Raw genomic sequence first — 56,909 nt, 5'->3', positions numbered from 1 at the left:
AGCACCTCGCCGCGCACCCGGACCTCGCCGGTGGCCGGCGCGTGCAGCCCGGCCAGGCACCGGCCGAGGGTCGTCTTGCCGCTGCCGGACGCGCCGACGACACCCAGGCACGAGCCGGCGGGCAGGGACAGGTCCAGCGGGGCGAGCGCGGCGCGGCGGCCGTAGCGCGCGGTCAGGCCCGCAACCTCCAGGAGGGGTACGGGTGACCCCGGCTCCGGCCCCGCGCGCTCGACGCCGACCATGCCCGTCCGGGGCTCGACCGCCGCGCTCCCGATCGTGGGCTCGGCCTCGACCAGTTCCCGGGTGTACGGGTGCACCGGTGCCGCCAGCACGGACGCCGTGCCCTGTTCCACGACCCGGCCCCGGCGCAGGACCAGCACCTGGGATGCGAGCGCCCGGACCGCGCCCAGGTCGTGGGTGAGGAGCACGAGGGTGAGCCCGGCGGCGGCCAGCACGGCGAGTTCGTCGAGGACGGCGCGCCGGGTGACGGGGTCGAGCCCGGTGGTGGGCTCGTCGAGGACGACCACCCTGGGGCCGCCGACGAGCGCCCCGGCGAGGGCGAGGCGCTGCTGCTGCCCACCGGAGAACTGGTGCGGATACCGGCGCAGGGTCTCCCGGTCGGTGGGCAACTGCGCGGCGGACAACGCCCCGACCACGGCCTCCCGCGTCATCCCGCGCCCACCCCGACCCGCGGTCGACCCTCCGGGCTGGCGCCCGGCCCCGGCCAGTTCCCCGAGCACCCCGCCCACCCGCCGCGCCGGGTTCAACGCCGCCGCCGGATGCTGCGGCACGTACCCGACCAGCCCCCGGGGTCGGCGCGCGCCGAGCATGTCGTACCCGTCGACCAGGATCCTGCCCGTCAACGTGACCCCGGGCCGGGCCTCGCCGAGCAGCGCGAGCCCGGTGGTGGTCTTCCCGCTGCCGGACTCGCCGACGAGGGCGAGCACGCCGCCGGCCGGTACCTGGAGGGACACGTTCTCCACAATAGACGTGGATCCGACAATTGCGACGAGTTCGTGAAGTTCGATCATCGTCGTCTCCGGGTCAGGTCGTCCGCGAGCAGGTTCATGCCGACGGTCAGGGCCACGATCAGGATCGCGGGCGCGAGGACCGCCCACGGTTGCAGGAGCAGGCCGGCCCGGTTGCGGTCGACGAGCACCGCCCAGTCCGCCGAGCCGGGCGGCAGACCCACGCCGAGGAAGTTGGCGGCGCCGACGAGATACACGGCCGTGGTCAGCCGGGTGCCCGCGTCGGCCAGCAGCGGGCGGGCGACCTCGCGGGCGACGAAGACGGCGTACACCCGCCACCGGGGTTCGCCCTGCAACAGCATCGCCTCGGCGGCCGGCCGGCGGACCGCGTCGAGGGTGGCGGCCCGGATCAGGCGCGCGATCGCCGGGGTGTTGACCACGGCCACGACGACCACGACCATGCCGACGCCCCGGTCGGTGAGCGAGGCGACGAGCAGCAGGACGAGCAGCGCCGGCACCGCGAGCAGCACGTCGAGGGGCCGCATCAGCAGTTCGTCCAACCAGCGACGACGGGTACCGGCGGCGGCGAGCCCGACGAGCGCGCCCAGCGCGTAGGCGACCAGGCTGGCCGTCGCGGCCAGGAGCAGCACGGACGCGCCGCCGCGCAGCACGAGCCCGAGGACGTCCCGGCCGAGGGAGTCGGTGCCCAGCGGGTAGCCGGGGCCGGACCAGTAGGCGATGCCGCGCTGGGCGGTGGTGAGCGGGGCCAGCAGGGGACCGACGACGGCGACGAGGGTGGGCACGGCGACCAGCACCCCCGCGACCACGACCCGGCCCCTCACGGGGTCACCCGCCCGGGAGTCGCGCCGAACGGTCGGGCCCCGACTACGGCGCGGCTCACCGGGCGACCCCCGCCCGGGGCGTCAGCCGGTGCGCGGCCAGATCGGCGGCCAGGTTCACGCAGATCACGACCGCCCCGACGAGTACCGTCGCGGCCTGCACCACGGGAATGTCCCGCCCGGACACCGCGTCCACGATCGCGGCGGCCAGCCCCGGCACCGCGAACACGGCCTCCACGACCACGATCCCGCCGAACAGCCAGTCCACGGTCCGGGCGAGCTGCTGCACGGCGGGCACGAGCGCGTTGGGCAGCGCGTGCCGGAGCACGACCCGCCACGGGGCCAGGCCGTGCCGCCGGACGTGCGCGACGTACTCCGAGGCCAGCGCGTCGACCATGCCCGCCCGGACCAGCCGGACCAGCGACGCCGCCGACCGCGCGGCCAGCACGGTCACCGGCAGCACCAGCAGCACCGGCGTCTCCGTCAACGAACCGCCGACCGCCGTGGCGGGCAGCACCCCCAGCCACAGCGCGAACACGGCCACGAGCAGCACCGCGAGCGCGTACTCGGGCACCGCGTGCAGGGCCACCGTCACCGCGCTGATCGCCCGGTCCAGCCTGCCGCCCTCCTTCAGCGCGGCGAGCACGCCGAGGAGCAGGGACAGCGGCAGCAGCACCGCGAGGGTGACCCCGGCGAGGACGGCCGTGGGCGCGACGGCCTGGCCGAGCACCTCGGCGACCGGCCGGCCGGTGACCAGGGACGTGCCCAGGTCACCGGCCGCGAGGTCGCCCAGCCAGCCGACGTAGCGGTCCCACGGCGGGAGGTCGAGCCCGAGGGCGTGCCGGATCGCCGCGATCCGCGCAGGGTCGGGCACGTCCCCGGCGGCGACCACGGCCGCGTCCCCGGGCAGCGCCTCGGTGAGCACGAACACGCCGGTCGCGACGACGAACAGTTGGGCGAGGCCGACGCCGAGCCGGCCGAGGGTGTAGCGCAGCACAGGATCAGGCCAGCCATACCTTGTCGAACCGCGCCCAGTCCAGGGTGTTCGGCGGCGCGTCGGCCACCCCGTGCAGGCGGGCCGACGTGCCGACGATCCAGTCCGCGAAGCCCCAGATCAGCAGGCCGCACCGTTCGTGCAGCTGGACCTGCATGTCCCGGTACGCGGCGGTGCGCGCGACCGGGTCCACACTGGACTGCATCTTCCGGTACAGGCCGTCGAACTCGGGGGAGCTCCACTTGGTGACGTTCTGCGGGGAGGTGGTGAGCAGCCGGGACGCCAGGTGGCTGTCGATCGGCATCGCCCCCGACCGGTACGAGGAGAACGAACCGCCGCTCAGGGTGTCCTTGAAGAACGTGTCCTTGTTGCCCACGGCCACGTCCACGGTCACCCCGGCCGCCTTGGCCTGCTCGGCGAACAGGGTGGCCGCCTCCACGAGCCCGGCCCCGGCCTGCGCGGTCTGCAACGACACCTTCAGACCCTCGGCGCCGGCAGTCTTGAGCAGCGCCTTCGCCTTGTCCACGTCGCGGGTGCGCTGCGGCAGGTCCGCGTAGTACTGGTAGCCCTTGCCGAACAGGTCGTTGCCGACCGAGCCCATGCCGCCGAGCACGGTGCGGACCAGCTCCTCGCGGTCCACCAGCAGCCGGAACGCCGCGCGCACCTCCGGCTTGTCGAACGGCGCCCGGTCGAGCTTCATGGCGAGCGCGTGCATGGCCGAGCCGGGCGCCCGGTGCACGGTGACCCGCTTGTCGGCGGCGTAGGTGCGCGCGCTGGCGGCGCTGAGGTCGTGCGCGTACTCGACCTGGTCGCCGACCAGCGCGTTGATCCGGGCGGTCTCCTCGTTGGCGGGCACGAACTCGACGCGGTCGAGGTGCGGCGCGCCGTCCCAGTACCCGTCGAAGCGGTCCACGACCAGCGTGCCGCCCGCCGCGAAGGACACGAACCGGAACGGTCCCGATCCGACGGGCTTGGTGAAGTCGGTCAGGTCCTTCGGCGTGATCCACGCCCCGAACGCGGTCGTGGCCAGCGGGAACTCCGACACCGGCCGCTTGAGCACGAACTCGATCACCTGCGGGCTGACCGCGGTGCTGGCCTTCAGGTCGATCGCGTCGAGCTGCACGGCGGCCCGTCGGGTGGCCGGCGCGGCCAGGATCCGGGCGTAGCTGGCGAGCACGTCCTCGGCGGTCACCGGCCGGCCGTCGTGGAAGCTGGCCTTGCGCAGCGTGACCTTCCACTTCGTCGCGTCGCCGTTGGGCTCGAACTTCTCGGCGAGCCGGGGCACCGGCGCCATGTCCGGCCCCAGCTCGGCCAGCTTGTCGAACAGGGCCTTGCTGCGCGCCCCGTCCACGAACAGGGTCGCCGCGTGCGGGTCGAGGGTCTCCTTGGCCCCGGCGGTCTGGAACGCGGCGCGCACCCGGCCGCCCCGCACCGGCGAGCTCGCGGTCTTCGGGGTGGTGGCGGACGAGGTGGAGCAGCCGCCGAGCAGGACGCCACCGGTCAGGGCGGCGCCGCCGAGCAGCAGTCCCCGGCGGGTGGGGAGGGGTACGGACATGGTCAGGAGGCCTTTCGGTGGGCGCGGGCGACGACGTGCAGCCGGTCGCCGGACAGGGCGGTACTCAGGGGTGCGCCGTCGGTCCACGGCTCCTCGGCGCGCGGACCGGGGCCGTCGAAGCAGGCGAGGACCTCGAAGCCGGCGACGGTGAGGAGGTAGCGGAGTTCCTGGGGGAACAGCAGCCGCCACGCGGAGTGCTGGACGACGTCGGGTTCGCCCTCGGCCCGCCAGATCCGTTCGCGGCGCAGCAGCTGGGCGCCGTGGTCGATGCTGAGCCGGGTGGTGGCGTGCAGGTCGTTGACGGTGCGTTCGTGCACCCGGGTCAGCGTCTCGTCGTTGCCGAGGAAGAACGCGCCGTTGCGCATCTCGGCGACGAACAGGCCGCCGGGGGACAGGTGCGCGTGGCAGGCGGCGAACGCCCGGGCCAGGTCGTCGTTCGTGTGGCAGTACAGCAGCGAGCTGTCCATGCACGTGATCACGTCGAACGTCGCGCCCAGGTCGAAGGACTCGATCCGCCCCGGGACGAACTCCACGTCCGGGTACGTGGCCCGGGCGTGGTCGAGCATCTGCGGCGAGGTCTCCAACCCGACGGCGGTGTAGCCGAGCGTGGCCAGGTGCCCGGCGTCGCGCCCGGTGCCGCAGCCCAGGTCCAGCAGCCGGCGGCCGGGGCTGCCGAACCGGCGGACGACGCCGTCGACGAACCGCGCCGCCGTGTGCTCGGGGTCGGGGAACGCGACCTCGTAGAGGGCCGGATTGTCGGTCAACAGGTTCAACGGGTACTCCCTACAACGGATGGAACCAGCGCGCCCCGGAGATCGAGGCGGGCGACGGCGAGTGCGCACCCGAGGCCCAGAGCGGCCAACGGGGGCCACGCCCAGCCGGACTCCCACAGCGCGCCGGCCCCGGAGGAGGCCCCGGCGGCGGTGAGCCCGGAGACGAGGTAGAACACGCCGAAGTGGGTACCGGGCAGCTCCCGGTCCCCGAGTCCGGCCACGAGATCCATGACGAACGGGTTGGCCACGGCGAACCCGAGGGACAGCAGCAGGACGGAGACGACCACCGCCCCGATCCCGACCGGGCCGCGCTGCGCGACGAGCGGCGGCAGGAACGCGGTACCCATCAGCGCCAGCCCCACGGCGACGGACCTGCCGGGGCTCCACCGGTGCCGGCACCAGGCGGTGATCCGGACCTGGAAGCTCAGGCTCAGGACCGTGGCCAGCAGGAACACCCCGCCGACGGCCCGGGGTGTGCCGGTGGCCCGCTCGGCGGCCAGCGGGATCACCAGATACAGCTGGGTGTACAGCGCGAACACCCCGCTCGCGGCCACCGTGAACAGCAGGAACGTGCGGTGCCCGGCCACGGCGCGCCAGTCCCGCCACACCGACTCCGTCCGGCGCGCGACGGGCCGGGCGGGCAGCGCGAACACCTGCGCGATCGTGAGCAGCACGAAGATGCCCGCCGCCCCGCCGGCCACCACCGGGAAACCGACCCCGATCAGGGCGGCGCCGAGCAGCGGACCGGCCAGCGCGCCCGCGTTGGCGAACACCGCGAACCGGGCGAACGCCTCGGCCCGCCGCTCGCCGGCCTCCACGGCCACGTACGCCCGGACGGCCGGGTTGAACAGCGCGCCCGACAGGCCACTGAGGACGGAAGCGATCAGCAGCCCGGGCAGGTTGTCCATGACCGCGAACAGGCCGAAGCCCACGGTGCGCAGCCCGCAGCCCAGGATGATGACGGGGCGCGGCCCCCACCGGTCGGCGAGCGTGCCGCCGAGCAGGAACAGGCCCTGCTGGCTCAGGGTGCGCACGCCGAGCACCAGCCCCACGGCGGTGGCCGCGAGCCCGATCCCGTCGAGGTACCCGGCCAGGAACGGCACCAGCAGGTAGAAGCCGACGTTGACCCCGAACTGGTTGACCAGCAGCACCCGCAGCGGCCAGGACAGCGTCCTCATCGGCGCCGCACCCCCAGCCCGGGCCCGGTGGGCTGGACCAGGGTGCCGTCGGCCCCGCCGATCCCGGCCCACGGGTCCTCGGCGAGCAGCAGGTGCCCGTCGAGGTCCAGCCAGCGGGCGAGGGCCGCGAGGTGCACGGCCGGCGCGACCGACAGCGTGCTGGACGCCAGGCAGCCGAGCATCACGTGCGCGCCCTGCGCGCGGGCCGCCCGGGCCATCGCCACGGCCCCGTCGAGTCCGCCGCACTCCACGAGCTTGATGTTCACGCCGTGCGCGACCCCGGCCAGCAGGGGCACGTCGGCGGCGGTGCGGGCGTCCTCGTCGGCGATCACCGGGATCGGCGAGCGGGCCGCGACCCGGGCGAGTTCCGCCAGATTCCCGTGCTTGACGGGCTGTTCGACGGCGTCGACCCCGTGGCCGGCGAGCGCGTCGAGCATCCGGGCGGCGGTGTCGGCGTCCCAGCCGCCGTTGGGGTCGGCCAGCAGGACCGCGTCGGGCGCGGCGGCCCGCACGGCGGCGACCACCGCCAGGTCCTCAGGTCCGCCCAGTTTGAGCTTCAGGACCCCGAAACCCCGCCCGACCAGTGCGGAAGCCTGGGCCGCCGCCTCCGAGGGACTCTCGAGCCCGATGGTGTACGCCGTCCGGCCCCCCGCGACCGCCGGCACCCCCAGCACCGCGTGCACGGCCCGTCCGGCGGCCCTGCCGAGCAGGTCGTGCGTCGCGGCGTCCACGGCGGCGACCACCGGCAACGCGTCGGGGTACGCCGCGCGCAGCTCCGGCAGCAGCGCCCGCAGTTCCGCCTCGGACCGGCACGCGGTGACCGCCGGGCTCAGTCCTTCGAGGACCGTGCCGATCCCGGCCACGTCGAGCCGGTAGTAGTTGCTGGTCACGACCTCGCCGTACCCGGCGATCCCGTCGTGTTCGATCGCGACCTCGACGGCCCCGCGTTCCGTGGTCACACCCCGGGAGATCCGGAACGGGGTCCGCAGCCGCAGGGTCCGGGCGGTCCAGGTGACCTTCATGCCGACAATCCGCTCGGCAGGGACAGGGGGTCGCGGACGGCCTGACATCGGGTCCAGCGGTCGATCTCGGTGCCGTCGGCGGAGTCCAGTTCCACGGGGGCCGTGGCCGGCAGCGCGTCGAGGAGGCCGTGCCGGGCGCAGTAGTCGTCGTCGAAGATGGTCTGCCAGTACCGCAGCGGGCCGTCCGGGAACACGGCCACCACCTGCTGCCCGGGTCCGGCCGCCGCGACCCAGGCGGCCACCCGGGCCACCGCCCCCGTGCTCCAGCCCCCGGACACGAACGCGTGCCGGGCCAGCCGCCGGCAGGTGTCCACGGCCTCGGCGGGCGCGATCCAGTGCACCTCGTCGAACTCGGCGTAGGCCACGTTGCGCGGGTACACGCTGCTGCCCAGCCCGCGCATCAACCGGGGCCGGGCCGGCTGCCCGAAGATGGTCGAGCCGATCGTGTCCACCCCGACCAGGCGCAGCCCCGGCCACCGGCGGCGCAGGGCGCGGGCGATCCCGGCACTGTGCCCACCGGTGCCCACGCTGCACACCAGCACGTCCACGGGCGGGACCTGCGCGGCCAGTTCGTCGGCCAGGGTCGCGTACCCGGCGGGATTGTCGGGGTTGCGGTACTGGTCGGGCCAGAACGCCCCCGGCAGCTCCCGGCACAGCGCGACCAGCCGGTCCCGGCGCGCCTCCTGCCAGCCCCCGGTCGGGTGCGGCTCGGTGACGACCTCCAGTCGGGCCCCGTGCGCGCGGAGCATGGTCCGCATCACCGGTTCCAGCTCGTTGTCGACGACCAGCACCACCGGGTGGCCCAGCGCCGCCCCCGCCAGGGCCAGGCCGACCCCGAGGGTGCCGCTGGTGGACTCCACGACGGGAGCGCCCGGCAGCAGATCCCCGCGCCTGCGCGCCTCGCGGAGCATGCTCAACGCGGGCCGGGCCTTCATGCCGCCCGCCCCGAGGTACTCCAGCTTGGCGAAGAAACCCGGGTGCGGTCGGGGCAACGGCGTCGTCACCCGCAGCACGGGGGTGTTGCCGACCAGGTCGGCGAGACAGTCGGCGCGGTGGTTCACGAGCTTCCCTTCGAGGGGTAGTGGTGCAGGGTGGTCGGCCCGCCGTCGAGCCAGAAGAACGGGTACGGCTCGGCGGACAGCGCCGTCACGCCCCAGCCGAGGAACTCGCGCGCGACGGCACTGCCGGTCTGGGCGAACACGACGAGCGGGACGCCGGTGTCCCGCGCGTGGTCGAGCAGCCCCTCGAACGTGCCGTTGCCGAGCGTCATCCCGGACACCAGCAGCGCCCCGGCGGTGTCCAGCGGGGCGGCGGTGAGCACCGGCTCGTCCCACTCGGTCACGCCGCCCTTGAGGTCGCAGGGCAGGTAGGCCAGTCCCTTGTCCCGCAGCGCGTGCAGCAGCGAGTTGACGACGCCGATCACGGCGACCGGCCCGCCGAGGTCCGCCGGCAGCAGGTCCACGACCGCGCGGGCCCGGGCCGTGGACTTGGCCAGCGAGTCCCCGGCGGGCAGCGTGCGGGCCACCGCGTCCGGGTCGGTGCCGAAGGGCCTGCGGTCCATCAGGTACGCGTCGAGGGTGGCGACCCGCACCGCGCGCGACGGGTGCTCCAGGAGCGCGCGGACCGGACGGCCGAGGGCGGCGAACACCTCCTCCTCGCGCAGCTCGCCCGGTTCGACGGAGCACGCGCCGACGGCCGAGCCGACCCGGACGCAGACCACCTCGTTGCGGTAGCCGGTCTGGCGGCCGGGGTGGTGGGCGCCCTGGCGGGTGCTGAAGGCGACGGTGACGGGGGTGTCGAGGCCGTCGCCGGGGGCCGCGAGGGTCCGGTCGAGGAGCTCGTCGACGCTACGCATAGTCGATCCCGATACATCCGACCAGCGCGGCGGCCCGGGCGGCGGCCGCCTCCGGGGTGCCGGAGACGGTCATCACCCGCCCGGCGTACCCGTTGTTGTCGTCCGTGGCCACCAGGTCCTGGCCGGCGGCGACATCGATCTGCCACTCGACCACGTCCGCGTCGGCGGGCCGGTCCGCGCCGGTCACCGCGCGCACCCGGCCCGTCCGGGACGGCACCAGGAACGCGATCGCGGCCCCGCCCACCCCGGTGTCGCGCACCGTCAGATCGGGATCGAACCCGAGAACCACATCCAGGTACGCGCCCGGCAGGTCGACCCCCGTCACCCGGCGGACCAGTTCGGTGATGGAGTTGCCGGCGGGCCGCAGGTTGACCTCGACCACGTACGGCCCGCGCGCCGTCAGCTTCACCTCGGTGTGCGCCACGGCCCGGTCCACCCCGAGCGCCGCCAACGCGGCCAGCGCCGACCCGACGGCGGCCTCCCGGTCCGCGGCCGGCACCGGGGCGGGGAACGCGTGCCCGGCCTCCACGAACGAGGTCGCCCCGGTGATCGCCTTGTCCGTGACCCCCACCACGGTGGTGGCCCCGGCAACGGTCACGGACTCCACGCTCACCTCCGGGCCGACCAGGAACTCCTCGACGAGCACGGTGGCGTCGCGCGCCTGGCCCCGCGCGTTGACCGGGAACCCGGCCAGCGCCTCGTACGCGGCCCGCAGCCCGGCCTCGTCGTCGGCCCGGCGCACGTACATGCCCGCGCACAGGTCGACGGGTTTGAGTACCACCGGGTAGCCGACATCCGCCGCCGCCCGGGCGGTGTCCTCCCAGGTCACGGCCGTCGCGTACCCGGGGGTGGGCAGGCCGGCGTCCGCCATCACGCGCCGTGCGACGTGCTTGCGGTGCGCGCGGTGCACGGCGGCGGGGTCGCACCCGGGGAGCCCGAGGTGCCGGGCGAGGGTGGCGGCGGTCTCCAGGTAGTAGTCGCAGGAGCTCAGTACCCCGTCGAAGGGGGTGTCGCGGTGTGCCCTCTCGGCGGCGGCCCGGACGGTGGCCGGATCGTTGGTCTCGGCCGTGAGCACGGACTTCGCGCCGAGCAGCGGATGCTCGCCGGGACCCCGCCAGGATCGCAGGTAGTGGTCGAGATTCCGGGTCAGGAACGTGAACTCGTGGCCGGCTTCGGCGATCGAGCGGGGCAGGAGCCGGCTCATCGCCCCGACCCAGCTCTCCACGACCAACAGGTGGGCCATCATCGCTCCGTTTCGGCAGGTGGTGCGGGGTTGCCCCAGACACTAGACTGAAATGATAATCATTTGCAACTGGCGGTCAGTGTCGACCCGGGGTCGACCGTATGATCCATTCAGGAGAGAGGAGTGAGGCGAGGCTAAGTCCCGTGCGGCGCCGAAACAAGGAGTTGCCGCCGTTACAGATTTGTTATTTGCGGACATACAACTGCGGTATGGCGTTCACTCACGTCTGATCTTGGGGCGTCCGCCTATTGTCGACTCATTCTCCGAGGGGATAATTTCGTGGAACAATCGCTCGACTGGGACGCCGGCGGCATCATCGCCGTGGACCAGACCGCCCTTCCCGACGCCCTCCGGATCCTCCGGCTGACGACCGTCGACGCGGTGATCGACGCCATCGGACGGCTCGCGATCCGGGGCGCCCCCGCGATCGGACTGGCCGGCGCGCTCGGCGTCGCCCTCGCCGCGCACCGCACCACGGACCTCGCGGCGGTGCGGGCCGACGCCGCCCGACTGGCCGCCGCCCGGCCCACCGCCCGCAACCTCGCCTGGGGCGTCGAACGTGCCCTGACCAGGCTCTCCGACGGTCCGGAGGCTGTGCTCGCCGAGGCGCTGACCATGGTCGACGAGGACGAGGCGACCAACCGGGCCGCCGCCGCGCGAGCCGCCGACATCGTCCGGGCGGTCTGTCCGCGCCGTCCGTTGCGGCTGCTCACACACTGCAACACCGGCCGGTTCGCCACCGCCGGCTGGGGCACGGCCCTCGGCGCGATCCGCGAACTGGCCGCCGCCGGCGAGGTGGAGTCCGTGCTGGCCACCGAGACCCGGCCCCTGTTGCAGGGCGCGCGACTGACCACCTGGGAACTGCGGGAAGCGAATATTCCTCATTACCTCTGCGTCGATTCCGCGGCGGCGTCCGCGATGGCCCGGGGAATGATCGACGCGGTACTCGTCGGGGCCGACCGGATCGCGCGCAACGGCGACACCGCCAACAAGATTGGCACCTATTCGCTCGCGCTCGCCGCCGCCCGGCACGGCATTCCGTTCCTTGTCGTCGCGCCGGAGTCGACGGTGGACGAGACCCTCGCGGACGGGTCGGCCATGGTGATCGAGGAGCGGGCCGCCGAGGAGGTGACCGGGCACGCCGGCCGGCGCACGGCCCCCGAGGGGACGGCCGTCTACAACCCGGCGTTCGACGTCACGCCGGCCGACCTGATCACCGCCGTGGTCACCGAGAGCCGCCTCGTGATCGGCCCGGACCGGCAGCGGGGCACCGGGGAGCCGGGTACCGGGACCGGCCCGGCTACCGGGGTCACCTCGGCGGCGGGGTCCACGCCGTCGGTCAGCCCGGTTCCGGCCCGGGGTCCGGCTCCGGTGGGCGGGTCCGATCAGGATGTGGCCGAGGAGCTCGTCCGGCTGGCGTGGGTGCTGCACCGCCGCGGCTGGATGGACGGCACCGCCGGCAACCTGTCCGCCCGCGCCGCCCACCCCGACCACGTCCTGATCACCGCCAGCGGCCGTTCCAAGGACACCCTGACCACCCGCGACCTCGTCACCGTGCACGCCGGTACCGGCCGCCCGACCAGGGAGAACGGCCCCCGTCCCTCGGCGGAGACCGCGATCCACGCCGCCGTGTACCGCACCGTGCCCGGCTGCGGCGCGGTCGTGCACGCGCACCCGCCCCACGCGACGGCGCTCGCCGCCCGGGCCGCCGCCTCCGGGCACACCGAACTGCACTTCGCCGACTTCGAGATCATCAAGGGCCTCGGCGTGCCCGACCCGTCCACCGTCACGATCCCGGTGTTCCCCAACTGGCCCGACGTGTCCCGGATCGGCGCGGACGTCGCCGCCCACCTCGCCGCCGCCGGCCCGGACACCGCCCCCGTCCTGCTGATCGGCCACCACGGCGCGACGGCCTGGGGCCCCACCCCCGACGCCGCCCGCAACCGCCTCGAATCTCTCGAGGCCCTCTGCCGGCTGACCCTGCTCACCGCACCTGGAGCCCAGACATGACCCTGCTGACCGTCCTCTCCGCCCCCTCCGGCCAGGACCCCGCAACCTCGCCCGGAGGCGCGCCCCACACCGGTGCGCGGGTCCTGCTCCGGACCGACGACCCGCACCGGATCAGCGCCGAACTCGCCGCCCTCGGCATCGGCTTCGAACGCTGGGCGGCGACGGCCACCCTCGCCCCCGACGCGGGCCAACCCGAGATCCTCGCCGCGTACGCCGCCGACGTCGCCCGCCTGACCGCCGACGGCGGGTACCGCCTGGTCGACGTCGTCCGGATGCGTCCCGACGAGTCCGACCCGACCTGGCCGGAGCGCGCCGCGGAGGCCCGCAACCGGTTCCTCGCCGAGCACACCCACGACGAGGACGAGGTCCGGTTCTTCGTGGAGGGCCAGGGCTGCTTCTACCTGCACGTCGGCGACCGGGTGTACGCCGTGGTCTGCCGCGCCGGCGACCTGCTGTCCGTACCCGCCGGCACGACGCACTGGTTCGACATGGGCGCGCGCCCCGAGTTCTGCGCGATCCGGTTCTTCCAGAAGGAGGACGGCTGGGTCGGCCACTTCACCGGGGACCCGATCGCGAGCCGGCTCCCGTACCTGGACGGCCTGCTGGGCGAGACCGGGCGGGAGACGGCGGCGGGTCCGGCGACACCCGCCGGTCCGGGACCGGTGGCCGCCACCCGGGGCGGGTCCGCGTGATCACCGCGGTCGTGCTCGACATCGAGGGCACGACGAGTTCGGTGCGCCACGTGCACGACCACCTGTTCCCGTACTCCCGCGCCCACCTGCCCGACCTGCTGCACGAGCCGTCGCCGCAGGTCCGGGCGCTGTTCGACGAGGCGCGGGCGCTCGCCGACCGGCCGGGGGCCACCGACGCGGAGGTGCTCGACATCCTCCGGGACTGGATCGACCGCGACGTCAAGGCGCCGCCGCTGAAGGGGTTGCAGGGCATCCTGTGGTCACACGGGTACGCGGCGGGGGAGCTGACCGGCCATGTCTACCCGGACGTGCCCCCCGCGCTGCGGTCCTGGGTCGACGCCGGGCTCGGGGTGCACATCTACTCCTCGGGCTCCACGCTCGCCCAGGCCGACTGGTTCCGGCACAGCGACCAGGGCGACCTGCTGCCCCTGCTCGGCGCGCTGTTCGACACCCGCAACACGGGGCCGAAGGGCGACGTGGCCTCGTACCGGGCGATCAGCGCCGCGCTGGGTACCGGTCCGGCCGCGTTGCTCTTCGCCTCCGACAGCCGCGCCGAGCTGGACGCGGCGCGGGCCGCCGGCTGGCACACGGTCGGCGTGCACCGCCCGGGCGACCCGGCCCCCGACCCGGGCCCGCACCGCTGGGTCCCCGACTTCACCACCCTGCTGACCCCCTGAAACCTCATCCGGGTACGACGTCCCGCAGCGTCACGGCGTCTCCACGGTGAACTCCGTCCGGACCGGGGCCGGCCGTAGCAGCGCCAGGTAGACCGGGCACCGCTCCTGCCACAGGTCGAACAGCCGCCGCAGCCGGTCCGCCGGCTCGGACGACACGACGTGCACCTCGATGGCGAGGTCGGCCAGGTCCGGGGCGGCGTCGGCCATGCCCAGCAGCCCACGGGCGTCGGAGGCGCACCGGGCGACGGCGGTCACCCGGTCGAGCTTCAGGCCGAGCTGCGGCGCGAGCGTGTCGTGCAGGAACGCCACGGCGCAGCCGGCGAGCGCGCCGAGCAGGTAGGCCGTGGGGCTGGGGGCCGCGTTGCCGCCGCCGAGCGCGGGCGGCAGGTCCGCGTCCCAGGTGAAGGCCCCGGCGGAGAGCCGGGCCCGCCCGTCGACCAGGGCGGCCGTGACGGCAGGGGCGGACCGGGCCGAGTCGGGCTCGGCCCCGAACCGCAGGATGGTGGTTTCGATCGCGCTGGCTGACATGCGACACCCGCTTCGTCGTCGGCCCCCGGGCCGGGGACCACCTGCTCCTCACGGTAGGAGCCGGGCCGCCGCCCGGGATCCGTGCCGGCACCCAACCCGCCCGACCCGTCCCACGCCCGCATGGCGGCTGACACGCAGCCCGACCGAACACGGGTGCGTGCCCGAGGCCTTGCGGTGCCGGCTACGCGAGGCCGCGGCGGACCAGGTCGGCGACGGCGGCGGTCCGGGCCGCCCGGCCGCTGACCCCGAGTTTGAGGTACGCGTTGGACAGGTGCCGCTCGACGGTCCGCACGCTCAGCCGGAGCTCCCCGGCCACGCCCGCGTTGTCCAGCCCGGTCGCGGCCAGCCGGAGGATCTCGACCTCCCGCGCCGTCAACGCGTCCGCCCCGAACCCGGGAGCCGCCCCGGATCCTGCCCGGGAACGTGCCCCGGCGGCCGGCGGTGCCGCGCGCCGGTCGGGCTCGACGAACTGCGCCACCTCGGCCCGGAACTCCGGCCACGCGGGCTCGTCGGCCAGCAGGATGTGGTTGTCGCTGTCGAGCGGTACCAGGCGGGCGGCCGGGATCGACGACGCCATCAGTCGGGCCTCGTCGTACGGGACCATCAGGTCGCCGCGCGCGTGCAGGACCAGGGTCGGCACGTCGACCAGGGGCAGCAGGCCGGTGACGTCGACGTTCTGGCGTTCGGCGCGCAGCCGGGCCGCGTTCTCCGCGGACGTGGACTTCCGTTGCAGGGCGTCGACCCAGCGCATCTGCTCCTCGGTGGCGCCCGGGATGAGCAGGTTGGTGAACACCCGGCGGAACACGGAGTCCGGCCGGGCCCAGCCGACCCGGATCATGCTGACGAACGTCTCGATGAGTTCCTTGTCCTCGGGCGTGCGCACCGTGGCCGCCGCCGTGCCGTACAGCAGCAGCCGGGTCACCCGCTCCGGGTGGTCGACCGCGTACGTGATCGCGGCCGGGCCGCCCTGCGACATGCCGACCAGCGCGAACCGGTCCAGCCCGGCCGCGTCGACCACCGCGCGCAGGTCACCGACCCGGGCCCCCAGCGAATAGTCCGAGATGTCCCAGTCGGACAGGCCGTAGCCGCGTTCGTCGTACCGGATGACGGTGCACAGCGCGCCCAGATCGGCGAGGAAGTGCCGCCAGACGGGGCTCTGCCAGTCGTGTTCGAGATGGCTCAGCCAGCAGGCGGCGAGCACGAGCGGCGGGCCCTGACCGTGCACGGCGTACGCCAGCCGGGTGCCGTCCGGGGCCCGGCAGAACCGGACCTGCTGCCCACCCGAACCGCCGGGGGAGGCCGCGGCGCTGTGACCAGGGCTCGGCATAGCCGCATCGTAGCCGCTCCCGGGCCCGCCCGGCCCCGGTCAGGCCCGGTCGGAAACCCGCCGGGCCCCTCAGCCGCGCGGGTGCCGACCGGCCGACCGGATCCGCCGACCGACGGTCCGGCCGGCCGCGCCCCGGTACCCGATGATCAGCTTGTGACCTGGGCTCCGATGGGGCACGATCTTGCCGTGCGACGGACTTCCCGGTACGCGTTGGCCTGGCTCGTCACGACAGCCCTCGCTGTCACCCTGTCCTGGGTCGGCATCCAGGGCGCCCTCGACCGGACCGTGGGCACCTACGACGCCGCCGACGTCACCCTGCCCGTCGCCACCCAGCAGGTCGTCCGGCTGACCGTGCCGACCCCCACCCCGTCCGCCTCGCCCTCACCGTCGCGCACCCCGAGCCCGACCCCCCGCAAGGCCACCCCCACGCCGCCCGCGCCCTCGACGCAGCCCGTGCCGCACAAGACCGGTCAGGTGTACCGGATCGACTCCGACGGCGGCTCCGTCCGGATCTCCTACACCTCCGGCGACGTGTGGATGGTCGACGACGAGCCCGGCCGGGGCTACACCACCACGGTCGAGCGGCGCAGCCCCGCGTGGGTGATCGTCCGGTTCACCGCCGCGCAGAACCGCTCGACGATCTCCGCGTACTGGTGGAACGGCCCGTACGCGGAGGTCACCGATGAGCGGCACTAGACCATGAGACGCAGCTACGTACTCGTGGCGCTCGCGGTCACCTCGCTCGTGGCCCTGGCCTTCGCCCTCCCGCTGGCGTTCCTGGTCCGGATCGCCGCCCACGACCGCGCCGTGCAGGGCGCCGAACGCCGGGCCGCGTCCATCGCGCCGGTCCTCGCCGTCACCGCCGAGCCGCCGGTCGTGACGTCCGCGCTGCACCGGTCCCGGGTCCGGGGCGTCGCCGTGGTCCTGCCCGACGGGACGGCCATCAACCCGGTGCACGCGCCCGCCGAGGCCGTCGACCGGGCCCGGGAGTCCAAGCGCGGCGCGCAGCTCGACGTGGCCGGCGGCGTGGTCCTGCTCCGCCCGGTCGCGCACCCCGACGGCCGGGTCGCGGTCGTCGAGGCGTACGTCCCCGCCGCCGAGCTCGACTCCGGGGTCCGCACCGCCTGGCTCATCCTCGCCGCGATCGCGCTCGCCCTGGTCGGCAGCTCGGTGCTGCTCGCCGACCGGCTGGCCGGGGACGCCGTCCGGGCGACCAGGGATCTGACCGCCGCCGCCCGGCGGATGTCGGACGGGGACCTGACGGCGCGCGCCGACCCGACCGGGCCGGCGGAGATCGGCGCGCTCGCGGGCGCGTTCAACACCCTCGCGGAGGCGTTCGAGGCGCGGCTCGTGGCCGAGCGCGAGTTCGCCGCCGACCTGTCGCACCGGTTGCGGACCCCGCTGACGGCCGTGCGGCTCAACACCGAGACCCTGCCGGCGGGCGAGGACAAGTCCCGGCTACAGGCGGCCACGGCGGACCTGGAACGCGAGGTCAGCGCGGTGATCCAGCAGGCCCGGCGGCCGTACCCGACCGCGCACCTGCGCTGCGACCTCGCGGCGGTGCTGACCGCCCGGGTCGCCTTCTGGACCCCGCTCGCCGAGGACCAGGGCCGCCCCTGGGACATCGCGCCCGTCGACGGGCCGCTGACCGTGGCGATCGGGGCCGACGACCTCGCCGACGCGCTGGACACCGTGATCGGCAACGTCTTCCAGCACACCCCGGAGGGCACGGCCTGCAAGATCTCCGTGGCCTCGGACGGACCCCGCATCCTGGTACTCGTCGCCGACGCCGGCCCCGGCATCCCCGACGCGGAGGCGGCCGTCGAACGCGGCACCAGCGGGGGCTCCTCGACCGGGCTGGGCCTGGACATCGCGCGCCGGGTCGCCCGGTCCACGGGCGGGGAGCTCACGATCGGCGTCGGTCCGCTCGGCGGCGCGCAGGTGGGGCTGTCGCTCGGCCTGGTCCCGCTGCCGCGCCGGTCCCGGCCGGGCGACGTGGGCTACCGCAGTGCCTGGGACCGCCTGCTCCGCCGGGGCCGGCACCGCTAGGGACCGGCCCCTCGCGCGGGCCCGCCGGCCCTACTTCTTCGGGAGCAGGGTGAGCGCCTGCCGGGCGAGCTGACTGGCCGGTCCGTCGAACTCGGCGCGCGGCCGCGGTTCGGCCGTACCCGCGTTGGTGAGGGTGATCCGCAGGCACAGGTTCCCGTGCACCGCCGCGAGGGTGTACTGGGAACTGCGACCCGGTTCGGGCCGGTACACGTAGGCCGCCTCGACGCCGACGTCCGGCACGGGGCCGGCGTCCGTGGCGTCCCCGCCGGACGTGGCGGTCACGTAGGTGCTCCGCGCGCTCTCCTGGTTGGGGAACACCGTCGCGTTGATCCCGACGACCAGGACCGAGGTCGTCCCAGGGACCATCAGGGTGGCCGTGCAGGTGGTCATCGCGGCGCTGCCCATGTCCCTGGGGTCGCTCGGGATCGGCCCACTGACCATCAGGCTGGCGAGCGCGCGGACCGGGGCGAAGTCCATCCCCGTGCACAGGTTGACCCTGTGGTCGTAGGTCGGGCCGGCGGGGCTCTTGCCGACCCTGCCGGGCTGGGGACTCGCGGAGGTGGTCGGCCCGATCCCGACCAGGGACCTCGCCCGGTCGGGGAACGCCCAGTAGACGCCGCCGACGACGAGCGACACCACGAGGAGGGTACCGGCGACCGCGCGGGCCTTGCCTCGCCTCCTGGGGGCGACCGACGGGCCGCGCGTCTTCACCGGGGCGGACTCCGGGGCCGTCTCCGGGGAGAAGGCCGACTCCGACACCTCCTGAGCCGTCTTCGAGGGCGCGCGGCCCGGCGCGGGCGGCGAGGCCGGGGCCACCACACGCGGAGACCCGGCCCGAGCAGGAACGCCGGGATCCGCGACGGGGGACCGCACCACCGCGTGGGCCGGCCCGGCGCTCCCGTCCACCCGCGTCCCGTCGCTCCAGACCGGGGACGGCGCCGCCTGCTCCTGCCACCCGGCCCCCACCGCGTGCAGCGCCCCCTCGGCCACGACGAGTTCCGGCTGCTCCAGGGCCGTCGGCGCGACCCCGGTCACCTGGTGCAGCACGGTCGCGACGAGCGGCGTCCGGGTCGAGCCGCCGACGAGGAACAGGCCCGCGAGCCGGTCGCCGCCGCCGTGCGCCCGGACCACCGTCGCGGCCAGCTCCGCCGACCGGGTCAGCGCGCCCCGGGCCGCGGCCTCGAACTCCTCCCGCCCGACCTGGAGGTCACGGCCGACGGACGGCAGCAGGACCGACGCGTTGGCCTGCCGCGACAGTGTCTCCTTCGCGGCACGCGCGTCGTCCCACAGCGCCCGGAACGCCCGCCTGTCCGCCATCGTGGCGGGCCGGGTGAGACCCGACCAGGCGACCGGGTCGACGTGGCCGGCCAGCAGGTCCACCACGACGGCGTCGAGGTCGAGCCCGCCGAAGTCCGGCATGCCCTCCACGGCGGCGACCTCGTACCCGTCCGGGGTGCGGCGGACCGCGCTGACGTCCAGGGTGCCGCCGCCGAGGTCGTACACGACGACGACCTGGCCGGGGCCGACCCGGTGGCCGAGAACGGTCGCGAAGTACGCGGCGGCGGCGACCGGCTCCGGCACGAGCCGGGGGCGCGGCAGGCCGGCCGCCTCCGCGGCGGTGACCAGGACGGTGCGCCGGAACGCCGCCCACCCGGCCGGGTAGGTGAGCACCACGTCGCCGGGGAGTTCGCCGGCCACCCGGGTGGCCTCCTCGGCGACGGCGCGCAGGGTCGCCGCGATCAGGTCGGTGACCGGGACGGAACGGTCGCCCAGCAGTACCGAGCCGTCGGTGACCCGGCGCTTCGGGTTGGGCTCGTACCGGGCCGGGTCGGCGCGGGCCGCGCGCTCCGCGTCGCGCCCGGTGACCAGCCGGCCGTCGGGGGCCGCGAACACCGCCGACAGCAGCAGCGGCGACGAGTCGAACAGCAGCGTCCGGGTCCGGCCGTCGGGCCAGCGCAGCACCGCGACGGTGTGGGAGGTGCCGTAGTCGACGCTCAGCCGGAATCCGTTCACGCCCGGGAGTGTACTGTCCCGTAAAAGCCACAGACGGCCATGAATGTCCCGGCTGGGGGAGGCCGGGTGGGCGCCGCCACCGGCCACCCCCGACGGTCAGCCGCCGACGGGCGCCGGCGCGGCCGGGACGTGCCCGTTGCGGGGCGTGCGGACGACCCACGCCAGCACCGGCCCGGTGGCCAGGGCGGTCGCGACGAACACCCCGGCGAGTACCCACCAGCCCCAGCCACCCGTCTGGATCGCCAGGAACGTCAGCGCCACGGGCCCGACCATCCGCCCCACGCTGCCGACGGTCTTCTGCGCGCCCCCGTACGCGCCGCGCTGGTCGGCCGGCGGGATCTCCGTGGTGAACAGCCACTGCGCCGCCGAGCCCCACAGCTCGGTGGCGGTGATCAGCGCGACCGCGAGGGCCAGGACGGCGACGGTGACCCAGCCGTGGGTGCGCCCGCTGAGCGCGAGGACGGGGCAGGCGACCGCCGTGGCCAGGGCGGCCCACCGCAGGAGGCGGGTGGAGCCGGCGACCGTGTCGGCGCTGCGGGTCGCACGGACCTGGAGCAGTACCGCCAGGACGGTGTTGAACGCGAACAGGGCGCCCAGGGCGGGTTTGGGCACGTCGGTGTGCGTGATCGCCCACAGTGGCATGATCTCGTTGAAGATCAGGCCGCTCCACCAGATCACGGCGAGGACGGTGGACAGGGCGAGGTACGGCCGGTCGCGCAGGACGCCGAGCGGGTGGGCGCGGGCCCGGGAGGTGCGGGCCACGACCACGTCCGGCATCCGGGATACGACGAGGGCGTTGGCGAGGAGGCCGACCGCGTTGACCAGGACCATCGCCACCAGGGCGCCGTCGGTGTCGAACGCGAGGGCGACGGCGCCGACGCCGGCCCCGATCGTGAAGCCGATGTTGAGGTACGCGCGCATGAACGCCATGGACCGCACCCGGCTCTCGGCGGGCAGCGCGGCGGCGACGTACACGTGCCGGCCGGCGCCCGCGAGCGACTCGGCCACGGAGGTGGCGACGAGGACCGCGAGGAACGCCCAGAAGCCCCGGGCGAGCGGGTAGCAGGCGAAGCACAGTGCCTCGACCACGGCCCCGATCACCCAGGCCCGCTTCCCGCCGAGCCGGTCGGCCAGGTGCCCGAGGGGCAGGGAGCCGACCAGGCCGACGAGTCCGACCAGCGAGAACCCGATGCCGATCTGCACCGGTGACAGTCCCACCATGTGGGTGAAGAACACGACGCTGCCGGTGAGGAAGGTGCCGCTGCCCACGGCGATCAGGGCGGACTGGAACGCGAGGGTGCGTGCCAGTCCGCTGGGTGGCAGGAGCCGTGTCAACCGTGCGTTCATCCCCGTCATGGCCCGAATCCAACCAGCGGGCCCCCACCGCCCGCGACCCCGTCACCCCGAGGGGCAGGTCCGCAAAACACAACACTTCATCGGGTACCGGTCAGTCCAGTGACCAGTTCCACTCGCCTTGTCCCGGTCGGGTCAGGGGGCCGCGAGCCGGAAGCCGACGCCGCGCACCGTGTGCAGGTACCGGGGCTGCGACGCCGTCTCGCCCAGCTTGCGGCGCAGCCAGGACACGTGCACGTCCACGGTCTCCCCGCCGCCGGCGAACGGCTGCCGCCACACGTCGTTGAGGAGCTCCTGCCGGCTGATCACCCGCCCCTGCCGCTCGGCCAGGTACGCCAGCAGGTCGAACTCCATCCGGGTCAGTTTCAGCGGTACCCCGTCGAGGGTGGCCTGCCGGGTGGCCCGCGACACCCGCAGCCCGCCGACCGTGAGCACGTCCTCGGTGGTGGCCCCTGAACGGCGGAGCACCGCCTCTATCCGGGCCCCGAGCTGCTCGGCGGAGAAGGGCTTGATCAGGTAGTCGTCGGCCCCGGCGCGCAGCAGGCGGACGACCTCCACGTCGGTGTCGCGGGCGGTGGCGACGACGACCGGCACCCGGGAGACGCCCCGGATCATGCCGAGTACGGCCTCGCCGTCGATGTCGGGCAGGCCCAGGTCGAGGACGACCAGGTCGGCGGGCCACGACACGACCTGGGGCAGCGCCTCGGTCCCGCCGCCGTACGCGCGGACGGTGTGGCCGGCCGCGGTCAGGGCCTTGGCGAGAGCGAGGCGGATCTGGGGCGCGTCCTCGACGATCAACACTCGGGCCATGGCGCGAACATACCGTGCCACGGCCCGAGCGCGATGGGGCCCCGGTACCCCATAAGCAGTGCTTTGCGTGCTCTTAAGGTAGTGGCGTCACCGGCGCCGCTCACCGGCCACGGTTTCGGCGACCCGGGCGGCCGAGGTGCCGAGGCCCGCGGGGCCGGGCGGCACGAACACCCCGGGTCCGCTCCGCCCCGTCGGCTCGACCGCCACGGAACCGGCACCGACCGGCACCGGCGGATCCGCGACGACCCCGGGCCGCTCCGGCGCGGACGGCCGCTCGGGCACCGGGTTCCGCGCCGGCACGGAGAGGGCGCGGTGCACCGGCACGTGCCCCGTCACCGGAGGCCTCCAGGGCTCGGGGACCTCGGGCACGGCACCCCCGTGCTGCCCCGCCAACCACTCCGGCCGGTACCGGTCCACCGACCGGTGCCACTCCAGGATCCCGGCCATCCAGTCCTTGAGCTCCTCGGCGTAGGTGGTCAGCACCGCGCGGACGTCCCCGGACAGGTCCAGGTCGTCGAACATGGCCGGCAGTTCCACCTCGACGATGTGCTCGAACTGCAGCATCCGCTCGGTCATCAGGTTGTTGACCACGTCGCGGGCGCGTTCCCGGTCGCAGCCGAGGAAGTTCTGCATCACGTAGACGAGGTTGTGCACCTCGCCCTCGTACTGGATCTCCTTCTGGTAGGAGAACACGTCGTTGACGAAGCACGCGTAGTCCTGCGCGGAGTTGTCGAGCTGGCGCATGACCCGGTTGTCGTAGATCCCGGCGGGTACCAGGTTGCCGTGCGCGATCCGGGCCAGCCCCATGGTCAGGTCGGAGCCGAACGTGGCCCGGCGCATCTCGACGTAGTCGACGGGGTCGGGCACCCGGTTCTGCGCCTGGTTGGCCAGCTCCCAGATCCAGGACGCGGTCATGTCCTCCACGGCCGTGCGGAACTGCCGGCGGGCGGGCATGGACATCGGGCCGGCGGTGCGCCGCCACAGGTCGGCGAGCCCGCGTTCGACCGGGGTGACCGGTTCGGGAACCGGGCCCAGGTCCAGGGGCATGAACAGCGCGAACCGGGCATTCTGCGCCTTGGCCCCGACCAGGTTGCGGCTGGTGCCGTAGAGGGCGGGGAACAGGTCGTCGCCGTACGTGCCCCAGCTCAGCCAGTCCGTGGACAGGTTCAGCTCGTCGAGGTCGGAGTGGGCGTGGATCATCGCGGCGCAGTACGCCAGGTCGTAGGCGCGGAACCGTTCGGCGTTCCACACCCCGCCGCCGGGGACGCCGGGCACGGACTCGTACATGCCCATCTCCTCGGCCCAGGCCGCGCCGTGCCGGCGGGCCTCGGGGAGGTGCGGGCTGACCGGGAAGGCGTAGGGCATGTAGAACTCGGGCAGCGGCAGGTGGCCGGGCTCGCGGAGGGCGGGCACGTCGGAGTGCTGGGCGCGGCGGCGTTCGAGCCCGAGCGTGCCCGGGGTGATCCGCAGCCCGTCGGTGCCGATGCCCTTCGGCCCGCCGAGCACCGGGGCCGCCGAGTTGACGTTCTTGTTCATGTACCGGCTGGACCGGGCATGCCACTCGTGCCCGCCGGCCTGCCAGTCCTGCAACCCCTTGACGTACAGCCCGACGGCGAGCTGGTCGTCGGGGGTGGTGCCGTTCTCCGCGAACATGATCGGGACCTCGGTCAGCGCCGTGTTCTCGAACTGCTGCAACCGGGACGTGATCAGGCTGTTGGTCAGGTCGGCGGCCTCCTGGGTGGACACTCCCAGGAACGTCTCCAGCACCAGGACCGCGTTGGAGTTCTCGCCCTCCTCCTGCACCTCGCGCTGGTAGGAGAAGAGGTCGTTGCGCAGGTGCACGGCGTCGGAGAACGTGTCGCGCAGCACGCGCAGGGGCCGCAGCCCGGCGAGCCGGTCGGGGATCTCGGCGCCGGCGGCGACCTCCACCAGGTTCGCCGACCACGGGGCGCCACCCACCCGGCGGCGCATCTCCACGTACTCCATCGGGTTGGCGATCCGGTGCCGGTTGATGTTGTCGAGTTCCCACATGGACTCGACCATCAGGTTGTGGGTGGAGAGGGTGAACCGTTCGCGCCAGTCGTCGGTCATCTTCGGCACGGTGCGCGCCCACAGGTCCGCGAGGCCCGCCTCGGCCGGGTTCTCCGGTTCCGGGGGCGTCTGGCCGGGGGCGGTCATGAACAGGTCCAACCGGTCCAGGTACGCCTGCGCGCCCTTCATGTCCCCGTTGTACTTGAACAGCTCGAGGAAGTGGTCGTCGAAGAAGAACACCCACACGTACCAGTCGGTGATCAGGTCGAGTGTCGCCTCGTCGCAGTCGGGGTGCGTGTAGGCGCACATCAGCGCGTAGTCGTTGGCGCTGAGTTTCGCCTGGTCCCAGACGAGCTTTCCGGTCGGGCCGTGCGCGTCGAGCATGCCCAGTTCCGCGGCCCACGCGTCCGAGTGGCTCCGGGCGTGCTCCTCGTGCGGGTTCCGCCGGGCCGGGTAGGGCATGTAGAAGTCGGGCAGGGCGAACGGCTCCACGGCCGCCTCCGTTCTGGCTCTGCGTCCGGGCCGCCGTGCGGGACGTGTCCACCCACGACTGTGCCCGCGCCGACTGCCAGGAACCGGGTACACCTAAGGCTTATTTGCCCTGAATCTTCATAGTTCTATCGCGCACTCCCCGGTTACACAACCCCCACGGGGGCGCAGAGCGACGGGCCAGACCGGTATCCGACACTTCCGACTAGGCGGCCAGTTCCCGGAAGAACGCCCGGATGTCGGCGACCAGCGCCTCCGGCTGCTCCATCGCCGGGAAGTGCCCGCCACGCTCCTGCGGCGTCCAGCGCACGATGTTGTCCGTGCGCTCCGCGAGGTGCCGCAACGGGATGAAGTTGTCGCACGGGAAGTCGGCCAGCGCGGTCGGGGTCGTCGAGGGCTCGGGCGGCCGGCCGTAGTAGTCGGCGTGCGCGCGCTCGTAGTAGATCCGGGCGGAGGAGCCGGCGGTGCCGGTCAGCCAGTACAGCATCACGTTGGTGAGCAGGTGGTCGCGGTCGATCGGGCTGCTCGGGTCCGTCCACTCCCGGAACTTCTCCGCGATCCATGCCAGCTGGCCGACCGGCGAGTCCGTCAGGCCGTACGCGAGGGTCTGCGGCCGGGTGGCCTGGATGTCGGCGTACCCCTGCCGGTCGCGCAGCCACGCCCGCATTCGCGCCCAGGAGGCCAGGGTGCGGTCGCGTTCGGCGAAGCTCAACGCGGCCAGTTCGGCGGCGGTCGGCTCGGCCGTCGCGCCGGCCCCGGGCAGCAGGTTCAGGTGCACCCCGAACACGTTGCCGGGTCGGACGCGGCCGAGTTCCCGGGAGATGGCCGCGCCCCAGTCGCCGCCCTGGGTGCCGTACCGGTCGTAGCCCAGCCGGGCCATCAGCTCGCCGAACGCCGCGGCCACCCGGCGGAACTCCCACCCCCGCTCGACGGTCGGCCCCGAGAACCCGAACCCGGGGATGCTCGGCAGCACCAGGTGGAACGCGTCCGCCGGGTCGCCGCCGTGCGCGCGCGGATCGGTCAGCGGCCCGGCGACGTGCGCGAACTCAGCGATCGAACCCGGCCAGCCGTGTGACGAGCGGGGTCGCGTCCGGCTCGGGGGAGCGGAGGTGCGCGAAGTGCACGTTCGCCCCGTCGATCGTGGTGGTGAACTGCGGCCACGCGTTCAGGGCGGCCTCGGCGGCGCGCCAGTCGTAGCCGTGCCGCCAGTGGTGCGCGAGGTCGCGGAGGTGGTCGAGGGGCACGCCGTAGTCCCAGCCCACCCCGGGCAGCTCGTCCGGCCAGCGGGTGCGGTCGAGCCGGCCGTGCAGGTCGTCGATGTCGGCCTGCGGGATGTCGATCCGGAACGGGCGGATGCTCTCGGGTTGGGTCACCCCGGCATGCTAGGCCAGCTCAGAGGCATGATCAACACGGTGTCCGGCGCGCGGGTGGTCGGCCCCCGCGCCGCCCCGTCAGACCAGCGCCTCCTCGGGCACGACCACCGTCCCCGGTTCCGTCAGCCCCCGCGCCCGCCACAGGAACACCGCGACCCCCAGCACCACCACCCCCGCGACGCCCACGACCAGCCGGTAGTCGACGAACGACGCGAGGATCGACCCCAACCCCAGAGCGAGAATCTGCGGGGTACTCAGCAGCGCGCCCGCCGCCGTGTTCGCCCGCCCCATCAGCTCGCCCGGCGTGCGCTTCTGCAACAGCGTGCTGATCGCCACGAACGCCCACGGCAGCCCGACCCCGGCCACGACCGCCCCGGCCAGCACGATCGGCAGCAGCACGGCCGGCCCGACCGGGGCCGCGAACGCGCCCAGCGCCACGGCGAGCAGCACCATGCCGAGCCCGATGGTGCCGACCTCCCCGCGCCGGTGGATCACCTTCGCCGCCGTCAGCCCGCCGACCAGCGCGCCGGCGCCCTGCACGGTCACCATGACGCTGATGAACGGCGCGCTGCGGTGCAGCCCGTGGTCGACCAGCGCGAAGATCATGGAGTCCAGCAGCCCGAACGCCAGGGTCGCCCCGCCGACCCCGATCGTCGTCCGGCGCAGCGCGGGCTCGCCGAACAGGTGCCGCACCCCGGCGGTGATCTCGCCCCACCAGGCGAGCCGCGCCGGGGCCACCGGCGTCGCCCGCACCTTGAGCAGCGCGATCGCCCCGGCGGCGACCAGGAAGCTGACCGCGTCGATGATCCCGACCAGGGCGCCGCCGGCCGTGGCGTAGATGGCGGCCCCGGCGATCGGCGCGCCCAGCCGCAGGCCCTCCCGGACGGTCTGCAGCGCGCCGTTGGCCTCGGCCAGCAGCTCCTCGGGGAGCATGTCCTTGATCAGGGCGGACAGCGCGCCGCCGAGGAGCACCCCGGAGAGGCCGAAGGCGACCGCGACCGCGTACACGATCCAGGTCTGCCCGGGGCCCCGCACGGCGAGCAGGGGCAGCAGGGCCACCGCCGAGAGGATGTTGCCCCAGATCAGGAACGGTCTGCGGGCGAACCGGTCCACGCCCCAGCCGAGCAGCGGCCCGAACAGGCCGGGCAGGGCCATGCACAGGATCGTCGCGCCGGCCGCGCCGTTGGAACCGGTCAGCTCGCGGACCCAGATCGACAGCACGAGCATCAGGAGCATGTCGCCGACCATGCTGGCGGCCAGCCCGACGAACAACAGGCGGAAGTCCGCCCTGCGGAGCACGGCGCGCATCACTTCTCCACCGGGGGCCGGGCGGGGATGCCCCACGACATCAGGCGGATCAGCCGGGCGCCGTCGGGACGGGCGGCGGGGTCCCGGAACCGGTCGGCGTGCCGCATGACCAGCTCGTTGATCGTCGTGCACACCTCCGTGAGCTCCTCGGCGGTCAGCCACGCCAGGGTCTGGTGCGAGAACGCCGCCTCGCGCCACGCGACGGCTTCGGCACGCTGCCGGTCGTACCAGGCTTCGAGTTCTTCCAGCTCGCGGCGGTGCAGGAACCGGGACGCCTCGATGCCGGCCATGGCCAGGTCGGGGTCGTCGGCGTCGCCGGAGTTCCAGCTGCGGGACGTGAGGACGACCTGCCAGGGCCGCTGCCGGCCGGTGCCGCCCTGGGCCTCCTCGACGAAGCCGTAGCGGTGCAGCAGGCGCAGGTGCCAGGAGCAGTTGGCGGGGCTCTCGCCGACCCGCTCGGCGAGCTGGGACGCCGTGGCCGGGCCGTCGGCGAACAGCTCCTCGAGGAGGCGGATCCGCAGCGGGTGGGTGAAGGCTCTCAGTTCGCCGGGGTCGGAGACCTGGCGGTGCGGAAGCTCGGTCATACCCCGAGCCTCGCATGGAAAGACTTCTTTCGAAAGGGTACTTTCGATTACGGGTCGATCACGGCCGGCGCCACTTCACGGTGCTTCCGCCAACCGGTCAGGCGTCCGCCGTCAGGCGTTCGGCGATCAGCGCGGCCGGCCGGTCCGTCATCAGGATCGTGTAGTGGTTGGTGTCGGCGACCAGTTCGGCGCGGAGCACGGGGGAGCGGGCGACCCAGTGGTCCACCACGGCCTGGGGCAGCAGCCCCGGCTCCTGACCGAACATGCCGAGCGGGGCGTGCAGCAGCACCGCCGGCACGGACAGCCCCGCCAGGTCCGCCCCGAACGCCTCCCCGCCGACGATCAGGTCCCGCCCGTCGGCGCGCACCGCGTCGGCACTGGTCCGGGACCTGACCGCACCGCGCCCGGCCCCGGCGTCGGCCCCGGCCCATGCCTTGCTTCCGGTCCGGGCGGCGGCCCCGGCCCCGGCGCCGCTCCCGGCCCCGGGCCGCAGTGGTGCGCCGGTGCCGCGCTGCCGGGCCGCCTCCACCTCGGCCCCGTGCGTCGCCGCCACCCCGGCGGAGCCTCCCGGCACCTCGACCGCGTCGTAGCGCACGTACGCGTCCATGTCCTCGTTCCAGTACCCGCCCAGCGCCGGGTGCGCGCGGAAGAAGTCCAGATAGGCGTCCACGTCCCGGTACGTCTCCGTCAGCCGCGCGATCGCCGGCCCGACCGTCAACCGCAGCACCTCGTCGGGATCCGCCCCCGCCGGCACCGGCAACGGCAGCCCGCCGTCGACCAGCACCACCCGGCTGAACAGCTCGGGCCGGAGCGCGGCGGCCCGCAGCGCCGCGTACGCGCCCATCGACTGGCCGGTGAGCACGACCGGAGCGCCCAGGTACTCCGCCGCGGCGGCGAGGTCGGCCGCGTGCGCCGTCATCCCGTACGGCCCCGGGGCCCCCGCGCTGCCGCCCCGCCCGCGCAGGTCGAGCGCCACGAGACTCCAGTCCGGCGGCAGGTGCCGGGCGACCGACCGGAACGACATGGCCGACGCGGTGATGCCGTGCGCGGCGAGGACGGTGCGGGGCCCGTGGCCGAACCGCAGGGCGTGCAGCGACCCGTCGGCGACGGGAATCTCGACGGACTCCATGAACCACCCTCCCGACCTGGCGCGCGCCGCCCACCCGGCATTCCGGGGCGCCGGTGTGCCGCGCGGCGCGCGTTGCCACCCTAGCGCCGGCATGCCGCCGCGACCCGGAACCGGCCGGAACGGCGCGTGCCCGACGCACCACCCCGGACCGCGCCGGACCGTCCGCCCCGGACCGCCCCGGACGGCCGGGACCGGACCGCCCCGGACCGCCTCGGACCGCCGGGACCGGACCGCCGGGAGGGCAGCCCGGGGCCGGGAACACGGCTAGGGTGGGGACATGGCCAGTTGGGACGATGTCCGCCACGTCGCCGCCGAACTCCCCGAGACGGTCGAGCAGTCCTCGTCGGACGGTTCGCTCGCCTGGAAACTCCGGGACAAGCTCCTCGCCTGGGAACGCCCCCTGCGCCGCGCGGACCGCGAGGCGCTCGGCGACGCCGCCCCCGACGGACCGATCCTGGCCGCCCGGGTGCCCGACGTCGGGGCCAAGGAGGCGCTGATCGCCGGGGACCCGGAGATCTACTTCACGATCCCCCACTTCGACGGGTACCCGGCGATCCTGCTCCGCCTCGACCGGATCGAGGTGCCCGAACTGCGCGAACTGTTGACGGAGGCGTGGTTCCTCCGGGCCCCGAAGCGCCTGGCGGCCACGTTCCGCGCGGCCAACCAGCCCCCGGAATGACGCCCGGCGACGGCACCGTACCCGTCCGCGCGGTGGTCCGGTCGCGTACGTCCGCCGAGAGGCCGCACCCCTGACGAGCCGGCGACAGGTGCGGTTCGCGGAGCGGCGAGCGCGGTCGGGCACCCCGCCCGACCGCGCGGCGCGTCGTACCCGGAAAAGGGGTTCGGGGAGGATGGCGGGATGGCTGACACCTTCCACTCGCGGGTCCTCGACGTCGTCACCGGCGCGGCGGAGACCGTCCTCGACCTCACCGCCCGCTGCCACGACTTCCTGACCGAGGTGGCGCGCGGGCGCGACGGGCTGCTCAACGTGTTCGTGCCGCACGCCACCGCCGGGGTCGCGGTGCTGGAGACGGGCGCGGGCAGCGACGAGGATCTCCTGGCGGTCCTGCGCGACCTCCTGCCGGCCGACGACCGGTGGCGGCATCGGCACGGCAGCCCGGGCCACGGCCGCGACCACGTGCTGCCCGGTCTCGTCGCGCCGCACGCCACCCTGCCGGTCATCGGGGGACGGCTCGCGCTGGGGGTGTGGCAGTCGGTGGTACTCGTCGACACCAACCGCGACAACCCGCGCCGCACGGTGCGACTGTCCTTCCTGGGCTGACCGCGCGCGGGCCTGCGGCTGACGCGCTGCCTTCCCTGGCTGACCGCGATGCACGGCCGTCGCCAGGCCGGCCGGCCGACGTCACCCCGGTCGGCGCGACCCCGGCCCCGTCACGGGGTGTACAGGTACCGCAGGTACTCGATCCCCTTGGCCGTGCTCCGCACGCCGTCGTGCCGCCAGCCGTGCCGTTCGTAGAACCGGACCGCCCCGGTGTTGGCCTCCGCGACCCAGAGCAGGTGCCGGGGGTAGCCGAGCCCGGTGAGCACCGCCTGGCCGGCGACCAGGAGCGCCCGGCCGATGCCGGCGTTCTGGGCGTCGGGGTCGACGAACAGCGAGTACAGGTCGCCGAGGTCCGGGTCCTGGCCGGGCAGGCCCGGTCCGACGTAGGTGAACCCGAGCACCCGGCCGCCGTCCTCGGCGACGAGCAGGTGGTGGCTGTCGGCCTCCCGTTCCCGGCGGTCGGTCCACCCCCGGGTCTGGTTGTCGGGGGTGTAGCCGGTCAGCTCCTCGGCCGGCCACAGGCCCGCGTACGCCCGCTGGCATGCGCGGCTGTCCACGTCGCCGACGGCGGGCAGGTCGGCGGCCACGGCGGGGCGAATGATCATGGGCATGGCGCGATCCTAGCCCGGCGGCGCCGTCGTCGTCCGGCCCGGAACGGACGCCCCCGCCACGGGCCGGCGGCGAGCGGATCCGAGGACCGGGGCCGCCCGGCTCAGGAGCCCAGGTACCGCAGCACGGCCAGTACCCGACGGCTGTACCCGCCGGCCCGGGGCAGGTCGAGCTTGTCGAACACGCTGTTGACGTACTTCTCGACCGAGCTCTGCGACAGGAACAGCCGTTCGGCGACCGCCGCGTTGGTGTGCCCCTGCGCCATGTGGTGCAGCACCTCGCGTTCCCGCTGCGTGAGCCGGCCCAGCGGGTCGGTGTGCCGGGTGGCGGCGAGCAGTTGGCGGACGACCTCGGGGTCCAGCGCCGTCGAGCCGGCCGCCACCCGGTCCAGGGCGTCGAGGAAGTCCCCGACCTGGGCGACCCGGTCCTTGAGCAGGTAGCCGACGCCCTCGGACCGGTCGGCGAGCAGCTGGGCGGCGTAGCGTTTCTCGACGAACTGGGACAGCACCAGCACGCCGACCTCCGGCCAGCGGGCCCGGATCTCCAGCGCGGCCACCAGCCCCTCGTCGGTGTGGGTCGGCGGCATCCGGACGTCGGTGACGACCACGTCGGGCCGGTCCCCGGCGACGGCGACCAGCAGCCGTTCGGCGTCGGCGACGGCCGCGACGACCTCGTGCCCCTCGTCGGTGAGGAGCCGGGTCAGTCCGTCGCGGAGCAGGGCCGAGTCCTCGGCGAGGACTATCCGCACGGCAGCACCGCCAGGAGCGTGGTCGGCCCGCCCGGCGGACTGTCCACCCGGAAACTGCCGTCGAGCGCCGTCACCCGCCGCGCGAGGCCGAGCAGGCCCGGGCCCGCCGGGTCCGCGCCACCCGTGCCGTCGTCGTGCACCCGCAACGCGACCCCCGTTCCGTGTTCCGTGAGTTCGACCGTGATCCGGGTGGCGCCGGAGTGTTTGGCGGCGTTGGTGAGCGCCTCGCAGGCCACGAAGTACAGCACCGTCTCGACCTGGCGCGCCGGCCGGAACCCGAGATCACCCACGATCGTGACGGGTACCGCCGACCGCTGCGCCACCATCGCCAGCACCTCGTCGAGCCCCAGGCTGTCGAGGGCGGAGGGGTAGACCCGCCAGGCGACCTCGCGCAGGTCGTCGATGGCGTGCTGGGCGTCCTCGTGCGCCTGGGCGACCAGGCCGCGCACCTTGTCCGGGTCCTGACTGCGCCGGGCGCGGCCCAGCAGCATCCCGAGCGCGACGAGCCGTTGCTGGAGCCCGTCGTGCAGGTCCCGTTCGATCCGCTGCCGTTCGGTGTCCACGGCGGCGATCACCCCGGCCCGGCTGGCGGCCAGCTCGTCCACCCGTCGTTCGAGGAGTTCGCGGGCGCTGGGCGCCAGGAAGGTACGGGCCAGGCGCACGTCCCAGGTGGCGACGCTGGAGAGGGCCTGCACATTGATGAGCAGCAGCGCCGCGCCGATCACCACCTGGTACAGGAACGTGGCCGGGCTCATGCGGCCGTCGAGCACGGAGGCCGCGACGATCGACGCCAGCACGACCCCGACGCCGAGGACGCCGACGGCCAGCCCGCCGAGCAGTCCGGGACCCAGGCGCGCGGCCAGGTACCCGAGGGTCCGGCGCTCCGCCGCCGGCCGGACCTCGAACCCGGCCCCGGGCAGGAACCGGACCAGCCGCCACCGTTCCAGCCCGGTAAGCAGCGCGGCGGCCCGCAGGGTGGCCGCCCGGACGGCCCGGCGGGCCGCGGGCAGCGGCAGGGTGACAGCCTCGGCGAGCCCCGCCACCAGCAGGAACACCAACCCCACAGCCGCCGTGGGCACGCCCAGGGCCACTCCGGCCGTCACCCGGACCTGGGTGGCCGCCCACTGCCAGTTCACCGTGCGCTCCTCGCCTTGCGGATCATGCGGGACACCACAAAATAGCCGACGGCCACGAGGCAGCCGGCGATCACGACGTTCTGGAAGGTACCCACATAGTCCTGCACCACGTGCCAGTTCGCGCCGAGCCCGTAGCCGGCGAGCACGAAGACCGTGTTCCAGATCAGGCTGCCGAGGGTCGTGTACACCAGGAAGGTGGGCAGCGGCATCCGGTCCACGCCCGCCGGTACCGAGATCAGGCTGCGGAAGATCGGCAGCATCCGACCGAGGAAGACGGCCTTCCCGCCGTGCCGGGCGAACCACGCCTCGGTCCGGTCGACGTCGGCCAGTTTCACCAGGGGCAGCCGGCGGGCGATCGCGCGCACCCGGTCGCGGCCGAGGAGCGCGCCGACGTAGTACAGCGCGACCGCGCCCAGCACCGACCCGAGGGTCGTCCAGCCGATCGCCGCGGCGAGGCTCATCCTGCCCTGGCTGGCGGCGTACCCGGCCAGTGGCAGGATCACCTCGCTCGGAATGGGCGGGAAGAGGTTCTCCAGCGCCACGGCCAGGCCCGCCCCCGGGCCGCCGAGTGTGTCCATCAGGTCTGTCACCAGCTCGTCCATGCTCATGCCACCACGCTAGGAACCGGGCGGGTCACGGAACACGGGGTGCGCCGCCGAACCGGGTTGCGGAAAACCACAACCGGGCGGCATCCAGGTGGGGTCCCGCCCGGCCAGAACCCGGTTAGTGCACGCCGGGCGGCCGGACGGAACCCCGCTTCGCGCTACCCGGCCGAGGCCCGCCGCAGCGGGTACCACATGGCCGTGGTGATCAGGGCCATGACCGCGGCGGCGATCCAGAACGGGGCGGTCGCCCCCAGGCTGTGCGCGAGGACGCCCCCGAGCAGTGACCCGAGGCAGGCCCCGCCCAGGTCCAGCAGCGAGTACACGCTGCCGACCCGGCCGAGCAGGCCGTCCGGGACGACGCGTTGCCGCAGCGTCACCACGATCACGCCCCACACCATGGAGTGCACGCCGAACAGGACGATCACCGTCGCCGCGACCCACGGGGTCCTGGTCACCGCGAGGGTGACGTGGGTGAGGAGCTCGACGACGAGTCCGGCGCGCAGCAGCGCGGTCGCGCCGAACCGGGCCCGCAACCGTCCGGAGAGGACCGAGCCGAGCAGGCCGCCGACCGCGAAGGCCGTCAGCAGCACCCCGTAGCCGACCTCCGACAGGCCGAGCCGGTCGCGGGCGTAGAGCACGAACGTCGCGAACGCCGCGCAGAAGGCGACGTTGGCCAGGCCCATCCCGAGTGCGAGGGCGCGCAGCAGCGGATGGTGCCACAGCCAGCGGACCCCCTCGGCGATCTCGGCCCGCAGACCGGGCACCGGCTCGACCGCCAGGGCCGACCCGACCGGAGGAGCCGGCGAGGCGGACCCGACCGGAGGACCCGGCGAGGTCGGCCCGACCGGAAGAGCCGGGCCGGCCGGAAGAGCCGGGCCGACCGGCGGGACCTGCGCTGCCCCGACCGGCCCCGCCCCCGCGCGCCCCCGCACCGGCCGGATCGCCGCCATCAGGGCCGCCGCCACCAGGAACGTGACCGCGTCCACCCCGAACGGCACCGCGGCGCCGACCACGAACAACCACGCCCCCAGCGGCTTGGCGACGAACTGGTTGCCCACGGTGAAGGCGGCCATCAACCGGGCGTTGGCGGTACCCAGCTTCTCCTCCGGCACGATCGCCGGCAGCAGGGCACCCGAGGCGGTGTCGGCCAGGGTCTCCCCGACCCCGGCGAGGAAGAACACCGCGTAGACGACCGCGACGCCGACGGTCCCGGAGGCCACGGCCGCGGCGAGCCCGCCCAGCGCCAGGGCCCGCAGGAGGTTGACCACCACGATGAGCCGCCGGCGGTCGAGCCGGTCGACGAACGCGCCGCTGATCAGGGAGAACAGCAGCCAGGGGAGTTGTTGGACGAAGGCGGCCCCGGCCACCAGGGCCGGGTCGTCGGTGAGGGAGGCGACCAGCAGGGGGCCGGCCACCATGGTGACGCCGTCACCGAGGTTGGAGACCGCAGACGCGGTCCAGAGTGTGGCGAAGTCCGCGCCAAGGCGCGCGGATACACGGGTACGCAAGAGAACTCCTCGAAGCAGGGAAAGGTCGCCGAGAACTGCGACCGCTTCGAGGCGGGGAGCACCCCACCGGTGCCCGTCGGAGCGGGATGGTGGTCCGCGTCAGTGCGCGCGGTGTCCCCGCGTCGAAGCGGCGACCGTGACCATGTCGAGGCGCATGCGGGGCTCCCATCGGGCGAACGGACGACGGCCGGACCCTAACAGAGCCACGACCCGACCCCCACCACGTTTTCCGGGTACCGGCCGGGCTGGTGGCGGACATGACGGTGCCTTCCGCGGGGCCGCACCCCTTGCGTCGACCCTCTACTCACCCCTACGTCCCTTCCCTCCGGGATCGGCCCGTTCCTACGCTGGCGGGCACCGAGGACCACGCTCCCGCCCGAGGGGCCGCTGATCCGACGTTGGAGGAACACATGAGACGATCGACGGCGGTCTGGGCGGCCCTGACCAGCCTGTGCGTGGCCGCGACGGCCGCCTGGACCACGGCGGGGATCGAGCCGGTCTCGGCCGCCGCACAGGCCGGCGGCAGCCTGGTCGACGGGGTCGCGGCCTCCGGTCAGGTCACGTGGAACACCACGGAACAGTGGACGTTCACGGTGCCGGCCGGCACGGGTACGCTCACCGTCGCCCTGGACGGCGGCGGCGCGCGGGTGGACCTGCTCGGCCGGGCCGGGTCGCCCCCGACCGCCTGGGCGTACGACGTCAGGGGCGACACCGGGAACGGGCCGGCGACGGTGCGGGTCCCCTCGCCCCGCGCGGGCACCTGGTACCTGGAGGTGTCCGGCCGCCGCCTCTTCGAACCGCACGGCTACACCATCACGGCCAGTACCGGCGCGACCCCGCAGCCCAGCCCGTCCCCGACCGGATCCCAGAAGCCCACCCCGACCGCGTCGCCGACCGCGGGCCCGTCCCCGTCGCCGACCCCCACGACCAGTCCGTCGACCCAGGTGGTCGTGGACCGCAACTGCGCCGACGGGGCGTTCGTCCTGGACACCGAGGACTTCCGGACGCCGGGGCAGTTCGCCGGCATCCAGGACCTGGTCGACGCCTACACCCCGGCGAACTACATGACCTTCATCGACGGGGTACTGGCCCGCCGCTACCCCACGGGCAAGCGGATCATCGACCTCGCCGGCGGCAAACCGGCCGTGGACCGCTGGCTGTGGCGCAAGGACACCGCCGCCGACGTGCTCGGCCAACTGGGGCTGGTCGTGCACGAGGTCGGACACGGCATCGACCGCAGCACCCCGGACAACAGGTACTTCGTGACCCGGAGCCGGGCCGGGACCGACATCGCGCTGACGGCGCCCGGCATGCACGGCAGGGGCAGCACCTCCTCCAGTCCGATGTACTCGATGTCCCGGTCGCTGCTGCTGGCCGACACCGAGAACCGCAAACGGCCACCGGCCGAACGGGGCACCATCACCACCAGCCGCGAGTTCGGCCCGGGCACCCACGGCAGCGACACCTTCCTGGCTGAGACCTACCTCAACGGCGACCCGGCCAACACCAGCTTCGAGTCCGGCGACCAGGGCTTCAACATGCTCGTGGAGGAGTGGAACCAGTACGTCAACTCGATGGCCGTGGCCTACTACCTCAACCCCGGCGGCACCGTGCGCACCAGCGACCGGCACGCGCTGCTCACCCAGCTGTGGTGGATCGAACGCTACCTGGCCAAGATCCGCGCCGAGTTCCCCGACCAGTACACCTATCTGACCTCCAAGGCGGAGTGGCGAGGGGTACTGCTGTCCCTGTGGGGCCGGTCCTGGCGGTACCTCACCACCGACCTGCCGGGCCAGGCGCCCGACAGCGCCCAGCTGACCGAACTCGTCCGCCAGGCGCCACTGCTCGCCGAGATCCAACGGCTCCGGACGGCCCACGGCTGCGGTACCCCGACGGAGCTGTTCCCCTGAGCCGTCCGGGCCCGGTCGATGGACCACCAGGAGCGCGTTGTGGCCGGGCCCCGCACCCGCGGCTACGGGCTGCGGTCCGGGTGCCCGGCGCGCGCCCGGCCCCGGACGGCCAGGGCGAGCGCGCCCCCGATCAGCACCGCCGCCACCGCGAACGTGACCCGCATCCCCGTGCCGACCGCCCCCGGGCCCGCGGTCGCGACATCGTCCGTGGCCGAGGCCAGCGCGAACACCGCCCCCATCACGGACGCGCCGGTGACCAGCCCGAGATTGCGGGACAGGTTCAGCATCCCGGAGACGACGCCCCGCTGGTCCGGGCGCACGTCGGCCATGACGGCGGTGTTGTTGGCCGTCTGGAACACCGCGTACCCGACGGTGACCACCGCGATCGGCCCGAGGTACCCGGCGACGCCCAGGGTGCCCGGCAGGACGGCCAGCAGGACGCAGCCGGCCGCGATCCCCACCAGCCCGGCGACCGTCATCCTGGGTGCGCCGAACCGGTCCGCGATCCGGCCGGCCGGCACCCCGGTCACCGCGGCGACGAGCGGGCCGACCGACAGGACGAGCCCGACGAGGGCCTCGCGGAGGCCGAGCGCGCGGGACAGGTAGAACGGGCCGACCACCAGCGTCGCCATGAGTACGGTCGAGACGAGCGCGCTGGTGGCCAGGCCGGCGCCCAGTACCGGATCGCGGAACATCGCCAGCCGGATCAGCGGGGAGGGCGCCCTCGCCTCGGCGCGCAGGAACAGGCCGGCCCCGAGGACGGCGGCGGCCAGCAGCGCCAGGTTGAGCGCGCCGAACCCGCCCCGGCCGAGGGTCACGGCGAGCGCGTACGCGGCGAGGGTGAGCGCGAGCAGCCCCGTACCCAGATGGTCGAATGTCGCTCTGCTCTTCGGTCCCGGGCGGTCGACCGGCAGGTGCCGGTGCGCGAGCAGCAGCGTCGCGATGCCCAGCGGCACGTTGACCAGGAACAGGGCCCGCCAGCCGAACCCGGCGATCAGGACGCCGCCCAGCGACGGGCCGAGCGCCGTGCCGACCGCGGACATCGTCCCGAGCAGCCCCATGGCACTCCCGGTCCGGGCCCTCGGCACGGTCTCGCCGACGAACGCCATGGTCAGCGCCATCATGACGGCCGCCCCGAGGCCCTGCACGGCCCGTGCGGCGATCAGCAGCCCCAGGCTGGGCGCCAGGCCGCACAGCACCGAGGCCACCGTGAACAGCGAGATCCCCGCCAGCAGCAGCCGTCGGCGGCCGGTGAGGTCACCGAGCCGCCCGACGCTGACGATCACGGTGGTCACCGCGAGGAGGTAGGCGAGGACCACCCACTGGACCTGCTGGAAGGACGCGGAGAACGCACCCGCCAGCGTGGGCAGGCCGACGTTGGCGATGCTGGTGCCGAGCGAGGACAACAGCATGGACATCGACAGGCTGGCGAGGATCCACCGGACGGTCGGTCCGGAGGGTGCCGCGACGCTGACTGACTTCACCGTGGTCCTTCCTTTCTGGAGGGTGTGCGGGCCGGGGCCCCGGCCGGGTGGGCCCGGCCCGGAGCCGGCGACGGGCCGGGCGCGGAACCGGTGGTCAGTCGCCCGCCCGCACGCCCGTGAACACCGTGCTGGCGGTCAGCAGGAACGCGTCGGACCGGCGCATGATGCCCTCTGGCGCGTCCGGGTCGACCAGCACGTCGAGGGTCCGCAGGTCCTCGGCGTCCAGGTCCTCGGCCATCGACTCCCGCAGCCGGACCAGGTGCGCGTGCAGGTAGGCGCGCCCCGTCCCGCCCAGCGGCGCCGGCAGGTCGAGCAGTGTCGTGAAGCTCCCGACCCCGGTGAGCCCGGCGCGGCGGAACAGCTCCGGCCAGTCCTCCAGCACCGACGTGCTGTCGGGCAGCTCGGTCCGCATCACCTCGAACCACTTCTCCTGGACCGCGTCGAGCCGGGCCTGCAGGCCGGGCCGGCCGAGGCCGATGTCCCGGGGCAGGAACCGCATCGGGAGCCCGCCCTCGGCCACCGCGAGCAGCCCGCCGGGGCGCAGGATCCCCGCCAGGCCGTCCAGGGCCGCCTGCTGGTCGCCGAGGTGGTGCACCGCGCGGCTGCTCCAGATCAGGTCCGCCGTGCCGAGCCGGTCCAGGTCGCCCGGCAGTTCGGCGTGCAGGACCGCCACCCTGTCCCCGGTGCCGGTCCGCCCGGCGCGGTCCAGGGCCCGGTCCAGCAGGCCGGGCGCGCCGTCCACCGCGACGGCCGTGGCGTCGGGGAAGGCCTCCGCGAGGACGCAGGTCATCACGCCCGGTCCGCTGCCGATGTCGAGGACCCGCCCGACCTCGTGGTCCGGGCCGAACAGGCCGCCCAGCCGGTCCGCGGTCTGGCGGAGGGCGGGCAGCTGCAGTTCGCCGTTCTGCTCCAGGTGGGTGGCCATGACCTCCCAGTCGATGTCGGTGCGGTGGTGTCCGTGCTGGTGTCCGTGTCCGGATCCGGTGTGCTGGCTCATGTCGACGAGCGTGCACCCGCCCCGTGACCCTGGCAACTTCTGTTGCCGATTCCGGGACAGCGTGTTGGAATGCCCCCATGGACAAGCCCGCGCCGTACCAAGCGGTCCTCGACGACGTCGCCCCCCGGCTCCGCGCCCTGCGCACCAAGCGTGGTCTCACCCTGGCGGCGCTGTCCGAGGCGACCGGCATCTCCAAGAGCACCCTGTCCCGGCTGGAGTCCGGCCAGCGCCGCCCCAGCCTGGAACTCCTGCTGCCGCTCGCCGGCGCGTACAACGTGCCGCTGGACGACCTGGTCGGCGCGCCCGAGGTGGGCGACCCCCGGGTCCGGCTGCGGCCCCACGCCATGCCCAACGGCGGCATGTTCCTGCCCCTGAGCCGGGGCCCCGGCCCGCTCCAGGCCTACAAAATGATCATCAACGACCGGGGTACGGAGCCGGACCCGCGCACCCACGAGGGCTACGAGTGGATGTACGTGCTGGACGGCCGGCTGCGGCTCGTCCTCGGCGAGCACGACCTGGTCCTCGGCCCCGGTGAGGTCGCCGAGTTCGACACCCGGGTGCCGCACTGGTTCAGCAGCGCCGACGGGCGGCCGGTGGAGATCCTCAGCCTGTTCGGGCGGCAGGGGGAGCGGATGCACGTCCGCGCGAAGCCCCGCCAGCGGGCCACCGCTACGGACGCCTGACCCGACTTCTCCGTTCCGACCAGGCGAGGGCAACGGCCGCGCGCCCCGGTGAGGGTGGCCGACGCGCCATTCCAAAAGTGAGTTTTCGCCGATAGAATCACTTTCTGACCGCCCCGTCGGCGGGCAGGAGTCCCCGGGAGGCACCGTGGAAGACGTTCTGCGCCGCAAGCTCCACCGCGGCTTCGGCTACTTCGACGTCGACGGCAACGGCCGCCTGACGGAGTCCGACTTCGCCGCCGTCACCCGGCGCCTCGAAGGTGCCTTCCCCGACACCCACCCGCCCACCCTGGCCAGCCTGCACACCACGTTCATGGCGCTGTGGACGCGGTACTTCCGCCCGTTCGGCCGCGCGGACGGCTCCCTCGGCCCGGAGGAGTTCGCGGCGGCGGTCACCGGCGCCCTGGAGTCCGACCGCGACTCGTTCCTCCGCGACTTCGGCGACGCCGCGTCCTACTGGATGCTGACCGCCGACACCGACGGCGACGGGGTGGTCAGCCGGGCGGAGTTCGAGCACATGTACGCGCGCACCTTCGGCCTGCCGCCCGACCGGACGGCGGCGGGCTTCGCGGCGCTCGACCGGGACGGCGACGGGGTCCTCGACACCGCAGAGCTCCTCCGGGCGGCCGGCGAGTTCTGGACCAGCGAGGACCCGGACGCGCCCGGCAACCTGATGTACGGCCCCCTGGACTGACCGCGACCACGGCGCCGCCAACCGGCCGGAGCCGGCCGGCGGCGCCCGGCGGTACCCGTCAGAGCTTCCGGGCGAACATCTTCCGGTCGGCGAAGTTGACGAACCCGGCCTTCACGAACGACCGGAACATCCCCAGGTTCGCCGCGTCGCAGTCACCGCGCACCTCGGTCTCACCGGTCGCCGCGAGCACGTGCAGCCCCCGGACCACCACATCGGTGCTGTACCCCCGGCCCCGGTGCGTGGGCGCGACGCCGACGAGGCCGATCACGGCGAAGCTCGGGTTGCGCGCCGGCAGGCTGAGAGCGGCGGGCAGGCCGTCGGCGTCGTAGCCGATCTCGTACCAGTCGGGCTGGTGTTCCATGTCGAGCATGTCGCGGAAGTTGAGTTCGGCGGCGCCCCGCAGGCCGTGTTCGGCGATGTCGGCGAGGAAGATCGCGTCCTTCGTGTCGGAGAGGACGGCCTCGAAGAGGTCGACGAAGGGGGTCTCGCCGAGCTCGGCGAGGGAACGCCAGGTGAGCCGGGGGTCCAGCGCGGGCAGGCCGGTCTCGGCCCGCCACTGGAACCGGCGGCCGTCCCGTTCGAGGTGCAGGCCCGCGTCGGCGAGCAGGGCCTCGCGCAGCTCCGGGTCGCGCTGGAACTGCGGGGCCTGGGCGGGGGAGTCGAGCACGTGGCCCTGCCCGGTGGCGCCGAGCCCGCGGGCCAGGGTCGCGGCGGCGTCGAGCAGCGCCGGCCCGGCGGTGCCGGGTTCGAAGAGCACGAAGTCGACGGGTACGGCGCGCCCGGGCGGGCTCCACAGCACGATGTTGCCGACGAGCGCGCCGTCGTCCTCGGCGACCAGGCACCACTCGGGCCGGGTGCAGGCCCGGTCGAGCAGGGTCGTCAGGTAGTCGGCGGTGGCGGCGTCGCGCTCGGCGTCGTCGAGGGTGGTCAGGGCGGGCAGCTCGTCGGGGCGGGCCGCACGGATCACGACAGTCACAGAGGTGTTCCTTCTTCGGGTGGAGTGTGGCCGGATCGCGTGGCCCCGGCGGCGCGCGTCCGCGCCCCGGGCTCCACCAGTGTTGTTGATCATCCTAGTCGGCCGGGGCCAGCGAATTCCGCGCGCCCGGAGCCGCCGGCACACCGCGGGTCGTCCCGGACCGCGGGCCCGCCGCATCCCCGCGTCGTCTCCGGACCGGCCGCCCACCGCTGCCCCGGGCCGTCCCGGCGCGTTGTGATCGTCCTCACGAGCGCCCTCTCGCCCCTGCCCGGAAGCCATAGGCCCTGCCTATGATCTTGTCGGAGTCCGGCACCTACCGCGCGACCCGCCGCCCGGGTTTACTCCGAACATCGGCCCAACCGCCTCTTCCTGTCTGCGAGGAACGCCCCGCCATGACCCGTCCGATCCGGATCGCGATCGTCGGAGCCGGTCCCGCCGGTGTCTACGCCGCGGACGCCCTGCTGAAGTCCGACGCCGCCCGCGAACCCGGGGTCTCGATCGACCTGTTCGAGCGGATGCCGGCCCCGTTCGGGCTGATCCGGTACGGGGTGGCCCCCGACCACCCGCGGATCAAGGGCATCATCACCGCCCTGCACCGGGTACTGGACAAGCCGCAGATCCGCCTGTTCGGCAACGTCGACTACCCCGGTGACCTGGCCCTCGACGACCTGCACCGGTTCTACGACGCCGTGGTCTTCTCCACCGGCGCGATGGCCGACCGGGCCCTGGACATGCCCGGCATCGGCCTGGAGGGCTCCTACGGCGCCGCCGACTTCGTCTCCTGGTACGACGGGCACCCCGACGTCCCGCGCACCTGGCCCCTGGAGGCGACCCGGGTCGCGGTGCTCGGCGTGGGCAACGTGGCCCTCGACGTCGCCCGGATCCTGGCCAAGACCGCCGCCGAGCTGCTGCCGACCGAGATCCCGCCGAACGTGCACGCGGGCCTGGCGGAGAACAAGGCCGTGGAGGTGCACGTCTTCGGCCGCCGCGGACCGGCGCAGGCCAAGTTCAGCCCCATGGAGCTGCGCGAACTCGACCACTCGCCGACCATCGAGGTGATCGTCGACCCGGAGGACATCGAGTACGACGAGGGCTCCGTCGCCGAACGACGCGGCAACAAGCAGGTCGACATGGTCGCCAACACGCTCGAAGGCTGGGCGATCCGCGACGTCGGCGACCGCCCGCACCGGGTCTACCTGCACTTCTTCGAGTCCCCGGTCGAGGTGCTCGGCGCCGACGGCCGGGTGGTGGGCCTGCGGACCGAGCGCACCGAGCTCGACGGCACCGGCAACGTCCGGGGGACCGGGAAGGTCACCGACTGGGACGTGCAGGCCGTGTACCGGGCGGTCGGCTACTACTCCGACGAGCTGCCCAAACTCGCGTTCGACCCGGTGTCGGGCACCGTCCCGAACCGGGCCGGCCGGGTCCTGGCCGCCGACGGCTCGCACCAGTCGGCCACCTACGTCACGGGCTGGATCAAGCGCGGCCCCGTCGGCCTGATCGGACACACGAAGGGCGACGCGAACGAGACCGTCGCGTGCCTGCTCGAAGACCACGCGGCGGGCGACCTGCCCGGCGCCGTCGAGCCCGACCCGGAGGCGGTTGTCGCCCACCTGCGCGACCAGGGCGTCCGCTTCACCACCTGGGCGGGCTGGAACCAGCTCGACGCCCACGAACGCGCCCTGGGCGCCGCCGAGGGCCGCGAACGGGTCAAGGTCGTCGAGCGCGAGGACATGATCCACCACAGCGGGGCCTGACGCCGGGGGCCTGCCGCTCGAACCGGGCGGCGGGCCACACTCCGGGGGCCGTCAGTGGCAGCCCCGTCCGACCGGGGCGCCCGCTAGCGCGCCTCCCGCTCCGCCGCCTCCGCCAGCCGCTTGATGACCGACAACCGCCGGTCCCAGTCGGACGCCAGCGCGGCCATCCACCGCGCCGTCGAGTCCAGCGCCGCCGACCGCACCGCGTACCGCACCTCGCGGCCGACCCGCCTGTTCGTGACCAGGCCGGCCGCGTCGAGGATGGTGAGGTGTTTGAGCACGGCCTGCCGGGAGACGGGGAAGCCCTCGGCGAGCGTCGTCGCCGTGGCCTCCCCCCGGGCGGTCAGGAGGTCGAGCAGCTGGCGGCGGGTCGGGTCGGCCAGTGCGGACAGGACGCTGTCGACGTGCTCGCGGTCTCCGCGACGTACCTCGGTCATACGGGTGGCTGTTCGGCGCGCTTGGCGAACGCGTCGAGCACCTCGGGCCAGCCGCCGGAGTTGTCGCGGAGCGCCCGCTCGCGCAGGTCCTCGGAGCCGGCCATGGTCGCGAACCCGCTCTCGACGACCCGGAGCCGGGTCGCGGTGCCCTCCGGGGTCAGGGTGAACTCCACGAGGGTGCTGTTGTCCGCGCGCAGTTCCTCGCCCGGGTAGGCGCTGGCCCACCGGTACGCCAGGTAGGTCGGCGGTTCGACCTTCTCCACCCGCACCGGGAAGTCCCCGTACTGGGCGTTGTGCGCCACCATCGACTCGCCCTCCCGGGCCACGGTGCCGGGCAGGCTCGCCGGGTCGGCCACCCAGAAACCGGGCTGGGCCACCAGCGTCCAGACCCGCTCCAGGGACGCCTGGATCAGGGTTTCGCGTTCGATCCGGTCCTCGCTCATGAGGGACTCCTTCACCCGCCGCTGAATTGATGCGTCTCCAGGGTTGCACACGTCCGGGGCGAACCTGAGCCGGACCATGACAGAGAGTAGTGCCACGTCGCCCGGACGGCCACCGCAAGGGCGGAACACCAGACGGGTACCAAAAAGGTGAAGTTCCTTCTTTGTCTTTCTTGGGGGATCGGCCACGACAGCGGCCCCAATATGCACAGTGGACACCCTGACGGCACCCGGAGGGCCAAATCCGCCCTGTTGTCCACCGACGTTAGTATGCGGCGAGCTCGATCGGAACGGGGTCGGGTCGAGGGCGGGGGCACCGGATGATCGAGCATGGACACGAACCGGCTCCGACGCTGCCCGAACTGGGCATCGACCTGGTTCCACTGGAGACCGCAGACCCCGCCATGGCCGGGGACATCCAGCTCTGGGGCAGGATCGGCGAGGGCGGCATGGGCCGGGTGTACTTCGGCCTGACCCCCGCCGGGCGCCCCGTCGCGGTCAAGATGGTCAAGGACCCCTACGCCAGCGACCCCGCGTTCCGGGCCCGGTTCGCCCGGGAGGCCACCCTCGCGGCCCGGGTGAACGGCGTCTACACGGCCCCCGTGCTCCGGTACGAGGCGGCCGCCGACCGCCCCTGGCTCGCCACGGCCTTCGTCCCGGGCCCGACCCTCGCCGTCGCCGTCGCCCGGCACGGCACCCTGCCCGTCCAGGGCGTCTGGAGGCTGGCCGCCGGGATCGCGGAGGCCCTCAAGGCCATCCACGCCGCCGGCATCACCCACCGTGATCTCAAGCCGGGCAACGTCCTCCTCGCCACCGACGGGCCCCGGGTGATCGACTTCGGGATCGCCCGCGCGGACGGCGTCCAGGACGGCCTGACCCAGACCGGTGTCCGGATGGGCACCCCCGCCTACATGGCGCCCGAACAGCTGCGCGGCGACGCCCCCGGCCCCGGCACCGACGTGTTCGCCCTCGGCTCGGTGATCGCCTTCGCGGCCGGTGGCACCGCCCCGTTCCGGGGGCAGAGCGAGGCCGAGCTGATCTACCGGATCACCCAGGGCGAGCCGGACCTGAGCGCGGTCCCCGACGAGGGGCTCCGGCACCTGGTCGCCGCCTGCCTGGACAAGGATCCGGCGGGCCGGCCGACCCCGGACGCGGTGATCGAGGCCTATGGGAAGGCGCGGCGGGGGCCGGCGTCGGTCGGGGGCAGTTGGCTGCCGGCCGGGTTGGCGGACACGCTCGCCGCCGTGGAGTCGGGGGCGGTGGTCTCCGGGGCGGTGGTCCCGGGGGTGGGGGCCACGCTGGTGGACGCGGCGTCGGACGCGTCGACCGTGTCACCGCGACCCGATGTGCCGCCGCGACCTGGGGGGCTCGCCGCGACGGTCGACGCCGCAGCGGCGACCGCGGTGCGGCCGGCCGCCGACGCCGGGACCGTGCCGGCGGACGACGCGCCCGCTCCGACCGTTCCGGTCGGCACCGACGAGACCTCGACGCGGGCTGAGGTCGGGTCGGAGCCGACGGCGGACACTGTGTTGTCCTCGATGGCGTCGGCAGGCGCCGAGGCGATCTCGGCACCGGCAGTCGCCGGGTCGGATCTGATCGTGCCGGATCGTGCCGATGTGGCTTCGACGGTGTCAGCCGGCACCGGACGGGCACAGGCGGACGCCCCCTTGCGGGCCCTGGTCGACATGGGGAAAGCCGCACCCGGTGGTCCGGCCGGTCCGACGGTCGACGTGGTCGAGACGGCGCCGACCCGAACCGACGTGCCGGAGGCAGTTTCGGTGGTGTCGCCGGACCCGACCCTGGCTGAGGTGACCGAGGCATCCACTGCACCGGTGCCGGAGGCGGAGGCGGTGCCGGAGGCGGAGGCGGTCTCCGCATCCCTGGCGCAGCCGGAACAGGTGCGTCCGGCCGTCGGTGGCCGGGCCGGTGCGTCCGAGGCCGCGACGGTGACAGCGCCGTCGTCGGCGCCTCTACCGTCTGTCGGCGAGGCCGAGTCAACCCAGGTCGATGTTCCAGTCAGCACTGTGGCCGACCCGTCCGGGCCACCGCCAGCGGCGACACCCCCTAGCCCGGCCCTGCCCCCTCCAGCACCCCGGCGCAACCGGCGTGCCCTACTCGTCGCCGCCGTGACGGCCGCCGTGGTTCTCCTGTTCGCGGGCTACCTGGCCAGCGACCTGGCCGGCCCACGGGGCACCCCGGGAGCCTCCGGCACCCCCGGATCCGACGGAGCGGTCGGCGGCACTCCTTCGGCGGGGCATGTCGCGGAACCGGGCGGCAATCCGGCCGGCGGCCAGACCCCCGGAACGAGTCCCGGTGCGAGCCCCGTCCCGGGCGGCCAGGTCCCGGGCGCCACCACAGGCCCCGGCGGTACCCCGGGAAGCAACCCGAGTCAGCGTCCGCCGGAGACCAGGCCGGTACCCGGATCGGGTCTGCCCAACGGCCCCTTCAACCCGGCGGACGCCGTGATCGTCAGCGCCCAGGACGGCGCGGTGCTCAGCGCGACCGGCACCGGCAGCGGCGCGGCGGTGGCCACCCGGGCGTGGCGGAACCAGCCCGGGCAGCGCTGGACCTTCGCCCAGGGCAAGGACGCGAACGGGCGCCGGGACTACGTGGTCGTGCCGAGGAACGCGAGCACCCTGCAGCTGAGCCGCAACTTCGACAACAACGTCCAGTTGGGTACGTGGGAGCAGGACTGGCAGCGCTCCTACTGGAACTACGACCCGCAGACCCGCCGCATCGAGAACGCCACCACCAACATCTGCCTGGTCAGCAACGGCCCCGACCAGCAGGTCAGCAGCGACTTCTGCTCGGGCGCCGCGAATCAGCAGTGGCGCCTGGTCTCCTGATCCCCGCGCACCTGTCCAGTCACCGCGGCAGGGCCCCGGGCTGTTGCCGGGTCGGCCCGGTCCGCGACTCCCGCCCGTACCGCGCCACGAGTTCCGCGACCAGCTCCTCCCGACCGGCCGCGACGGCGGAGTTCACCTTCGCCACGTACGCGTCGTGCAGGCGCCGCCCGTCCCCGGCCACCGCCTCGCGCGCGACCCGCTGTTCCCGGTCCCCGGTCATGTCCGCACCGGGATCTCGGCGAGCCCGGTGAAGACGGTCTTCCCGGCCGCCCGGGCCTGCTCGACCATCAGGTCGGCCCCGGCGGAGGGCCCGCCGATCCGCAGCACCGCGTCGCACCGGGCCAGCAGCCGCTCGGCCACGGGATGGAAGATCTCGTCGAACGGCGGGTCCCCGGGCCGGACGCTGCCGGCCACCTCCAGCAGCGGGAGCGCCAGGGCCTCGCCGGTCACGGCCAGGTGCCCGGCCCGGAACAGGACGAGGGCGGTCTCGTGCATCGCGCGGGCGTGCGCGGCGAGTAGGGCGGGGTCGTCGCCGGTCCCCGACCGGTACGGGCCGGCGACCAGGATCATCAGCGGTTGCTCGGGCACAGCGTCACTCCGTACTCCTCAGAGGGGTTCTGTCAGGCGAGGATCGTTTCGACCCCCGCCTCGCGCAGGGCGGCCAGGGTCTCGGGCCCCATGGGGTGGGTGGCGGGGTCGTCGGCCGCGGTGTCGGTGACGAACGTGTCCACGGCGTCGAGCGTCGCGACCTGGCTGAACGCGCGGACCCCGAGCTTGGTGGCGTCGGCGACGGCCACGGTGCGGGTGGCCTGGAGGAGCCCGGCCTGTTTCACGGCGGCGTCGTCCATGGAGAACTCGGACCAGCCGTGCCGGGCGTGCACCCCGCCGATGGACATCACGAACACGTCGAACGCCAGCGCGGCGATCGCCCGCACCGCCAGCGGGCCGACCAGGGACCGCTCACCCGGCCGGGACTCGCCGCCGACGATCAGGAGCCGGATCCCCGGCAGGTCGGCCAGCCGCACCGCCGCCTGGAGGCTGAGCACGGCCACGGTGAGCGGCGCGCGGGCGGCGAGGTGCGCGGCGACGTGCACGGTGGTGGTGCCCGCGTCGAGGAGCACCGTCGAGCCGGTCGGGACCAGGTCGGCCACTGCCGCGCCGAGCCGGTCCTTGGTGGCGGACTGCCAGCCCTCCCGGGCGGTGAACCCGGCCTCCTCCTCGCGGGAACGGGTGGCCACCGCGCCGCCGTGCACGCGGGTGACCAGGCCCTGGCGTTCCAGCTCGTCGAGGTCGCGGCGGACCGTCATCTCGGAGACGCCGAGCCGTTGGGCCAGCTCCGCGACCGTCACCCGGCCGGCGCCCTGGACCAGGCGCAGGGTCAGGTCCCACCTGTTCGCCACCCGCATGACCCATTTCTAACACGGGGCTGTGCGAATGAACGCCACTATGTGCGAGAGGTCTCGGGGGTACCGGCCCGCAGCGTCGGGTCCCGCGGACCGGCGGAACGCCCCGGGCGAGCGGAGCGCCTCGGGTCCTCCCCGCGACGGCCGGCGGGGCACCCGGCCGATCCCGGACAGTCGGCGAAGCGCCCGGAGCGCCCGGCCGCCCCCGGAGCGCCCGGCCGTCCCCGGACAGCCGGCGGAGCTCCCGGTCGTCCCCGGACAGCAGGATGCCCCCGGACGGATCCCGTCCAGGGGCACCGGAACCACAGGGTCAGGCTCCCGTGCCGCCGTCCACCCGCTCCCGGATCAGGTCGGCGTGCCCGGTGTGCTGCGCGTACTCCTCCAGGAGGTGGATGTAGACCCACCGGAGGCTGACCTTGCCGGTCGGCGCGCCCGGGTCGTCGGACAGCTCGTCGAGGTCGATGTCCGCCACCGCGGCGTCGCAGGCGGCCGTCTCCGCGAGGAACGTGGCGTAGTCCGCCTCGGCGTCGGCGTCGGCCACCAGGTCGAAGTCGCCGTCCTCGTGCTCGTCGGTGACATACAGCGCGGGCAGTTCCTCGTGCAGGAACTTCTCCCGGAACCAGAAGCGCTCGACCTCCGCGAGGTGTCGCAGCAGGCCGAGCAGCGTCAGTGGGGACGGTTCCACGGAGGCGGTCTTCAGTTGTTCGGCGGTCAGGCCGGCGCACTTGCGGAGCAGGAACACCCGGCGGAGCCGCAACCAGTTGTCGAGCATCTCGCGTTCGCCGCAGGCCATGTCCGTCCGGGTTCCCCGCGCTACGTCGGGTGCTGTCCACGTCATGCGGCCATCATGACAACCCCCGCAACCCCTTTTGCCGGGTACGCACCCATGCGCCCCGCCGGCCGCCGGCAGGGGAGCGGGCCACGCCGGGCGACCTCGGCTACCGCGCCGCCCGGTTCCGTCGTGAGTCGGATCCGGACGCGGTGCCCGGGGCCGCCCGTGGTGCTTCAGAACCAGGAACGCAGGAGGCTGGCGCCGAGCTGCCTGAGCAGGCTCCAGGGCCGCAGGGAGCCCCGGCCGGCCCCGTCGCAGCGCTGGGTCGCCGCGGGCCCCGACTTCGACCCGTCGCGGAGCGGGGGCGCATCGGGCCCTGACACCGACCCGTCGCCGTGCGGGGTCACCCCGGTCCTCGGCGCCGACCCGGCGTCCCCGGTGACGGCGGGCACGTCGGGGCCCTTCCCCACGGTCGGAGCGTCCGTGGTGACGGCGACCGCGCAGTTCCGGGTCGGGTCGTCGGCACCGGGCGCGGCGGGGTCCCGGTCCTCGTGCGCCAGCCGGACGACCCCCTGCCGCACGGAGTCCCCGGGGCCGCCGGCCAGCGTCGTGGTCGACGGCAGCGTGCCCCCGAACGCCAGGGCGGCGGCGATCATGGCCACCAACGCGACGGCCCGCCGGGGCCCTGTCGCCCTGCGGACGCGGTGGGACTGGTCGGAACGCATGGGGGAGTCCTCCTCGTGCGACCCGCTCGGCCGCTCGGAAATCCGGTCCCGTTCAGCCTGCCGGCCCGGGATCGGCCCATCAATACAGCCAGTGACCATCACGAGGTAGTGCTGGGGACCCGCCCCCGGGTATGGCCAGCCCTCCTGTCGCGGGCGGGTACCCCGGTCCGGCCGTCGTCCCGGTCGGCCCACCGCGGCGGCCAGTCACCGCGGGCCCGCGGTAATCGGCTGGCGCCGGGCGGCTCCACCGTGTGTGATGTCGGATCATGGTGCTCCGACGGAACCGACCGTTCATGATCTTCTGGCTCGGTCAGACCCTGTCGGTCGCCGGCAGCTCCATCACCACCATCGCGGTGCCGCTGCTCGTGCTCCAGGCCACCGGCTCCGTCGTCCAGATGGGCCTGCTCACCGGCCTGGTCACGGTCGGCAGCGTCCTGACCGGACTGTTCGCCGGCTCCGTCGTCGACCGGTTCGACCGCCGGACGCTCATGATCGGGGCGGACGTGGCCCGGGCGGCGCTCTACGGCGCGGTACCCGTCATCTGGGCCTTCGGGCCGCGGCCCTGGTTGTTGTTCGTGCTCATGCCCGTGGCCGCCGTGTTCGACATGCTGTTCCAGGTCAGCTATGTCACCGCCGTCCCGAACCTCGTCGACCGCGACCAGGTCACCGAGGCCAACGGCCGGCTGCACACCACGTTCGCGGTGTTCGCCGTGCTCGGACCGGCCGCCGCCGCGGGGCTGGCGGCCTGGGTGGGACCGGCCAACGCGCTCGGCGTGGACGCGGTGAGCTTCCTGGCCTCGGCACTGTGCCTGTCGGTGATCCGGTTCCGCGCCGTCGAACGCGCCCCCGAGGACGGCGGGCCGGTCCGGCGGCTGTTCGCCGGGGCCCGGTTCCTGTGGGCCCAGCCCGTCCTGCGCAGCCTCACCATCGTGCTGACCGGGGTCCTGTTCGTCACCCTGGGCGCCGTGGACCTGCTCATCTTCCGGCTCAAGGGCGAACTCGGCCAGCCCGACGTGGTCGTCGGCTCCGTGCTGTCCGGCGCGGGGGCCGGCGGCATCCTCGGCGCGGTGCTGGTCGGGGTGCTGCGCCGCCGGCTCGGGTTCGGCACGTGCTGGATCGGCGGCACCGGGGTCGCCGCGCTCGCCATCGTGTCCTACGGCCTGGTCGGCAACGTGTACGCCCTGGGCGCCGCCGCCGCGCTGTACTCCTTCGGCCTCACGATCGCCGGCACCGTGTCCATGTCGCTGCGCCAGCAGATCACGCCCGACCACCTCCTCGGCCGGGTCACGTCCGCGTTCTGGACCCTGCACTACGCGCTCGGCCCGATCGGCGCGGTCGTGCTGACGGCGGTGGCGGCCGGGCACGGGGTGCGGATCGCGGCGGTGGTGGGCGGCGGGCTCGTGTTGCTGTTCGCGCTGTCGGCACTGTTCACGCCGGCCCGGCTGCGGCACCCGGAACGGGAGTACGTCCCCGTGCCGTAGGTACCCGTCTCGGGGTGTTTCGGGTTTCCACCGCGCCCGGGGCGCACGGGCCCATGCCGGCCGGCCACGGCCCGGCGGCACCGGGCCGCCCGGAAAAACTGCCGCGCGCCCCGGCCCGCACCCGTCTACACTCGCCCCACCACTGGTCAGCCATCACCGAGTCAGGGAGTCGACATGCGGCGAAAGATCGACGTCACCTACGGAAAGGGCCGATCGATCGCACCAGTGGAGACCACGTTCTATGAAGACGTTGAACATCGGAATTCTCGCCCATGTCGACGCGGGTAAGACCAGCCTGACCGAGCGGCTGCTGTTCGAGACCGGGGTCATCCACCGGATCGGCAGCGTCGACGCCGGCAGCACCACGACCGACTCGCTCGACCTCGAGCGCCGCCGGGGCATCACCATCCAGTCCGCCGTCGTGTCCTTCACGGTCGACGACCTGCGGGTCAACCTGATCGACACCCCGGGGCACCCGGACTTCATCGCCGAGGTGGAGCGGGCGCTGCGGGTCCTCGACGGGGTCGTGCTCGTCGTGTCCGCCGTGGAAGGCGTGCAGCCCCAGACCCGGGTGCTGATGCGGACCCTGACCCGCCTCGGCCTGCCCGTGCTGATCTTCGCCAACAAGATCGACCGGACGGGCGCCACCGAGGAGGAGCTGCTCGACAGCATCCGGGAACGGCTCACCCCCCGGATCCTGCCGCTGAGCACGGTCACCGACATCGGCTCACCCCGCGCCCGCACGGCCCCGAGGCCCCCGGACGCGGAGGTCCTCGCCGACCACAGCGACCCGCTGCTGGCCGCGTTCCTCGACGGACCGGTGCCGCCAGCACTGGCCCGCGCCGAGCTGGTCCGCCAGACGGGCGGGGCACTGGTGTACCCGGTGTTCTTCGGCTCGGCCATCACCGGCGAGGGTGTGTCCGCCCTGCTGGCCGGGGTCCGCGAACTCCTGCCGCCGGCCGCCCCGGGTGGTCCGGACCTGCGCGCCACCGTGTTCAAGATCGAGCGCGGGCGGGCGGGGGAGAAGGTCGCCTACGTCCGGGTGTTCGCCGGCACGTTGGAGGCCCGGCAGCACGTCGCGTACCACCGCCGGGACAGCACCGGCGGGCTGGTCGAACGCGAGGGCAAGGTCACCGCCGTCCGGGTCTTCGCCGACGGGGCGGGCACGGCGGACACGACCGCGCACCCGGGCACGATCGCCCGGATCACGGGCCTCAAGGACATCCAGATCGGCGACCAGTTGGGTACGGGTGACCCGGCGGACACCGCGTTCTTCGCCCCGCCGACCCTGGAGACCGTGATCCGCTCGGACCGCCCGACCGAACTGTTCGCCGCCCTGCGCCGCCTCGCCGAACAGGACCCGCTGATCGACATCCGCAAGGAGGACGGCGCGGAGCTGTCGATCCGGCTGTACGGCGAGGTCCAGAAGGAGGTCGTCGCGACCACCCTCGCGGAGACGTACGGGCTGGCGGTCGAGTTCGCCGAGACCCGGCCGATCTGCGTGGAGCGGCCGGTCGGCACCGGCGCGTTCGTCGAGATGATCAGCGCGCGGGCCGACGGGTTCCTGGCGACGGTCGGGCTGCGGGTCGAGCCGGGGCCGCCCGGTTCGGGGATCACGTACGGGCTGGAGGTGGAGCCGGGTTCGCTGCTGCCGCCGTACCGGCACGCGCTGGAGGAGGGGCTGCGGTCCGCGCTCCGCCAGGGCCTGCACGGCTGGCAGGTGGTCGACTGCGCGGTGACGCTGACCCACAGCGGCTACTGGGCGCCGATCAGCAACGCGGCCGACTTCCGCAACTGCGCGCCGCTGGTGGTGATGGCGGCGCTGCGGGAGGCCGGGACCGAGGTGCTGGAGCCGGTGCACCGGTTCGAGCTGGAGGTGCCGGCCGACCGGATCGGCGCGGTGCTGTCCCGGCTGGTCGACGCGCAGGGCGCCCTGGCCGGGTCGACGGTGCGGGGCGGCACGGGCCGGCTGGTCGGCACGATCCCGGCCGGGCGGGTGCACGGCTTCGAGAAGCACCTGCCGGGGCTGGCCCACGGCGACTACGTGTTCCTGACGGAGTTCGACGGGTACCGGCCGGTGCACGGCGAACCCCCGTCGCGACCGCGCACCGACCGCAACCCGCTGAGCCGCCAGGAGTACTTCTCCCACCTGGCCAACCGGCACTAGGGGCCGTGGGGTCGAAGGACGGCCACCCACCGTCCTCCGACCCCGAGTGGCTCTGGGCCCGCTCACGAAGCCCTAGCCGGCGTCGTGCCGGTCCAGCCACCGGAGGATCACCCGGTTCGTCTCCTCCGGCAGCTCCTGCTGGATCCAGTGACCGCAGTCCAGGCTGACCACCTCCACACGGGGTACGAACTCCGCCAGGTTCTCCGACCTCGCGACCACGTCCCGGTCGCCGTAGATCATGAGGGTGGGCTGGTGGATGACCGGGTCCACGTCCGCCAGCAGGTGCCAGTTGCGGTCGAGGTTCCGGTACCAGTTGACGCCGCCCGTGAACCCTGACGTCTCGAAGGCGGAGACGAGGACGGCCAGGTCGCTGTCGCTCATGACGGGCTCACCGAGTGGTGTCTCCGCCCGGGCGAGATCGATCAGCGCCATACCCTGCTGAGGCTCTGCGGGCGGCACGTTCTTCCGGTAGAGGTTGCGGAGGAACTGGGCGGTGTGCTCGTCGAACACGGCGTCCGCGACGCCCGGCCGCCGGTTGAAGTGGACGAAGTAGAAGTCGCCGCCCAGCACGGCCTCCATGGCCTCGATCCAGGGTCGTTCCCCGCGATCGAGGTAGGGCAGGCTCAAGTTGATCACCTTGTCGACACGGTGCGGGTGCAACAGCGTCAGCCCCCAGACGACGGCCGCACCCCAGTCGTGACCGACGAAGGTGGCGTTCTCGTATCCGTAGTGGTCGAGAAGCGCGGTGAGGTCGCCCGTCAGGTGTTCGATGTCGTAGTCAGTCACCTCGGCCGGGCGGGAGGAGTTTCCGTAGCCCCGCTGGTTCGGGACGAGGACGTGGTAGCCCGCCGCGACCAGGGCGGGCACCTGATAGCGCCAGGAATGGGCGTGCTCCGGCCAGCCGTGGCAGAGGACGACGGGCCGTCCCGCGTTGTGTCGGCCCGCTTCGAAGACTTCGAGCCGCACACCGTTGACCGCGATCAGGGTGGGCTCGGGAAAATCGGTCGGCGCCGGGTCGACACGGTCGCGGCTGGTGTTTCTCGTCGGTGAGGTCATGGCACCATCCTGCGGACCGAAACCGGTCACCCCATGACCGGTTTCGGTGACAGTGTTGCCGGTATGCGAACCGACCGGCTGGTGGCCGTCCTCCTCCTGCTGCAACGGCGCGAGCGGGTGACGGCGGCGGAGGTCGCCCGGGAACTGGAGGTCTCCGAGCGCACCGCCCGCCGCGACCTCGACGCCCTGGCCATGGCCGGGGTGCCCCTGTACTCCCTGCGGGGCCGCGGCGGCGGCTGGCGCCTCGTGGGCGGCGCCCGCACCGACCTGTCCGGGTTGACCGCGGGCGAGGCCCGCGCCCTGTTCCTGGTCGCCGGCCCGGCCTCGGCGGCGACGCCTGCGGTGCGGGCGGCGTTGCGCAAGCTCGTCCAGGCCCTGCCGGAGCCCTTCCGGGTGCAGGCCGAGGCGGCGGCGGCGTCGTTGGTCGTGGACCCGCGGCGATGGGGGGCCGGTCGGATCGAACCCCGACCACCGCGTTTCCTCGACGAGCTCCAGGACGCGGTGATCCGCGGCGTCCAGGTGCGGCTCGGCTACCTCGACCGCGAAGGCGTCGAGACCGGGAGAACCGTCCACCCGCTGGGCATCGTCGCCAAAGGTCCGTCGTGGTACCTGGTCGCCGACACCGAGGGCGGCCGGCGGACCTTCCGGATCGACCGGGTGTCGTCCGCCGACCCGACCGAGGATCCCGTGCGCCGCCCCGGCGACTTCGACCTCGCCGGGAGCTGGCGCGAGATCGCCGACGAGGTGGAGCGCAGGCGGACGCCCCTGGAGGTCCGGGCGGTGTGCGTACCCCACGGGATCGGCGTGCTCCGGATCGGGCTCGGCGATCGGCTGGAGGTGGGAGGCGCCACCCCCGACGGGCGGATCGAGGTCGTGATCCGCGGCCACGACGAGTACATGGTCGCCGGTGAGCTCGCCGGGCTGGTCGAGTGGATCGAGGTGACCGGCCCGCCGGGGGTGCGGGACCACCTGGCGGCGATCGGCGCCGCGCTCGCCGGGCGGTACGGCTGAGACCGGTGCCGGGGCCGACCACCCGAGGGCGTTCTCCGGATTCCTGTCGGGGGTCGGTGGCACGATGTCCGACATGACTGGACCGGACCTCAAGGCTGACCTCCACCGGTATCTGCGCGCCGGCCGCGAGGCGCTGCTCTGGAAACTCGACGGCCTCTCGGAGTACGACGCGCGCCGGCCGCTCACCCCCACCGGTACCAATCTGCTGGGGTTGGTCAAGCACGTGGCGGGGTGCGAGATCGGGTATTTCGGGGACACCTTCGGCCGGCCGTTCGGGGAGGCGCTGCCCTGGATGGGGGTGGACGCCGAGCCCAACGCGGACATGTGGGCCACCGCCGAGGAGTCCCGCGACGACATCACGGGGCTGTACCGCAGGGCCTGGGCGCACTCCGACGCCACGATCGACGCGCTCAAAGTCGACGCGCCCGGCAGGGTCCCGTGGTGGGGTCCGGGCGGCGCGGTCACGCTGCACCGGGTCCTGGTGCACGTGATCGCCGAGACGCACCGGCACGCCGGGCAGGCCGACATCGTCCGGGAGCACATCGACGGGGCCGTCGGGTACGGCGAACACGACGACAACATGGCCCCCGGCGACCGGGGATACTGGCGGACCTACCGCGAACGCCTGGAGGGCGTGGCCCGGGAGGCCGGATCCCGCTAGGGTCCGGCGGGGTAGGCGGCGGTGCGCGCCAACCCGTAGCATCCGAGCACGACCTGAGGAGGAGCACGTGGGCAACCCGGTAACGAACCCGTCGGAGAAGAGTCCGGCGAACCCCCGACGCGTGGCGAAGCGCGAGGCCGCGGCCAGGGCCGTCGCCGCACGCGAGGCGGCCGCGCGCAAGCGCCGGGTGTGGATCGTCGGGCTGAGCGCGCTGGCGGTCCTCGTCGTGGTCGGCGGCGTCGCCCTCCTGGTCACGGGCGGCTCGGACACCACCCCCAAGGTGAACCCGTCGGCCTCCGCCGTCGCCCTGGACCCGGCCCTGAAGACCAAACCGGTCGTCACGGCCGGTACCGGAACGATCACCGAACTCAAGGTCACCCCGCTGATCACCGGTACGGGTCCGGAGACCAAAGCCGGCCAGACGATCAGCGTGAACTACGTCGGCGTGCAGTTCGCCAACGGCACCGAGTTCGACGCGTCCTGGAAGCGCGGCCAGCCGTACAGCTTCCAGTTGGGCGCCGGCGGGGTCATCAAGGGCTGGGACCAGGGCCTGGTCGGGGTCAAGGTCGGCAGCCGGGTGCAGCTCGACATCCCGTCCAGCCTGGCGTACGGGGACGACCCGAGCAGCGGCCGGCCGACCGGGACGCTGCGGTTCGTGGTGGACGTCCTCGACGCGAAGTAGCCCCGAACGGTGGCGGCGGACGGGCCCCGCCCCCCCCCCCCC

General features: G+C 74.0%; 52 protein-coding genes and 1 pseudogene (1 of these 53 running past the window's edge). 17 read left to right on the top strand and 36 right to left on the bottom strand.

Annotation, left to right across the window (positions count from 1 at the left end; genetic code table 11):
* The 10 genes in view from PT931_RS08645 to PT931_RS08600 are tightly spaced (at most 55 nt apart) and all read right to left on the bottom strand, a layout consistent with a single transcriptional unit that may run on beyond the window.
* On the bottom strand, positions 1-1,031 hold the 5' portion of the coding sequence (locus PT931_RS08645; protein WP_456245163.1) for an ABC transporter ATP-binding protein. 547 nt of this gene lie to the left of the window's left edge; 1,031 of the gene's 1,578 nt are visible here — the first part of the coding sequence; its start codon is at positions 1,029-1,031; the stop codon falls past the left edge of the window.
* Positions 1,028-1,810, bottom strand: coding sequence for an ABC transporter permease (locus tag PT931_RS08640; protein WP_456245162.1), 783 nt, complete (start codon positions 1,808-1,810; stop codon positions 1,028-1,030). Before PT931_RS08640 ends, PT931_RS08645 begins: the two co-directional genes overlap by 4 nt.
* A 55-nt stretch (positions 1,811-1,865) precedes the next feature.
* Positions 1,866-2,804, bottom strand: coding sequence for an ABC transporter permease (locus PT931_RS08635; RefSeq protein ID WP_456245161.1), 939 nt, complete (start codon positions 2,802-2,804; stop codon positions 1,866-1,868).
* Positions 2,805-2,808: 4 nt separating this feature from the next.
* Entirely contained in the window at positions 2,809-4,356 is a 1,548-nt protein-coding gene (locus PT931_RS08630) for an ABC transporter substrate-binding protein (RefSeq protein ID WP_456245160.1), read from the bottom strand.
* 2 nt (positions 4,357-4,358) lie between these two features.
* Positions 4,359-5,129: a class I SAM-dependent methyltransferase gene (locus tag PT931_RS08625; RefSeq protein ID WP_456245159.1), complete on the bottom strand. Its 771-nt coding sequence runs from the start codon at positions 5,127-5,129 to the stop codon at positions 4,359-4,361.
* Positions 5,126-6,307 carry an MFS transporter gene (locus PT931_RS08620; protein WP_456245158.1) on the bottom strand — a complete coding sequence of 394 codons (1,182 nt, stop codon included), beginning with the start codon at positions 6,305-6,307 and terminating at the stop codon, positions 5,126-5,128. The genes PT931_RS08625 and PT931_RS08620 overlap by 4 nt, the downstream gene beginning before the upstream one ends.
* Complete coding sequence (locus tag PT931_RS08615) at positions 6,304-7,329, bottom strand: enolase C-terminal domain-like protein (RefSeq protein WP_456245157.1); 1,026 nt, start codon at positions 7,327-7,329, stop codon at positions 6,304-6,306. The genes PT931_RS08620 and PT931_RS08615 overlap by 4 nt, the downstream gene beginning before the upstream one ends.
* The gene (locus PT931_RS08610) at positions 7,326-8,390 is read right to left on the bottom strand and encodes a PLP-dependent cysteine synthase family protein (RefSeq protein ID WP_456245156.1); all 1,065 of its coding nucleotides are present in this window, start codon (positions 8,388-8,390) and stop codon (positions 7,326-7,328) included. The genes PT931_RS08615 and PT931_RS08610 overlap by 4 nt, the downstream gene beginning before the upstream one ends.
* The gene (locus PT931_RS08605) at positions 8,387-9,184 is read right to left on the bottom strand and encodes a hypothetical protein (RefSeq protein WP_456245155.1); all 798 of its coding nucleotides are present in this window, start codon (positions 9,182-9,184) and stop codon (positions 8,387-8,389) included. The genes PT931_RS08610 and PT931_RS08605 overlap by 4 nt, the downstream gene beginning before the upstream one ends.
* On the bottom strand, positions 9,177-10,427 hold the full coding sequence (locus tag PT931_RS08600; protein WP_456245154.1) for an ATP-grasp domain-containing protein: 1,251 nt from the start codon (positions 10,425-10,427) through the stop codon (positions 9,177-9,179). The genes PT931_RS08605 and PT931_RS08600 overlap by 8 nt, the downstream gene beginning before the upstream one ends.
* A 279-nt stretch (positions 10,428-10,706) precedes the next feature.
* On the opposite strand from PT931_RS08600, the gene mtnA reads away from it, so the two are divergent.
* From mtnA to mtnC, 3 genes are read left to right on the top strand one after another with little or no spacing between them, the layout of a single operon-like run.
* On the top strand, positions 10,707-12,437 hold the full coding sequence (gene mtnA, locus PT931_RS08595; RefSeq protein ID WP_456245153.1) for an S-methyl-5-thioribose-1-phosphate isomerase: 1,731 nt from the start codon (positions 10,707-10,709) through the stop codon (positions 12,435-12,437).
* Positions 12,434-13,129 (top strand): 1,2-dihydroxy-3-keto-5-methylthiopentene dioxygenase, encoded by a 696-nt coding sequence (locus tag PT931_RS08590; protein ID WP_456245152.1) that lies wholly within the window; start codon positions 12,434-12,436, stop codon positions 13,127-13,129. The genes mtnA and PT931_RS08590 overlap by 4 nt, the downstream gene beginning before the upstream one ends.
* Positions 13,126-13,806, top strand: coding sequence for an acireductone synthase (gene mtnC / locus PT931_RS08585; RefSeq protein ID WP_456245151.1), 681 nt, complete (start codon positions 13,126-13,128; stop codon positions 13,804-13,806). Before PT931_RS08590 ends, mtnC begins: the two co-directional genes overlap by 4 nt.
* Before the next feature lie 30 nt (positions 13,807-13,836).
* Here the strand turns inward: mtnC and PT931_RS08580 are convergent, their stop codons facing one another.
* The gene (locus PT931_RS08580) at positions 13,837-14,334 is read right to left on the bottom strand and encodes an OsmC family protein (RefSeq protein ID WP_456245150.1); all 498 of its coding nucleotides are present in this window, start codon (positions 14,332-14,334) and stop codon (positions 13,837-13,839) included.
* A gap of 181 nt (positions 14,335-14,515) precedes the next feature.
* A complete protein-coding gene (locus PT931_RS08575) occupies positions 14,516-15,661 on the bottom strand; it encodes an alpha/beta fold hydrolase (RefSeq protein ID WP_456245149.1) in 1,146 nt (381 codons plus the stop codon).
* A 186-nt stretch (positions 15,662-15,847) separates the two neighbouring features.
* On the opposite strand from PT931_RS08575, the gene PT931_RS08570 reads away from it, so the two are divergent.
* Both PT931_RS08570 and PT931_RS08565 read left to right on the top strand, forming a co-directional pair.
* On the top strand, positions 15,848-16,357 hold the full coding sequence (locus PT931_RS08570) for a hypothetical protein (protein WP_456245148.1): 510 nt from the start codon (positions 15,848-15,850) through the stop codon (positions 16,355-16,357).
* Between the two features lie 3 nt (positions 16,358-16,360).
* Complete coding sequence (locus PT931_RS08565; protein ID WP_456245147.1) at positions 16,361-17,710, top strand: HAMP domain-containing protein; 1,350 nt, start codon at positions 16,361-16,363, stop codon at positions 17,708-17,710.
* A 30-nt stretch (positions 17,711-17,740) separates the two neighbouring features.
* Here the strand turns inward: PT931_RS08565 and PT931_RS08560 are convergent, their stop codons facing one another.
* From PT931_RS08560 to PT931_RS08525, 8 genes and pseudogenes are all read right to left on the bottom strand, one after another.
* Entirely contained in the window at positions 17,741-19,723 is a 1,983-nt protein-coding gene (locus PT931_RS08560) for an Hsp70 family protein (RefSeq protein WP_456245146.1), read from the bottom strand.
* A 96-nt stretch (positions 19,724-19,819) separates the two neighbouring features.
* Entirely contained in the window at positions 19,820-21,058 is a 1,239-nt protein-coding gene (locus PT931_RS08555; RefSeq protein ID WP_456245145.1) for an MFS transporter, read from the bottom strand.
* Positions 21,059-21,211: 153 nt separating this feature from the next.
* Entirely contained in the window at positions 21,212-21,886 is a 675-nt protein-coding gene (locus PT931_RS08550; protein WP_456245144.1) for a response regulator transcription factor, read from the bottom strand.
* Between the two features lie 87 nt (positions 21,887-21,973).
* Entirely contained in the window at positions 21,974-24,409 is a 2,436-nt protein-coding gene (locus PT931_RS08545) for a terpene synthase family protein (protein ID WP_456245143.1), read from the bottom strand.
* A 202-nt stretch (positions 24,410-24,611) separates the two neighbouring features.
* Positions 24,612-25,761 (bottom strand): annotated as a pseudogene (locus tag PT931_RS08540) (epoxide hydrolase family protein).
* A gap of 96 nt (positions 25,762-25,857) precedes the next feature.
* Positions 25,858-27,087: an MFS transporter gene (locus tag PT931_RS08535; RefSeq protein ID WP_456245142.1), complete on the bottom strand. Its 1,230-nt coding sequence runs from the start codon at positions 27,085-27,087 to the stop codon at positions 25,858-25,860.
* Positions 27,087-27,671 (bottom strand): helix-turn-helix domain-containing protein, encoded by a 585-nt coding sequence (locus PT931_RS08530; protein WP_456245141.1) that lies wholly within the window; start codon positions 27,669-27,671, stop codon positions 27,087-27,089. The genes PT931_RS08535 and PT931_RS08530 overlap by 1 nt, the downstream gene beginning before the upstream one ends.
* A gap of 97 nt (positions 27,672-27,768) precedes the next feature.
* Entirely contained in the window at positions 27,769-28,800 is a 1,032-nt protein-coding gene (locus PT931_RS08525; RefSeq protein WP_456245140.1) for an alpha/beta fold hydrolase, read from the bottom strand.
* A 277-nt stretch (positions 28,801-29,077) separates the two neighbouring features.
* On the opposite strand from PT931_RS08525, the gene PT931_RS08520 reads away from it, so the two are divergent.
* Positions 29,078-29,479 carry an MmcQ/YjbR family DNA-binding protein gene (locus tag PT931_RS08520; protein ID WP_456245139.1) on the top strand — a complete coding sequence of 134 codons (402 nt, stop codon included), beginning with the start codon at positions 29,078-29,080 and terminating at the stop codon, positions 29,477-29,479.
* A gap of 180 nt (positions 29,480-29,659) precedes the next feature.
* Complete coding sequence (locus tag PT931_RS08515) at positions 29,660-30,082, top strand: YjbQ family protein (RefSeq protein WP_456245138.1); 423 nt, start codon at positions 29,660-29,662, stop codon at positions 30,080-30,082.
* A 110-nt stretch (positions 30,083-30,192) separates the two neighbouring features.
* Here PT931_RS08515 and PT931_RS08510 read toward each other — a convergent pair whose 3' ends face one another.
* From PT931_RS08510 to PT931_RS08490, 5 genes are all read right to left on the bottom strand, one after another.
* A complete protein-coding gene (locus PT931_RS08510; protein ID WP_456245137.1) occupies positions 30,193-30,693 on the bottom strand; it encodes an N-acetyltransferase family protein in 501 nt (166 codons plus the stop codon).
* A gap of 101 nt (positions 30,694-30,794) precedes the next feature.
* Entirely contained in the window at positions 30,795-31,439 is a 645-nt protein-coding gene (locus PT931_RS08505; RefSeq protein ID WP_456245136.1) for a response regulator, read from the bottom strand.
* Complete coding sequence (locus tag PT931_RS08500; RefSeq protein ID WP_456245135.1) at positions 31,430-32,575, bottom strand: sensor histidine kinase; 1,146 nt, start codon at positions 32,573-32,575, stop codon at positions 31,430-31,432. The genes PT931_RS08505 and PT931_RS08500 overlap by 10 nt, the downstream gene beginning before the upstream one ends.
* Complete coding sequence (locus tag PT931_RS08495) at positions 32,572-33,177, bottom strand: DedA family protein (protein ID WP_456245323.1); 606 nt, start codon at positions 33,175-33,177, stop codon at positions 32,572-32,574. The genes PT931_RS08500 and PT931_RS08495 overlap by 4 nt, the downstream gene beginning before the upstream one ends.
* 161 nt (positions 33,178-33,338) lie before the next feature.
* Positions 33,339-34,688, bottom strand: a complete 1,350-nt coding sequence (locus PT931_RS08490) for an MFS transporter (protein WP_456245134.1) — start codon at positions 34,686-34,688, stop codon at positions 33,339-33,341.
* A gap of 410 nt (positions 34,689-35,098) precedes the next feature.
* Here PT931_RS08490 and PT931_RS08485 point away from each other — a divergent pair, with 410 nt between their 5' ends.
* On the top strand, positions 35,099-36,598 hold the full coding sequence (locus PT931_RS08485; RefSeq protein WP_456245133.1) for a PPC domain-containing protein: 1,500 nt from the start codon (positions 35,099-35,101) through the stop codon (positions 36,596-36,598).
* 62 nt (positions 36,599-36,660) lie between these two features.
* Here PT931_RS08485 and PT931_RS08480 read toward each other — a convergent pair whose 3' ends face one another.
* Entirely contained in the window at positions 36,661-38,082 is a 1,422-nt protein-coding gene (locus PT931_RS08480; RefSeq protein WP_456245132.1) for an MFS transporter, read from the bottom strand.
* Between the two features lie 94 nt (positions 38,083-38,176).
* Positions 38,177-39,079, bottom strand: coding sequence for a class I SAM-dependent methyltransferase (locus PT931_RS08475; RefSeq protein WP_456245131.1), 903 nt, complete (start codon positions 39,077-39,079; stop codon positions 38,177-38,179).
* 77 nt (positions 39,080-39,156) lie between these two features.
* On the opposite strand from PT931_RS08475, the gene PT931_RS08470 reads away from it, so the two are divergent.
* Together PT931_RS08470 and PT931_RS08465 are read left to right on the top strand one after the other, a co-directional pair.
* A complete protein-coding gene (locus PT931_RS08470; protein ID WP_456245130.1) occupies positions 39,157-39,762 on the top strand; it encodes a helix-turn-helix domain-containing protein in 606 nt (201 codons plus the stop codon).
* A gap of 145 nt (positions 39,763-39,907) precedes the next feature.
* Positions 39,908-40,453 (top strand): EF-hand domain-containing protein, encoded by a 546-nt coding sequence (locus PT931_RS08465; RefSeq protein ID WP_456245129.1) that lies wholly within the window; start codon positions 39,908-39,910, stop codon positions 40,451-40,453.
* A gap of 58 nt (positions 40,454-40,511) precedes the next feature.
* On the opposite strand, the gene PT931_RS08460 is transcribed toward PT931_RS08465, so the two are convergent.
* On the bottom strand, positions 40,512-41,429 hold the full coding sequence (locus PT931_RS08460; RefSeq protein ID WP_456245128.1) for a mycothiol acetyltransferase: 918 nt from the start codon (positions 41,427-41,429) through the stop codon (positions 40,512-40,514).
* A 392-nt stretch (positions 41,430-41,821) separates the two neighbouring features.
* Between PT931_RS08460 and PT931_RS08455 the strand changes: the two genes are divergently transcribed.
* Positions 41,822-43,186 (top strand): FAD-dependent oxidoreductase, encoded by a 1,365-nt coding sequence (locus PT931_RS08455; protein WP_456245127.1) that lies wholly within the window; start codon positions 41,822-41,824, stop codon positions 43,184-43,186.
* An 83-nt stretch (positions 43,187-43,269) separates the two neighbouring features.
* On the opposite strand, the gene PT931_RS08450 is transcribed toward PT931_RS08455, so the two are convergent.
* Entirely contained in the window at positions 43,270-43,623 is a 354-nt protein-coding gene (locus PT931_RS08450; protein ID WP_456245126.1) for an ArsR/SmtB family transcription factor, read from the bottom strand.
* Positions 43,620-44,066, bottom strand: coding sequence for an SRPBCC domain-containing protein (locus PT931_RS08445; RefSeq protein WP_456245125.1), 447 nt, complete (start codon positions 44,064-44,066; stop codon positions 43,620-43,622). Before PT931_RS08445 ends, PT931_RS08450 begins: the two co-directional genes overlap by 4 nt.
* A gap of 317 nt (positions 44,067-44,383) precedes the next feature.
* Here PT931_RS08445 and PT931_RS08440 point away from each other — a divergent pair, with 317 nt between their 5' ends.
* A complete protein-coding gene (locus PT931_RS08440) occupies positions 44,384-46,909 on the top strand; it encodes a protein kinase domain-containing protein (protein WP_456245124.1) in 2,526 nt (841 codons plus the stop codon).
* A 19-nt stretch (positions 46,910-46,928) separates the two neighbouring features.
* On the opposite strand, the gene PT931_RS08435 is transcribed toward PT931_RS08440, so the two are convergent.
* The 5 genes from PT931_RS08435 to PT931_RS08415 all read right to left on the bottom strand — a co-directional run bounded on the left by PT931_RS08435 (position 46,929) and on the right by PT931_RS08415 (position 49,809).
* Entirely contained in the window at positions 46,929-47,129 is a 201-nt protein-coding gene (locus PT931_RS08435) for a hypothetical protein (RefSeq protein WP_456245123.1), read from the bottom strand.
* On the bottom strand, positions 47,126-47,497 hold the full coding sequence (locus PT931_RS08430) for a DUF4406 domain-containing protein (RefSeq protein ID WP_456245122.1): 372 nt from the start codon (positions 47,495-47,497) through the stop codon (positions 47,126-47,128). The genes PT931_RS08435 and PT931_RS08430 overlap by 4 nt, the downstream gene beginning before the upstream one ends.
* A 32-nt stretch (positions 47,498-47,529) precedes the next feature.
* Positions 47,530-48,315 carry a DeoR/GlpR family DNA-binding transcription regulator gene (locus PT931_RS08425; RefSeq protein ID WP_456245121.1) on the bottom strand — a complete coding sequence of 262 codons (786 nt, stop codon included), beginning with the start codon at positions 48,313-48,315 and terminating at the stop codon, positions 47,530-47,532.
* A gap of 307 nt (positions 48,316-48,622) precedes the next feature.
* Entirely contained in the window at positions 48,623-49,150 is a 528-nt protein-coding gene (locus tag PT931_RS08420; RefSeq protein WP_456245120.1) for a DinB family protein, read from the bottom strand.
* A gap of 167 nt (positions 49,151-49,317) precedes the next feature.
* Positions 49,318-49,809, bottom strand: coding sequence for a hypothetical protein (locus tag PT931_RS08415; protein WP_456245119.1), 492 nt, complete (start codon positions 49,807-49,809; stop codon positions 49,318-49,320).
* Positions 49,810-50,075: 266 nt separating this feature from the next.
* Here PT931_RS08415 and PT931_RS08410 point away from each other — a divergent pair, with 266 nt between their 5' ends.
* Together PT931_RS08410 and PT931_RS08405 are read left to right on the top strand one after the other, a co-directional pair.
* Complete coding sequence (locus PT931_RS08410) at positions 50,076-51,290, top strand: MFS transporter (RefSeq protein ID WP_456245118.1); 1,215 nt, start codon at positions 50,076-50,078, stop codon at positions 51,288-51,290.
* A gap of 241 nt (positions 51,291-51,531) precedes the next feature.
* A complete protein-coding gene (locus PT931_RS08405) occupies positions 51,532-53,457 on the top strand; it encodes a GTP-binding protein (protein ID WP_456245117.1) in 1,926 nt (641 codons plus the stop codon).
* Positions 53,458-53,529: 72 nt separating this feature from the next.
* Here PT931_RS08405 and PT931_RS08400 read toward each other — a convergent pair whose 3' ends face one another.
* On the bottom strand, positions 53,530-54,513 hold the full coding sequence (locus PT931_RS08400) for an alpha/beta fold hydrolase (RefSeq protein ID WP_456245116.1): 984 nt from the start codon (positions 54,511-54,513) through the stop codon (positions 53,530-53,532).
* 63 nt (positions 54,514-54,576) lie between these two features.
* On the opposite strand from PT931_RS08400, the gene PT931_RS08395 reads away from it, so the two are divergent.
* The 3 genes from PT931_RS08395 (at position 54,577) to PT931_RS08385 (ending at position 56,867) form a co-directional block, all read left to right on the top strand.
* Positions 54,577-55,524: a helix-turn-helix transcriptional regulator gene (locus tag PT931_RS08395; protein WP_456245115.1), complete on the top strand. Its 948-nt coding sequence runs from the start codon at positions 54,577-54,579 to the stop codon at positions 55,522-55,524.
* 73 nt (positions 55,525-55,597) lie between these two features.
* Positions 55,598-56,185, top strand: coding sequence for a DinB family protein (locus PT931_RS08390; RefSeq protein ID WP_456245114.1), 588 nt, complete (start codon positions 55,598-55,600; stop codon positions 56,183-56,185).
* A 67-nt stretch (positions 56,186-56,252) separates the two neighbouring features.
* Positions 56,253-56,867: an FKBP-type peptidyl-prolyl cis-trans isomerase gene (locus PT931_RS08385; RefSeq protein ID WP_456245113.1), complete on the top strand. Its 615-nt coding sequence runs from the start codon at positions 56,253-56,255 to the stop codon at positions 56,865-56,867.
* Positions 56,868-56,909 lie beyond the last annotated feature (42 nt).

The organism is Longispora urticae (assembly GCF_053902585.1).
Note: the sequence above shows the minus strand (reverse complement) of the source record. Positions and strands in the feature narration are given on the sequence as shown.

Bases quoted from the DNA above. Each gene is read 5' to 3' on its own strand.
- PT931_RS08630 (WP_456245160.1), bottom strand. From the start codon at position 4,356: ATGTCCGTACCCCTCCCCACCCGCCGGGGACTGCTGCTCGGCGGCGCC.
- PT931_RS08620 (WP_456245158.1), bottom strand. From the start codon at position 6,307: ATGAGGACGCTGTCCTGGCCGCTGCGGGTGCTGCTGGTCAACCAGTTC.
- PT931_RS08615 (WP_456245157.1), bottom strand. From the start codon at position 7,329: ATGAAGGTCACCTGGACCGCCCGGACCCTGCGGCTGCGGACCCCGTTC.
- PT931_RS08605 (WP_456245155.1), bottom strand. From the start codon at position 9,184: ATGCGTAGCGTCGACGAGCTCCTCGACCGGACCCTCGCGGCCCCCGGC.
- PT931_RS08600 (WP_456245154.1), bottom strand. From the start codon at position 10,427: ATGGCCCACCTGTTGGTCGTGGAGAGCTGGGTCGGGGCGATGAGCCGG.
- PT931_RS08590 (WP_456245152.1), top strand. From the start codon at position 12,434: ATGACCCTGCTGACCGTCCTCTCCGCCCCCTCCGGCCAGGACCCCGCA.
- PT931_RS08580 (WP_456245150.1), bottom strand. From the start codon at position 14,334: ATGTCAGCCAGCGCGATCGAAACCACCATCCTGCGGTTCGGGGCCGAG.
- PT931_RS08575 (WP_456245149.1), bottom strand. From the start codon at position 15,661: ATGCCGAGCCCTGGTCACAGCGCCGCGGCCTCCCCCGGCGGTTCGGGT.
- PT931_RS08565 (WP_456245147.1), top strand. From the start codon at position 16,361: ATGAGACGCAGCTACGTACTCGTGGCGCTCGCGGTCACCTCGCTCGTG.
- PT931_RS08550 (WP_456245144.1), bottom strand. From the start codon at position 21,886: ATGGCCCGAGTGTTGATCGTCGAGGACGCGCCCCAGATCCGCCTCGCT.
- PT931_RS08535 (WP_456245142.1), bottom strand. From the start codon at position 27,087: ATGCGCGCCGTGCTCCGCAGGGCGGACTTCCGCCTGTTGTTCGTCGGG.
- PT931_RS08530 (WP_456245141.1), bottom strand. From the start codon at position 27,671: ATGACCGAGCTTCCGCACCGCCAGGTCTCCGACCCCGGCGAACTGAGA.
- PT931_RS08525 (WP_456245140.1), bottom strand. From the start codon at position 28,800: ATGGAGTCCGTCGAGATTCCCGTCGCCGACGGGTCGCTGCACGCCCTG.
- PT931_RS08520 (WP_456245139.1), top strand. From the start codon at position 29,078: ATGGCCAGTTGGGACGATGTCCGCCACGTCGCCGCCGAACTCCCCGAG.
- PT931_RS08515 (WP_456245138.1), top strand. From the start codon at position 29,660: ATGGCTGACACCTTCCACTCGCGGGTCCTCGACGTCGTCACCGGCGCG.
- PT931_RS08510 (WP_456245137.1), bottom strand. From the start codon at position 30,693: ATGCCCATGATCATTCGCCCCGCCGTGGCCGCCGACCTGCCCGCCGTC.
- PT931_RS08495 (WP_456245323.1), bottom strand. From the start codon at position 33,177: ATGGACGAGCTGGTGACAGACCTGATGGACACACTCGGCGGCCCGGGG.
- PT931_RS08485 (WP_456245133.1), top strand. From the start codon at position 35,099: ATGAGACGATCGACGGCGGTCTGGGCGGCCCTGACCAGCCTGTGCGTG.
- PT931_RS08475 (WP_456245131.1), bottom strand. From the start codon at position 39,079: ATGAGCCAGCACACCGGATCCGGACACGGACACCAGCACGGACACCAC.
- PT931_RS08470 (WP_456245130.1), top strand. From the start codon at position 39,157: ATGGACAAGCCCGCGCCGTACCAAGCGGTCCTCGACGACGTCGCCCCC.
- PT931_RS08455 (WP_456245127.1), top strand. From the start codon at position 41,822: ATGACCCGTCCGATCCGGATCGCGATCGTCGGAGCCGGTCCCGCCGGT.
- PT931_RS08450 (WP_456245126.1), bottom strand. From the start codon at position 43,623: ATGACCGAGGTACGTCGCGGAGACCGCGAGCACGTCGACAGCGTCCTG.
- PT931_RS08445 (WP_456245125.1), bottom strand. From the start codon at position 44,066: ATGAGCGAGGACCGGATCGAACGCGAAACCCTGATCCAGGCGTCCCTG.
- PT931_RS08440 (WP_456245124.1), top strand. From the start codon at position 44,384: ATGATCGAGCATGGACACGAACCGGCTCCGACGCTGCCCGAACTGGGC.
- PT931_RS08435 (WP_456245123.1), bottom strand. From the start codon at position 47,129: ATGACCGGGGACCGGGAACAGCGGGTCGCGCGCGAGGCGGTGGCCGGG.
- PT931_RS08425 (WP_456245121.1), bottom strand. From the start codon at position 48,315: ATGCGGGTGGCGAACAGGTGGGACCTGACCCTGCGCCTGGTCCAGGGC.
- PT931_RS08420 (WP_456245120.1), bottom strand. From the start codon at position 49,150: ATGACGTGGACAGCACCCGACGTAGCGCGGGGAACCCGGACGGACATG.
- PT931_RS08415 (WP_456245119.1), bottom strand. From the start codon at position 49,809: ATGCGTTCCGACCAGTCCCACCGCGTCCGCAGGGCGACAGGGCCCCGG.
- PT931_RS08410 (WP_456245118.1), top strand. From the start codon at position 50,076: ATGGTGCTCCGACGGAACCGACCGTTCATGATCTTCTGGCTCGGTCAG.
- PT931_RS08405 (WP_456245117.1), top strand. From the start codon at position 51,532: ATGAAGACGTTGAACATCGGAATTCTCGCCCATGTCGACGCGGGTAAG.
- PT931_RS08400 (WP_456245116.1), bottom strand. From the start codon at position 54,513: ATGACCTCACCGACGAGAAACACCAGCCGCGACCGTGTCGACCCGGCG.
- PT931_RS08395 (WP_456245115.1), top strand. From the start codon at position 54,577: ATGCGAACCGACCGGCTGGTGGCCGTCCTCCTCCTGCTGCAACGGCGC.
- PT931_RS08390 (WP_456245114.1), top strand. From the start codon at position 55,598: ATGACTGGACCGGACCTCAAGGCTGACCTCCACCGGTATCTGCGCGCC.